Source organism: bacterium (assembly GCA_021371935.1).
In the GTDB taxonomy this organism is placed as follows: domain Bacteria; phylum Armatimonadota; class UBA5829; order UBA5829; family UBA5829; genus UBA5829.
On the sequence record JAJFVF010000014.1, the window covers coordinates 1 to 57,671 of the forward strand.

Below are 57,671 nucleotides of genomic sequence, written 5' to 3' on the forward strand. Positions count from 1 at the left end.
TTCTGCTTCAGGCGTGGAACCTCGACGTGGATATCGATTCTGTCGAGCATTGGACCGGAGATTCGCTGAAGATACTTTTGGATCATATGCGGAGTGCATGTACAGTTTTTGAGGTGGTCGTTGTAGAAGCCACAAGGGCATCCCTACGTTGCCATTCTGTCAGGTCCAATTTTACACTGCAAAGCCACATCTTAGTTGTAATGTGACCCAAATGTTTTTTTGATGATTGCTCGGATACGTCAATGCAATTGGCGGATCAATACAAACGCCTCTGCTGCAGTGCGATTTACCGTGCTGCCACGGAGCGCAGCCAGTGCACGGATGCCTTTGATAGAGCGTTCATCTGGAAAAGGCTTAATCTGTGATACAAATGCTTGGGCTGCCTCGATTTTTTTCTCCATATGACTTGATATGTCAAAGAAGACATTTGGTATGAATCCGGGCATCAGATAAGGGGCTCCCCAATTTGTTTCAGAGAGTGTTTCATAAGCGTACACCGACCTGGGAGAATACTTTCCTCTTGGTCTTACAGACACAATCGCGGACAGAAAGGCTCTCTGATGGTCCATATGTATATCCCCTGGAAACGGCACAAAGACCAAATCCGGTTCCAGTTTATTTATGATCTCCGACAGGGCTGAGTTTATTTCACGATGCGGCGTCATGTCGAGCGATGCCGCCGGAAAGTCCAGGAAATATGTATTTCTTACTTGGAGTATATTGTGTGCTTTTAGAGCCTCGTTACGACCTCTGATGAGATCATTTTCATCAAAATCAGGCGGACAGGCTTTCGTAACTACCACCACGTCGATCTCGTTTCCCGTATCGGCTAGCTTTGCAATCGTGCCGCCTGCTCCAAGGACTTCATCATCCGGGTGAGGTGCAATAACCAGTGCGTTCATACATGCTTCCTCTCTTATCGAGTGATAAGCTGCAACGTATTATTCAGCTCAGAGAGCGTTTCTATCGTATAATCAGCCAGGTTCAGCTCAATCGAACTCAGTTTGGCATATGGGCCGGTGAGCACCCTGATCGTCTTCATACCGATTCTGTGTGCGCCGTCAAAATCTCTGCAAGGATTGTCTCCCACAAAAATACAATCAGCAGTCTTCACACCGATCTTTGATGCAGCGCTTTCATATGCCAGCACACTGGGCTTGGTCCAACTCTTGTCAAAGCCACCAGTGAAAATTTGCACCGCGAAATATTGCGAGATTGCCAATTGTTCGACTTTCATTCGTTGCATGCCGCTGTGTCCGTCAGTGATCAGAAACAGTTGCTTTGTCTTGTAAAGACATTCCAGTATCTGCCGTGTGCCGGGATACAACTCTATGCCGCCGCGATGACAGTGATATTTGTCGATCAGCTCATTGACGTATCGGCCTTTGGGAATATTTAGTGCGTCCAAAGCATCATCAAATAGATGTTTATATGCCGGTGTTCGGCGAATCAGAATGTCCTTGAAAACATGATATATCCGGGCATCGGAAAACCCGGTTTCGCAAGAAAGCCATTTCGCGGCGTCTCTGAGAAATGAAAGAATGTGCACGGTTTGGTCGCAGAGTGTGTTGTCAAGATCGAAACCAACGGATTTGATCATCTCACGGTCCACCCAAGCGCTGCCGCTTCTGCTTTTGTAAGGTATGCTTCTTGCCAATAGCGCAGCATTATCCTCTCATCAACCGGGCAGATATGGCTCGGCATTGGTTTATTAAGAGCAATGCATATGATTGCTTCGACATACGGCACCCCAGCGCATTGCGAGAGGATGGCCGTTCCAGCAGGCCGCGCGTTCACCTCGGTGAACAGGAGATCGCCGTCATCGCAGATAAAGCACTGTATATTAGCTCCGCCTATCAATTTCAGCTTACGCACGATTGTCTTCGTCCAGTCAACAACCTCTTCGTTCCAACAGGTCATGGCCTTGCTGGAGATGCCCGAATCCGTAGCAATCCGTATGCGCGGGGCAATTATCACCGGTTCGTGAGCATAGTCGGCTACCACATCGATGGTATACTCAGTGCCGGATATCCTCGGTTGAACGACGGCATCACCGATATATGAGCAAAAGAACATCACCTCATCTCTGTTTCTTGCGAGGAACACATTCGTGCTGCCTCGCCCCCGCCTCGGTTTCACAATGTATGGACCGTCGGCGAGAGAGGATTTGTCCAACTCTTTGCATGATAGGGTAGGGACGGTCGGAATTCCGTTTTCCACGAAAAACGAGTAGGTGGCAAGCTTATCAGTGCAAATTTCGAGTGTCTCGACGGAAGAAATAATCACCTTCGTCCCTTGCCGGGTAAATCGCATGGAGTTCTCGGCAATATTCACCAGTTCTTCGTCCAGTGCCGGAATGAATATGTCCACTCGCTCATTTGCACATATTTCGAGCAGCAAGTCCACGTATGTCGGATCGTCGGCACGCGGGACCGTATACGCCGCATCCGCGAAATGCAGCCCGACCGACAACGGGTCGCAGTCCGCCGCCACCACGCGCAGCCCCAATTCGTGAAAACACTGATATTGAGAGACACTGCATGCGGAGCCTGCCGCCGTTCTTAATATGGTCGCGTCATACATATGGCGTGGCCTCATCGTGCATCACCTCATTACATGGCTGTGGTAATGGGTAGTTCTTGTTGTCGAGTAAACGAGCATACTCGCGAAGTGTTGCGTCCCAAATTTTTCCCCGACAATAGTCGCGCGACACTCGTTGCCGTCCGGCTCTGCCATGCTCTCTTCTTAAGTTTGGATTGTCGATGTAGGCTTTAATTGCCTGTGCAAGCGTGTCTGAGTCCTTCGGAGGCACCAGACACCCCGTGATGCCGTCCACGACAGCATCCACACACCCTGTTATTCTGGTCGCTACTACAGGCAGTTCCATGGCCGAGGCTTCCAGTGCGGACATGCCGAGTCCTTCCCTATATGATGGAAGAGTAAATATGTCCATGGCCGCATAAAATGGAGGTGTGTCCCGCACAAATCCGGCAAGGTGAATATTCGGGTCGGAATGCATTATCCGCCGGGTCCGGTCATCGACGCTGTCTCCGTCTTCAAAGTCGCCGACAATCAACAGGTGCACATTTGAGTATTGCCTGCGCAATAACTCCAGAGCATCGACTAGTTCCGCAATGCCCTTATCCCGGACTATGCGTCCCACAAACCCTATCACTACCGCTTCATGTGGAATATCGTATTTCGCCCTAATGCCTGCGCGCGTTTTTTTATACAAAACCGGATTGAAAACATCTGCGGAATCGATGCCGTTGACGCTGCCGCAGTGCAGGACTTTGATCTTGTGCGGCGGACATATCCCTTCATCGATCGTCAAGTCCATTATCGAACGGCTGACACACAGCACCCGGTGAGCAAGTCTACATGCGATCTTTTCGGTGAATTTCACGATAACTCTCCCGGCTCCCGACATCGTGACGAAACGCTGCCCATGGACGTGGTATATTCGGACGGGCACTCCAGTGATCCAAGCGGCCAGCATGCCTAGAAAGCCGCCTTTGGCTGTATTGGAATGGACTATGTGCGGGCGTATGCGCCGAAACTCTCTGCACACAGTCATCAGCGAGATTAGATCGCGCAATGGCGAGATGCCTCGAAGCATGTCCACTTTGTGGGCATGCACATGTTCCTCATGCGCAATATTCTCCAACATCTCTCCTGACGATGAGAGCACATGAACCTCAATCCCGCATGACCTCATGTAACCCGGTTGCCCCCTGACAAGCGTGAGCGTCATAGGCACTGTGGTCATATAAACCAGTTTTATTTTGCCGGATTTTTTTGCCATATTACGACCATCGTTTTTTTAGGCGACCCGTTGCATGACGCTTCAAAATTCTGAACGTTCGCTTTGCGCCGAGCGACAGGCAGTATCTCAGGAACGTGCCATACCCCATATAAATCTTGGACTTTCGCACTCTTGCTATTTTCCACCATACCGGCTCGCGAGAGAGAAGACATGCAAGTGACCATCTCTCGAAGAGCACCTTTGCAAGAGCGGACGGCTCATAGACGTGCGTAATTGCGTTCGCCTGAGTCAATTTGCAGAACCAATTCTCGACGCATGCAATATACTCCCTCGACCTTGCCATACAATACGTGCCGGTGCTTACCGACAGATGCATCTCCAACTCCTCTTTTGATGCCTGTATACCCAACTCGGATAGCACTCTTTTGTGGACGGCAGACAAACATCTGTCATTTTGGTCTTTTATTTGCTGAGTGGTGGAAGTATTGTGGACTCTGATTCTCATCAGAATATCCGGCAGGTTCGTGATCTTGCAATACTGAGAAAAACGTCTTGACATGTCATAATCCTCTGCGGCGACCAGAGACTCGTCATAGAACAGATTATTACTGATCATTAGATCGCGGCGCATCATAACAGACGTATTGGACAGAGTCGGCACAAGCAGCAGCAGACTTTTCACACAGTCCGGGTCGACCGGTGGCACGACTCCTGCATATTCACCATCACTGCCAAAAAATGAACATCTCGTGCCGCACAACCCAACCTCAGGATGCTTTTCCATAAGCGCGACCTGCCTTGAAAGCCGATCCGGCAGGCAGATATCGTCACTGTCCATAACAGCTATGTAATTGCCTCGAGCATGCCGCATGCCGTTGTTGCGTGCTGCGGAAATGCCGCTGTTGTCTTGATGCAGAACATGCATGCGAGAGTCCTTCTGACTGTAGCGATCAAGTATTGCGGTGCTGCCATCCGTTGATCCGTCATCGACAGCGATCAGCTCGAAGTCGTCGAATGACTGGGCAAGAATGCTGTCGAGCGCTTCTTCAAGATACTTCTGTGTGTTGTATACAGGCATCACGACGCTTACAACTGGCACGTTTTCAAAAACCTCTGTTCAGGACTTCGAGTTATTTACCCAAATAATTGCCTGCGAACGGACTTGTGGTCGCTTCACCATCAGAGCAAATCCCGTCACGTTTGAGCACTTTGATTATTGTGGTCAGCAGAATGCGCATGTCCAGCCACAGCGACTGATGATCGACATACCAGATGTCGAGATCGAACCGTTGCTGCCATGACAGCTTGTTGCGTCCGTTTACCTGCGCCCAGCCGGTCATTCCCGGCGGCACGTTGTGTCGCCTAGCCTGCCGAGGTGTGTACCGGTCCAGATATTCCGGCAGCAGCGGGCGCGGGCCGACCAGGCTCATGTCACCTTTGAACACGTTAAGCAGCTGCGGCAGTTCATCAAGGCTTGTGGAGCGCAGAAGTTTGCCTAGACGAGTCAGGCGCTGCGCATCAGAGATATGCATATCGTCGGCATTTATCATCGTGCGAAATTTATATATTACGAACAATCTGCTGCGCAGCCCGGTACGCTGCTGGCAAAACATGATGGGTCGACCCATAAAGCAGAGTATGATCACTGCCGTAATAAGCATCACGAGTGAGAACAGTATCAAGAGAGTAATGGAAACTGTCAGATCGACTGTGCGTTTTAGTCTCATGTGACCCTCCGAACCGCATGCGCTTTGGCCATAAGTCCGCTCGCGATCTCGTCATATACGCGCTTTGGAGTCCATGCTTGAAACGCTCCGCTGGTGATGAATTGACGGCCAGCCTCCTGGATCGAACGGAACTGACGCGGTCCTATCGAGCGCATGCACTCCAGCAGTGCCGGAAAGTCCGGCATTTCGCTCATTTGTACATAGCTGCTGCGCGGAATATATTCGTCGATATTGGTTGCGCCCAGGTAGATGGGCACTGTGCCACAAAAGAAGCAGTCGAATATCTTCTCGGTGATGTAGCCGGGTCTGTTAAGCTGGTTTTCATAGCAGAGGCAGAACTTATATCGCGCCAATGTTTCGTGCTTGTCGGTCGGCGAACCGGCAAATGATCTAAACGGCAGCCATGAGCTCACTACGTCTCTGGCATATTTGCAAGCCGTTTTGCGCATTATCCGGTTTGGGACTGAATATTCCGAACGGCGGACCGACCGGACAAACGCAGCAGTTGCATTTCTTGCCTGGAGCGCAGGGTTGTTCCAACCAACTCCGTAGAGGTCGAATTCACTACAGGCATCGAAAGATTTTATCGCTTTGCGCCGATATGAATAGCCTTCCGACTCAATATAGCTGAATTTGTTGGCGTTTATCATTGTGGCGAGTTTTCGGTCATCATAATTCGGTGAATTGTCTCTCAGGCTCTGTCCCTGCGGCCACCTGAGCTTGAAAAAACGTATATTGTCGACCAGATCGTCACGCCATGTGATGACCTTTCCGAAATGCTGCCAGATGTGTGGATCGTACTGGTCCGGACGAACTGCCTCCGGCTCAAAAAGCAGCAGAACCAATCGGTCGGAATCAATACCCGAGTCAAGGCAACGCTGCAGCAGTTTGTGATCCAGATCAAAAAAAAGAATTTTGTCTGCGGTTCGTATATCGTGGTCATCGACCGTGTGCAACTCCACGCCGTAATCGGCCAATGAATCACGCAATCGCCAGCATAGTGTGCTCGAGCTCATCAGATATGTGCGCATTATGCACTCCCCAAAACAATCCGAATGATCCAAATCACATGCTCATAAGTCTGTCGGCCACGGATTCGTAAACGCCCTCATGCGTCCATTCATGGAAAGCATCCGCAGTCACAAAATTACGACCCGCCTGTTGATATTTACCAAATTCAGCCGGTCCCATGGATTGCAATATATCCAGCAGAGTCGAAAAGTCCTTTGTGTTGCTCATCGATATAAAGCAGTCACGCGGTACATACTCCTCGACGTTCGCCGCACCCAGATAAACAGGCACCGTACCGCTGAAAAAACAGTCGAAGAGCTTTTCGGTGACATAGCCGGGATAGTTCAACTGATTCTCGATGCACAGGCAGAACCTGTATTTTGCCAGTGTCTCATCCTTATCACTCACAGTGCCTGCATAGGAGACAAATGGAGACAGACCCTGTGCGATATCTTTTATGTAAGCCGCGGCGATATTGCCCGGCAGCATACACTTCGCCGGCAATGGCCGGGGCAGTTTGACTGATCGAACCGCTGCCGCGGTTGCATGTATGATAGGCCAGGCGAGATTGTTCCAGCCGTGCCCGTAAAGATCGAACCGACCGCACCCGTCAAAAAACCGTATCGCTTTGCGCCGATATGAGTAGCCCTCTCCGTCGATATAGCCGTACTTATTTGTGTTTATCATGGCAAGGAGCTTTCGGTCCTCAAACCCCGGCAGCGTGCGGACTGGCCTGGTCATCTGTGGCCACCTTAGCTTGAAAAAACGGCTGTTATCGACAAGGTCGTCCCGCCATGTGAAAATTTGGCCGAAACATTTCCATACACGCGAATCATACTGGTCGGGCTGGATGACATCCGGCTCGTAGAGCAGCAGCGCCAGACGCTCAGGCGTAAGGCCTGCATCCAGACAGTGCCTCAACAGTTTGTTGTCCAGGTTGAAAAAGATGACCTTGTCGGCGGTTTTGAGATCACCATTATCTACCAGGCGCAGATCAGTGCCGTGTCTGGCCAGCGAATTGCGCAGTTCGATGCACAGCTGGTTCGTGTTCATGAGAAAAATCGGCATTCGATACCCTCAAGCGCCGGATTTGATTTGTGCACACCGTCCGCACATCAGTTTGTCGGCCACGTCTTCATAAACACCTTCGTGCGTCCATTGATGGAACGCGCCGCTCATAATAAACTCCTGGCCGGCCTGCTGAAAAGCCCGGAACTGCTCATATCTCATGGATTGCATATATTCGAGTAGATACTCAAAACTCTTCATCTCATTCATCGCTATGAAGCAATCACGCGGGATATATTCATCGACATTGGTTGCGCCCATATAGACGGGTATGGCGCCGCTGACGAAGCAGTCAAATATTTTTTCGGTTATATAACCCAGGCGGTTCAACTGGTTTTCAAAGCACAGACAGAACCTGTAGTGCGAAAGTGTCTCATCCTTATCGGCGACCGGTCCGAGATATGACTTGTATGAGCGCAGCTCGAGCAGATTTTTGATGAACGTAATGAGTTTCCTCGACCGGACGGCAGTGACGAAATTTCCCCGGTTCATCAAGCAGGCAGAGTCGTTCCAACCAAGCCCGTAGAGGTCGAACTCGCCGCATGTATCGAAAAACCTTATTGCCTTGCGCCTGTAGGAATAGCCCTCACCGTGGACAAAGCTGTATTTGTTGGCGTTTATCATCGCAACGAGTTTGCGCTCATGGAAGTCCGGCAGAGGAGACTTGATCCTGCGGCGCAGCGGCCACTTGTATTTGAAGAAGCGGACATTGTCCACCAGATCGTCGCGCCAGGTAAATATTTGTCCGAAGTGGCGCCATACTCGCTCATCATACTGATATGGAAACACGGCATCCGGCTCATATAAAAAAAGCACCAATCGGTCGGGATTCATACCAGCGTCAAGGCACTGACGCAGCAGTGTGCGATCCAGGTCGAAAAAGATGATCTTCTCCGCACATTGGATATTGTTTCGATCGACGCACTTCAGATATACACCTCGCCGTGCGAGCGAGTCCTGCAGCTGCCGACTTGGGTTTGGGTGCATGTAATATATCACCGCCATATTTCCTCCGATGCAAACCATTACCCGATTGTTGTTGCTGCAAACCCCGGGACACCGGCATTCAGGGCAATACACAGGTCACGACTGGCCAGTTCCTGCTCGGCTTGACTAAGAGGCAGGTTGCGCCGTCTGAAGAGCAAACGTTGAGCGCCCAGTATAGTTGCAATTCGGTATATATCGTCCTTCAGATATGACTGAATCATCAGCGATAATGAACGCGAGAATCCCATATGAGATAGACCGTATTTTCTAATAGCCCGCCTTTGGTAATTGGACGCTTTGAGATAATGCCTGAGATAGTTTTTCGGGCTTTTATTGTTTTCTCGGTAGAAATGCAATGGGCATTGCAGCTTGCCTATGAGGCATTTGCCGATTGTGCCGCACCACAGCTCATAGTCTTCTGCACCCAGAAAACCCTCATCGTAGGGATTATCAACAAACCAGCGCGCACGACCCATTACAGTCGGATGTATGAGGGGGACGCCCGGGATTGCGGATGGATGGTCTGTTTTCAAAGGCTCCAGGCCGCGCTTGCCCATAACAGCGTTGTCCATATCTATCGTATAAGTCCCCGCTCCCACTACATCCAGATCCGGATTGGCATCCAGATACTCGGCCTGGCAAGCGAGACGCCTTGGGTGCATGATATCGTCGGCGTCCATTCTCGCTATATATTGACCCCTGGCCGACCGTGAAATCTGATTCAGGCGATATGGCAGTCCCCGGTTTTCCTTGCTGTGTATGACCCTTATGCGAGGTTCTTGGACAGCGCTTGCAATATGCAGAGACGAATCGGTCGAACCATCGTCGACGAGGATAAGCTCCCAGTCCTCAAATGTCTGTGCGAAGACGGAACGGATTGCGTCGCCAAGAGTATCCTCATTGTTGTGAAATGGTATGCCGACGGTTACTTTCATGCAATTTCCATACACTCAGCCTTCGACTTTCAGCCTTTTATGCTCGCCCTTGTGCGCTTGTGTTTGAGCAGGTGGGTAGTCCATTCTGGTCTTGGGCATCATCGTGGACAGCATTTTCCGAACCACGGCGTCGCCGTCATGATCGACCGTATGGCGAATCCCATCGATTACACCAAGAATCTTGTTGTATTCAAAATGCGCCTTACGATTGACGACGACAAGTCCGGACCAGGGCGTTCTTTCGATCGTCTCTTGGGACGATATCAACTGTTCATGTATCTTCTCGCCGGGTCTGATGCCGGTAAAGTCGATGGCTATATCCACGTCCGGCTCCAGCCCGCATAGACGAATCATGTCTTTGGCCAGGTCCAATATTTTCACCGGTTTGCCCATGTCGAGCACATACAACTGTCCAGATTTGCCCACCGCTCCGGCTTCGAGCACCAGCCGGACGGCCTCGCGAATGGTCATGAAAAAGCGCGTCATCTCGGGATGGGTGACCAGCACCGGACCGCCGCGCCGGATTTGCTCGTGAAAGACCGGCACAACGCTGCCCCTGCTGCCCAAGACGTTGCCGAACCGGACAGCAATGTATGATGTAGATGGCCATAGTGAGGCTCCACAGCGGAATACCTCCTCGCAGAACCATTTCGTTGCGCCCATTATGCAGGACGGATCAGCCGCCTTGTCCGTGGAAATCAACACGATACGCTTGACACCATGCTCTCCACTGGCGGCCGCGACGTTATACGTGCCCAGCATATTGTTGTTCACGGCTTCCTGTTCATTGGACTCCATGAGCGGCACATGTTTGTGTGCCGCGGCATGAAAGACTACCTCCGGGCGATGATATTTGAATACATGGTCGATGCGAGACTGGTTCGCTGTAGAGGCTATCACACACTCAAACCGATCCGATATCTGTGGAAATTCCTCCACGAGTTCTTTGTGAATGTTGTGAATCGAGTTTTCGCCGTGACCTATGAGGACCAGCGAAGCCGGATTGCATACCGCTATCTGCCTGCACAGTTCCGAACCGATAGATCCCCCTGCACCGGTTACAAGCACCCTGCTGCCTGTAAGAGTCTTGTCGATATCGGCTGTGATTGTATCTGCGGGCGCGCGCCGTAAAAGGTCTTCGACCGAAAAATCGGCCAGGCTGGTTGTTTTTGAACCGTTGAGCACATCCCTGAGGTGCGGAATCACCTTTACCGGTACCTTGAGTCTCTTGCAATCCATTATGCACCTGTGGGCACCATTGCGACCTACCTCGGGAATTGCAACAATCACTTCGTCAACGGCCCGCTTCAATGCAAGTTCATTAACCATCTTGAGTGGACCCAAAACTCGCGCATGGCTCATATATATCCCAAGTTTTTTGGGGTCATCATCCAGAAAGCCGACCACGTCGTATTTTAGTGAAGGATCGGACTGGATAGCTCGTAGAGTTCGTGCTCCGCAGTTGCCTGCACCTATAATCACGGCACGTTTCCTGTCTGTTTTTCTGAATGTTACGCGCAAGGATTGACATCCGCTCCTGCGCACAACGCTCACAACACGCAGCGCTATGCGGCTTGCACCTATCAACGTGATGCTTGCGGCCCACATTATCACAAGAACAGATGATGAGAAAGTCGACCCGTCAAGAATGATTTGCAAGGCTGCCATACAAGTCAGACCGACAGTGTTCGCGCCCACTATGTGTAGAAGCGTTTCCAGACTTGCATAACGCCAAGCGTAATTATAGAGGTGAAAAACGGCAAAGATGACAAGATATAGTCCGATTGCTGCGGGCAAGCTGGAATAGTGCGTTGATATGCGGTTGTTCAGAATTTCATGCCATGGAGTGTTTTCATAACGCAGGAGATGCGACGCTATTATCGATGTAAGCAGCGCCATCGAGTCCACAAGCAACAATATAAGTGTACGTATATGTCTGCTCGCAATTCCAGACATACTGACATGGCCTTTTTTCATTCTTGATTCCTCCGAAAATGGATTCAGAACAATCAATATTCAATTCGACTGGCGTATTACCGGTTGTCGAATACACTTTATTACCCTATTGCATATTTCATCAACATCGGATGCGTTCATGTTTGAATACAGCGGCAGCGCCAACCCCTGAGATGATATTTTTTCTGCAACCTCGAGCCTGACACTGCTGTCGGAGTCGGTATTGCGATAGAGTGACTGATTATGAACTGCCGGGTAAAAGTAACGCTTTGTCTGAACGGATTGGTTTTTGAGTCTGGCGTGAAGCTCGTTACGTGTGATCGGACACGTGTCTGGATCAATCTGAATGACCACGTAATTGAGCGTGGAGGTGCAGTGAGGCGGTATATGCTGAAAATCAATGCCCGGGACTGCTTGCAGATTTTGTTTATAACGTTCAAGCGCGGCAGCGCGATTTGCTATCCAGCCATCCAGTCTTGCAAGTGACCACCTGGCTACAATGGCATTTACCTCATTCATTCGCGCCGACAGACCAAGCCAGCGCATGTCTTCACCGTCAGGCGCCTTGCCGTAATCACGCATGTGTCTGAGCTGGTCGGCGAGCGCATCATTGTTCGTGGTAATCAGTCCACCCTCCAATGCTGTTACGACTTTTGTGGGGCTCAGACTAAAGACCTCCGCCATGCCGAAACTGCCAAGAGCTTTGCCCTTATATGAGCTTCCAAGTCCCTGCGCGCTATCGAATATCAGCACAAGATCGTGAGCACGTGCAAGCTGCTCGTATGAATCCATGTCACCCGGCACGCCGAAGATACATACGGGATATATCGCCGAGGTGCGTTTTGTGACCAGCATCTCGGCTGCGGATGCATCCATCGTGAAGCTGTGTGGTTCACTGTCGCAAAAAACAGGTTTCAGTCCGTTCCATAACAGCGCATGCGCGGTAGCTGCGAATGTGAAACTTGGTGTGATGACTTCGCTGTTACTTGGGAGAGAAAGCGCGCGCAGAAGCAGAATCAAACCACTTGTCGCTGACGACACCGCCAGGCTGTGTTTGACTTTAAGGCGCACGCATATTTCCTGCTCGAGCGCCTCGACATTTTTGCCCATTGTCACTCTGCCCGAAACAAATACTTTTCTTATGTCTTCCAGCAAAACACTCGCATCAGGCAGCACTGGACTGGTTATCGGATAGTTGAACAAGGTCCGGGTTTCAGTCGTCACCGGGTTATCCTCCGATAGGTCGAATTGCAATATGCGTGTCTGCACGTCACACAAATATACACAATAGCATTATTATTGCCTGGTCATTGTGCGATATATGTTTGCGTGATGGCTTTATACCCGTCGCAATATTAAGACAATCGCAAAATAAATCCATGCAACCGACCATAAAGCAACACACATTTTGTAAAACAGACATTTAATGCCCCTGAATTTGGGTATTGTACGTTCAAGTCAATGTTACAGCTTGTCGAATAACAGTCGCTAAAACTTGCCGACAGGTGTGCACAAAGCACTGGTCAAAAATTTGTGGGGGAGACATATGATAAATGGCATGTTGTTGTTCCACAGAGGACTGGTTGTCTTGTTTCTGAGTGCATGGACAATGATGGCTGGTCTTGCGGCAGCAAGCACGGTTCCCAGCCAGTTTGGAACTCTTGGGCCATTGCCTGGAGATGGGTTTGCTGTTGATTCAGAAGGCAAACTCGATGGTTTTGGAGCACTTCAGATCAACATACCCATAGCCTACACCCCGCTTACCGGATATGTCGTTGCTTCAGGCTCCGCAGGAGGTGTTACTGAAGACAAAAGTAATTTCAAAAATGGGACTGCGGTTGTCGGAGGGAGCGTGGGCGGATGGCCAAGACTTTGGATGTCTGCAATGGTTATCAAAAATGATAACGCTGTTGCTAACGGACAGCTTTCCGTGTTTAGTGAAACACTGTCGCGGCCCGCAGTCGCCGTCGGTCTTCAGGGACTCTTCAGGAACAGCGAAGTCAAAAAATGGGGCTATATCACGGCCACCAAAGGGTTCGCTCTGCGCAACAACAAAAACATCTACGCGACTGTCGGAATCAGAGGGGAAAGAAAAAACGCCAGAGGAATAGGAGGCCTATCTTATCCGCTGTCTCAAAGCTTCAATTTTGCAACAGAATGGGATGGCTACCAGTTCAATAATGGTATTGCCTGGAGACCCGGCGGACAGCGTGGCAATGTTACTCTCTTCGGCACATATAACAGCCAGACAGGTTTGCAAGCAGGCGCCAGTATATACCATAACTTTGCCAAGTGATTTCGCATGTATCGAGCCGTTGTTTTCGATCTGGATAATACGCTGTATGCGGAACGCAGCTATCGTGATGCGGCATATTGGAGCATTGCCGTAAGGTTGGGTCGGCGCTTTGGCTGGAGAGCCGACAAAGTACACAAACATCTGCTGCACGTTGTTGATTCACTTGACGAGCATGCGGCCTTCGAGAGACTTCTACAGGACTTTGGAATGGATGATAGTTATGTGTCCGCGTGCATAGAGCAAGTCATAGTCCCGGCGTATACGACGTGCGTTTGCAATCTTGAACTCTATGACGACGCCCGCAGTCTCCTGCGTGAACTGACGCAGAGAAATATCCCGATTGGACTGGTTACCAACGGCAGCAAACAGATGCAGTGGAACAAAATCCGACTGCTGGATATCCAGCGATATTTCAAGTGCATCATAGTGGCGGGAGAACATTTCGACAGAGACCGTTGGAAGCCGCATCAGGCTCCGTTTGAGATGTGTTTTACGCGCCTGGGTATGAATCCGGCGGATTGTCTGTATGTTGGAGACAGCCCTGAACTGGATGTGCCCGGGGCCGCGAGTCTCGGTGCAAAGGTCCTGCTGATTCGACGTGATGCAAAAAGCACGAATGCGTCGGATTGCATTCAATTGAACAACCTGACCAGAGTTATGGACTGGCTGACATGAATGAGTGAAATGATGTTACGATCAGGATATAGGTGATGCTTATGTTTTCGATTGTCCGGTTTGGAGCTTTATTGTTTTGCCTGATGTTACTCGATTGCATGGGATTTGCACAGGAAAGCAGCACATACCGCGTCGGTTCCGAGGACACTATTAGTGTGTTGGTGGCGAGACATCCGGAATTCTCCGGTGACTTTCTGGTCCCGTCGGACGGGTGCATAAGTCTTCCTGCCATCGGACAGGTGCATGTCAGCGGTATGACGCTTGTCGAGATATCCGAGAATGTGGCTTCTCGGCTGAAGAGCCGTTTGAAGGATCCCGAAGTGAGTGTAACATTGCGTTCCGCAGGAATGCAGCGAGTTTATGTGCTGGGCAGTGTGCAAAAACCCGGTCTATATGACCTGAAGCCCGGATGGCGCATTACTCACTGTGTCGCGGCTGCAGGAGGACTGGGCAGCGGCTGTGAGCCGAATGATTGCACGGCAACTGTGGTCAGGTACGCAAACGGCAAACGTGAAACAGTGCAAATGCGAGACGCAATGCAGGGACTCGATTTGACGAATCTCTCAATTGAGAGTGGGGATGTGGTTATGATCGAATCGCGAGAGACCATGCCTGTTTATGTTACGGGTAAGGTGAAATCGCCCGGCATATACCGTGTAAACAAGGACCATGCAGGCGTTATGGAAGCACTGACACTGGCCGGAGGAACATTAGAAAACTCTGCGCTCGACCGTGTGACAGTGATCAGTTCCGACAACACGACCCGAACCGTCGATTTGAACCCTCTTGCCATGAACGGTAAGCAGGAACCCAATATCACGATCAAGCCCGGCGATCTGATCGTCGTGCCGGAAGATGTGTCAAAAGTTGCAGTGCTCGGCTACGTCAACAAACCCGGGTTCTACTCCATCAGAAGAAGTGAAAAACTGCTTCTGTCGGACGCTCTGGGGCTTGCCGGCGGGTCGGACCGCAAGCGAGGCGAAGTGGGATCGATAGCTCTGATCCGTAATGAAAACGGTATGCAGACCAGAACGATGTATGACATGAGCAAGTTTCTGAAATCGGGTGATTTGACGCAGAACCCGACGATCAATGCCGGCGACATCATATACGTGCCGCAGACAAGAAAACCCGACTGGGACTTTGTGATGCGCTCACTGACCACTGTCGCCATACTTATGAATCCGTTCATTCCTTAACACATTGAGAGGCTGCTATGACAAGACGCGATATCACAAATTGGAATGCAGGACAGATTGAACCGATGAACGCCGATGCTTGTGCACTCGATGAGCCGCATCAGGTGGATATACAGCAATGTACATCAGTGCTGTTTCGTCGCTGGAAGACTATGCTGCTGACGGTTATCCTGGTATTCGGGCTCGGCATGCTTCACACATGTACCAGGCAGCCTATATATGAGTCTTCAGCCAAGCTGGTTGTCGTGACAACAGGCTCGTCATCCTCAACCGAAAATGATATTCCGCTGATAAACGATTTGCAGGCACTCACGCGAAGTCGGTCGGTGGATACACAGGTCGAGATAATATCGAGTCCCGACCTGCTCGAAGAAGCATTCGACAGACTCAATATGTCCATGAAAAAGTATGGGTTCAAAAGCACAGCTTTTCCGGGTTGGGCATGCAATGTTGCGGCGAAGAAAGATACCGATATAATTTCCATAACGGCAAGGGCATACATACCTTCCGCCGCAGCGGAACTTGCCAACACGATTGCTGACACTTATTTCGAGCGTGATGTTCGACAGAACAACCTTGCCACTCACCAGGCACGAGAATACGTCGAGCGGAGAATGGCCATCGCCGAGAATCAACTATACCAGGCAAACGCACGTCTTTCCGAGTTTAAGGCAAAGACCGGCCTCTTTGCACCAGAGGCTCAGCTTACAAAGACTGCCGAACAGATAGCTCAGATATCTCAAGAACTGGATTCGACAAAAGCAGATGTTGCATCCGGCAGAAAAGGCGCTCAAGCACTGGGTTCACAGCTTGCCGGGCAGAGTCAAAATGTTGTCGGCAGCACCACCATTGCCCGCAATCCTCATATAGATTCAGTGTTGGGTAAGATCGATTCGCTCAGCAGCGAGCGTGCGTCTCTGCTCCAGGAGTTTACTCCGACTTCCAGAGAGATCAAGAGCATCGACAACCGGATCAGGCAGGAGCGCGAAAAGCTCAAGCAGATGACTGAAAGTGTTACTGCGTCTAAAGTGCAGGGGCGCAACCCCGTCAGAGATGCTCTTGAGCCGCAATATGCGTCCAATGTCGCGTCCGTCGCCGCGAACAGCGCACGGGCGAATGCATTGGGCTCTATTCTCAACAAAAAGCTGCAGATGGCTCAAAATTTGCCGGACCGTGAACGGGAATATAATGAGCTTGTTCAGCGAGTAACACTTCTGCAGCGCACCTATGAAATGCTGTCCACCAAGTTCCATACACTGCTTTTGAGCGAGCAGTCGACATTGCCAAACGGTATGCTTGTGTCCAGGGCTCGAATACCTGGAGCACCGGCTTATCCTGACCTGCGCAAGAATGCGATAAGGTACTTTCTGTTGGGAATACTGCTGAGCGTGCTGGTTGCGATTATTGCCGACTGGCTGGACAGCCGTGTTCATGAACAGACACTCGTCGAAGAAATAAGCGATCTGCCGATACTCTCCCGCATACCGAATGTTTCCGACCCGGCGCAAAGAATGCTCAGTGATCGCGACCACAGCGCAGCAATGCTGGAGAGTTTCCGTATTCTAAGGAATAACCTTTCTTTTTCCAACATCGACCGAAAGAACAAAATACTTGCCGTCACGAGTCCCGGTGCCGGGGATGGGAAAACAACAACCGCAATCAACCTCGCAGTGGCAATAGCGATGGAAGGAAAGCGCGTTTTGCTTGTCGAGGGCGATTTTCGCCGTCCGTCGCTGCATGACCTATTTGAAGTGCCGACAACGCTCGGGTTTACGGCCGTGCTCACAGGCGTCAGCACGTTGGAGCAGGCGATTATAAAAACGAGTGTTGAAAACCTATCCTGCCTGACCTCAGGCCCTCTTCCCCCGCATCCGACTGAGATTTTGAACTCTCAACAGAGCAGAGCGCTCTTCAAAAAACTGGCGGAGATGTATGACACAATCGTAATTGACTGTCCACCGTGTGTAGGGCTGAGCGATATTCAAGTCATCTCCACAATAGCAGACGGCATGCTGCTGGTGGTCTCGATGAACCATACATTAAGACCCCATCTATACATGACCATGAGAATGCTTGCCCAGGTCAAGGCGCCGCTTATAGGACTGATTATCAATCGAATCGAGATGCGCCGCAGAGGTCATGGCTACTATTATTATTATGGAGACTATTACGGCCGCTCTAAAAATGGAAGCAGTGCCAATGCCGCGCTCAACTCGGGTGCATCAAAAGATGATTCCTGAGCAATTATGTCTGGGGGTAATTGATTGAGCGATTTGATAATCTATGGCTCCGGTGGGCATGGCGCAGTTGTTGCGGAGGTCGCTGAGGCAGCGGGGTATCACGTCCTTGGGTTTGTGGATGATGAAATTGGCCTGACAGGCTCGAAAGTGCTTGAATGGCATGTCCTTGGCGGAGCGGAGAAAATCGGCAGCGGAGCAAGCGTTGCACTTGCGGTTGGCGACAATTCTGCGCGTGCCCGGCTTCTTATCCTGGCGCGAAACAAGCATTGGCGCCTGCCTGCACTCATCCATCCAAGCGCACTAATTTCCAGCAGTGCCGTCATTGATGAAGCTGTCGTAGTTATGGCAAATGTTGTCGTCAACGCCAGACCCGGATTGGACCGGCGCGTATATTGAACACAGCATGTTCCGTCGATCATGACTGCGATATCGGTGATCTCGTGCATGTGGCTCCAGGCAGCCGGTTGGGCGGTGGAGTCGGTGTCGGAACCGGCAGTCTGGTCGGCATTGGAAGCTGCGTGCGGCCATGCATGCATATAGGCGACTGGTGCTCAATAGGAGCAGGCAGCACTGTAGTCTCAGATATGCCCGACAATATTACCGCCTATGGAAATCCTGCGAAAATCAGAATTTAATGACACGTCCGATGAGTATTCCTTCGGGTGTAGCGACTGTCCACTTTCCAACTGCCATACCCAACGCTGCCCCGGCGAGCACGTCGCTCCATGTATGGCCGTTGACGGCAACAGTGCTCCATCCTATGAGTGAAGCGCCTGTATAGGCCATCCATTTTTGCTTGGGATATGTGTCAGAAAGGGATGTCGCCAGAGCAAACGCGACTGCAGTCCTCTTGCTTGGAAATGAGTGCGCGTAGTCGGAACTGCTGTTAATGATGCAGGTTTGCTGAATCGCATGCGCCGCACCATAGGCGATAAGCATGCCTTCACCCGCACGCACGGCGTTTCGGGGGCCATTATCTTTTGAGAAACACGTAATGGCTAGTGCACCGATCAGCGCAGGCTTGGTGGCATCGCAGACGCTCTGCCCGAATGAGTCCGCATGTGCTGTCGGAGTCAGACAACATGCGCAAAGTATGCACGTAATCAAGGCTGAAATGTTCTTCAATATTGCATCCTCTACTAAAATAAAGCTCTACAGCAGTTATTGTCACATATAACAAATATCACTGCAAGCAATCGTTCGTAATATTGCCGTTGCTCAAGCATGTTGAGGTTATGTGAGTGACCGATGTGTATTAATATTGACCGTGTTGTATAGTATAGCAATCCGGCGTTCAATTATCAGCGAAATATATGTGTGTTATGACTGCATGAGGGGTACAAAGACTTGCAAGGATTTTTGTATGAAGTATCGCTATCCATTAAGCAATGCACTCATAAATATTGACGACGGGTGGGGACCTTATGATTTGCGCAGAGCATTCTGCATCGGCACAGGGCAATTCCAAGAATCCATGCGCTAAACGTGCACTTATAACCGGCATCACCGGTCAGGATGGCTCTTATCTGGCCGAACTGCTGTTGGAAAAGGGCTATGAAGTCCACGGCCTGATACGAAGAGGTTCCACGTTCAATACTGGACGAATTGAGCATTTATATAAAGATCCTCACATCAGTGACTCGCAATTGCTGTTGCACTATAGTGATCTGACGGATTCCAGCAGCATCAGCAGGCTGTTGGAAAAAATCAATCCTTCTGAGATATATCATCTGGGAGCGCAGAGCCATGTCAAAGTCAGCTTTGATATGCCCGAGTTCACCGCGGATGTCACAGGGATCGGAACACTGAGGATTCTGGATGCTATTCGTGAAAGCAGCATACGCACGAAGTTCTATCAGGCTTCCAGCAGCGAGATGTTCGGCAATGTTGCTGAGGTGCCTCAAAAAGAAACCACTCCATTTTACCCGAGAAGCCCGTATGCCTGCGCAAAGGTTTTTGCCTTCTCCATAACGAGGAACTACCGGGAAAGCTATGGGCTGTTCGCATGCAACGGGATACTCTTTAACCATGAATCGCCGCGTCGAGGTGAGACGTTCGTAACGCGCAAAATTTCCAGAGGATTGTCACGTATCAGGCTTGGGCTCGACGACTGCCTGTACCTGGGAAATCTCGACGCTATGCGTGACTGGGGATATGCCAAGGACTACGTGGAAGCGATGTGGAGAATGCTTCAACAGCCAAAGCCGGATGATTATGTCGTTGCGACTAATGAAAGTCATTCCATTCGGGAGTTTGTGGACGAGGCGTGCAAGTGTCTGGATTTCGATCTGCAATGGAAAGGCACCGGAGAAGATGAGGTCGGTATTGACACAAAAAGCGACAAAGTACTGATAAGGGTCGATCCACATTATTTTCGGCCTTCGGAAGTCGACTATTTGAGAGGCGACTACACCAAGGCCAGGGAACAGCTCGGTTGGCAGCCTTCAGTGAGATTTGTCGACCTGGTGCGGATAATGGTGGATGCCGATCTTGCTATGGAAGAAGGGAAGGTCGACAGTAAAAGATGGTAGCTGCGAATAAACACGCGAAAATTTATATTGCAGGACATACCGGTCTTTTGGGGTCGTCACTGCGGCGCATGCTCATCTCGCATGGATATCACAACCTAATGCTGCACACAAGGAGCGAGATTAATCTGACCGACTCATGCGCGGTTACAGATTTTCTGTCATTGGAAAAGCCTGATTGTATTATTCTCTGTGCGGCAAAAGTTGGCGGGATTCAGGCCAACATTGCAGACCCCGTTCATTTTCTGGCAGAAAATCTCAGCATCAATCTAAACGTGATTTGTTCTGCACTGCATGCAGGTGTGCGTAATCTCATATACATCGGAAGCTCATGCATGTATCCGAGAGACTACAAAACACCTCTCAAAGAAGAGTATTTACTTGCAGCACCACTTGAACCGACAAACGAAGGATACGCGCTTGCCAAAATAGCCGGAGCCAAGTTGTGTGAATATTGCGCCTCTCAATATGGAGTTTGCTACAAGACTCTGATTCCGTGTAACCTCTATGGTCCCGGTGACAAATTCGATCCGGCATCCAGTCACTTGATAGCAGCCGTTATCGACAAACTACACAGAGCAAAAACAGATGGCAAGTCATCCGTGGAGATATGGGGTGACGGCAGCGCAAGGCGTGAATTTCTGTATGTCGAGGACCTTGCAGATTACATATGCCGATGCATCGGACAACTGGATGAAACGCCAGCCTATATGAATATCGGATATGGTGAAGATTTCAGTGTGCTTGATTACTATAAAATCGCAGCCGAGGTAATAGGCTTCGATGGCGAATTTACATTCGATATTTCCAGGCCGGTCGGAATGTCGACCAAGCTGCTGGATTCAAGCCGCGCTCGTCTTCGCGGTTGGAAACCCAGCACTACCCTGTACGATGGAATCCTAAAAACTTATCAATACTATCTTGACAAGATTGGAGGATCGGAGCGATGAGATATCCTTTGGCGAGTTCGACATGGGATGAAAGTGAAAAAAGAGCCATCGAAGATGTCATCCAGTCGGGCAGGTTTACCATGGGTTCCAAAGTAAAGCAGTTCGAGCAGCAGTTTGCCGGCTATTTCGGCACACGCCATGCCGTAATGGTCAATTCAGGATCTTCAGCTAACCTGCTTGCAATTGCAGCCATGCGATATCGTTCCCAGAATCCGCTGTTGCCGGGTGATGAGGTAATTGTTCCAGCCGTTTCATGGAGCACTACATATGCTCCGCTGCATCAATATGGTCTGAAGCTGCATTTTGTCGATGTCGATCTCGATTCTCTGAATCTCGACCTGAATGCCGTGCAGGAGGCAATATCAGACCGAACCAGAGCAGTATTTGCACCCAATCTCTTAGGTGCGCCCAACAATTTTCCTCGTCTGCAGGAGCTGTGTGATAAGCACGGCTTGATACTTATTGAAGACAACTGCGAATCGATGGGCGCCAAGCTGGACGGGCGATATACGGGCACATTCGGCGTCTGTGGGACGTTCAGCACATTCTTCTCCCACCACATCTGCACGATGGAAGGAGGTATGGTGGTCACGGATGATGAGGAGATATGTCAGCTTGTCACTTCGCTCCGCGCGCACGGCTGGACACGGGACCTGCCGTCCGACAATCAAATATGCACAAAAAGCGGCTGCGATTTTCATGATTCGTTCCGTTTCATATTGCCGGGTTATAACGTCAGGCCGCTGGAGATATCCGCTGCAGTCGGGATACACCAGTTGAGCAAACTCGACGGCTTTCTTGCAGTTCGCAGACGCAACGCACGGCACTTTGTCGACCTTTTCGGCAACTTGGACTGCGTGAGGGTGCAGAAAACTATCGGAGAGAGTTCATGGTTCGGCTTCTCGCTGATTCTCGATGGGCCGTTGGCCGGTCAGCGCGAGAGTGTGATAAAAAAATTAGCATCTTTGGATGTTGAATGTCGGCCCATCGTTGCGGGCAACTTCACGAAAAACCCGGTAATCCGATTCTTCGACTACAAAACGCATGGCGACCTGCCTAACGCAGGCAGGGTTGATGCAGACGGCTTGTTCATAGGAAATCATCATTTCGATATTGCCGACGAGTTGTCGGCAGTAAAAGAAGTATTGGTGAGGTGTGCCGTCTCGTGATGAACGATATCGAATACAAAATCAGCCCGCCTAGGCGGTTAGCATTTGTCGACTGGTCTGAACTGTGGCGCTATAAAGACCTGTTTTGGGTCCTTGCATGGCGTGATATCACGGTGAGGTACAAACAGACTCTGCTGGGAACCGCATGGGCACTGATACAGCCGTTTGTCACGATGGTGGTGTTCACATTTGTGTTCAACCGGGTGGCGGGCATAACCAGCGGTGACGGCACGCCATACCCGATCTTCCTGTATTCCGGCCTGTTGTTCTGGCAATATTTTTCATCCACAGTGTCCGGCACATCAGGCTCGATGGTATCAAATGCGCCGTTGATACAGAAGACATACTTTCCCAGGCTCATAATCCCTGCATCATGTGCGGTCACGGGGTTGGCGGATTTCGTAATAGCATCCATGATTCTGGTCGGTATGATGATCTACTATGGGTTCCGGCCTCACCTTGCGGGAATACTCATTCTCCCTATTCTGCTTGTATGTACAGTTATGACAGCGTTGGGAATGGGGCTTTTTCTTGCGGCACTTAACGTCAGATACCGTGACACCCGTCATGCTGTGCCGTTCTTCGTGCAAATCATGATGTATCTGACCCCTGTAGTATATCCGGTGAGTATGCTGAAAAGCCATGCATGGGCAAAAGAGCTGATGCTCTGGATCAACCCAATGTCCGGTGTCATAACATCGGCTCGCGCAGGGATAACCGGCAAAGCGCCAATAGATGCGCACATGCTGGCGATATCACTGCTTGCAAGCGCCGTGTTGCTGTGCGCAGGGGTATGTTACTTTACATCCGCAGAAAAAAACTTCGCGGACATCTTGTAGAGGCAATTATGGATAGGCCGATTGTCGAAATCGACAGGCTCGGAAAAAAATTCAGAAAAGGAAGTGCGCCTACCCTGCGAGAGCAGATTGCCGGGCGGCTCTCTTTATCGTTACGGAAGGCGCGCAGGTCGGACACCGACTTTTGGGCACTCAAGGATGTATGCTTCAACGTTGGCGAAGGAGAGGTTGTGGGCATAATCGGGCGCAATGGAGCAGGCAAGAGCACCTTGCTCAAGATACTTACGCGCATCACTCCGCCGACTCAAGGACATATATCCATGCGCGGGCGCGTATCGAGCCTGCTGGAGGTGGGTACAGGTTTTCATCCCGAGCTTACAGGTCGCGAAAACATATTCCTCAACGGCGCTGTTCTGGGCATGACTCGCCCCGAGATAAAGAGCAAGTTTGACGAGATCGTCTCATTTGCTGAAATCTCCGGGTTTCTCGACACCCCCGTAAAGCGTTATTCCAGCGGAATGTATATCCGCTTGGCTTTTGCAGTTGCCGCGCATCTTGAACCTGAAATACTCATCGTGGACGAAGTGCTGGCTGTTGGTGACGCCCAGTTTCAGAAAAAATGCCTGGGCAAGATGGGTGAGGTCGCAAGGTCCGGGCGCACGGTGCTATTTGTCAGTCATAACATGGCGGCTGTGTCCCAACTTTGCATGCACGGTGTCTGGCTGGAGCAGGGCTGCGTCAAGCAGATAGGGTTTTCGTCCGATGTTGTCAAAGCGTACCTCTCTGACGGCGGGGGGAATGTGGCGAGCAGATGCTGGGAATATCCAGAAAATTCGCCAGGGGACGATAGAGTGAGACTGACGGCAGCCAGTGTTATCCAGCACGGGCAAATCGCTTCGGTCATAGACATCAATGCCCCATTTGAGGTAGAGATCGAATTTCGGGTGCTCAGGGCTGTTGACAATCTGGTTGCAGCCGTCAATCTCTTCAATGGTGAGGGGCTTTGTCTTTTTTGCAGCGCCGACTGGCAGCAAAACCATCTGGAGCCCGGAACATATCGCAAACATGTGGAGCTTCCCGCCCGCCTTTTCGCTGATGGGAGCGTGCGAGTGCTGCTCCAATTGGTGTTTTACGACCCGGACATACCGAGCGTGGTCGTGCCCGATGCGCTCAGCTTCATGGCCGCCGACAGCAGCCATCCGGATTCCGTCAGAGGTCCATTCCATGGAAACTGGCCCGGTGTTGTCCGGGTCGGCCTGACATGGAGCAGCGCAATGCCAATTGATGCCGATGACTCATGCGAACCGTCTCGGAGGACAGAGTATGCGCCTTTGCCCGAACAATAAAAACTCGAAAGAAAACTGGGACGCATATTTTCAAGGTGAATGGGAGAGAAGAAACGGGCGTCTGCAAACCAGGCTTTTTGCTCGATACTTTCTGGAGACAGTGCGTCTGCCGAAGTCGGCTCACACGTTGATCGATGTCGGCTGCGCGATGGGTGACGGTCTGCCGGAGATTGCCCATCATTATAAACATTTGCAATTGCACGGATGCGATATTTCGCCCAGAGCGATCAAGCAGGCTCGACAAGACTATGGACATATTGCCGCATTTCATCAATGGGGGTTCGAGGATATCGAGGGCGACTTCGACATAATATATTGTTCCAATACACTGGAGCATTTTACGCAATATCTGGACATAGCTCGTGCTCTGCTTGATCACTGTCAATGGCTGTATATTCTGGTTCCATTTCGTGAAAGAGTGGGGGACAGAGCCTTGACCCCGCAGCACGACCAATGGCATGTAGCTTCATTCGGTGAAGGCTCCTTTGATGCTTTGGTGACTGAATGCCGGGCGCAGGGTATCAGGACATGGCTGCATTCATGCCCTGGGGCTTGGAGCACACATGAAGGGATACAGTTGAGGTGGCGCAGGGCTATATGGCAGACAGCTTGTAAACTGCGGCACAAATCATTTCCTGCTGTGCCGGAGAAGATGCAGATATTCTATGAGTTGGAAGCGGTGAGGTGGTAGCGTAAATTATGGATTGGAGCGCTTTCTACAAATCGAATACCGCTTCCAATGTCACCGACATGCTCAAGTCTCCGAACAAATGGAAACTCATCCTGGCTGACAGAGTGCGCAAGCTTGCAGAGGGCGGAAGCGTGTTGGAAGCGGGGTGCGGTTACGGCGTGACAAGTCTGCTTGTCGGCGAGCAGACGAGGCGAGTGATGCTCGACATGGAACCCAGTGCGCTCGAAGTCTCACAAGTTCTCTTCGGGCATGCGGGTCAGCATGCGCAGTATGTGCACGGCAATTTATTCAACATGCCATTTGACGATGGCGTGTTCGACGTCGTGTTTAACGCAGGAGTCCTTGAGCATTTTGCATATGAAGAACGGAGAAATGCGCTGCGCGAAATGGCACGAATAACCAGACCTGGAGGCTGCATTATCGCAGCAGTGCCGAACCATTATTCAACCCCCTATGCTCATGCTTACGCGATTGAAAAAGCCAGGGGCACTTGGAAATACCCTGATGAATATTTGATCTTCGATTTTTCTCGGGAAGTTGAAGAAATAGGTGGCATATATTCGGTCAGCCGGGAAACCTGCGACGTGGCAAACAGCTTTTCGTTCCTGACAGACAAAAAGACATGGCTCTGGTTCAGGCTGATAAACTCGTTCAAGCACTATGAGGGTTATTTGACCATCTGCACATATCGAAAGGCATGGGATGACTAAACGCACTCGCCGGTCAATAGCATGGCTTTACTCATTTCCGTATAAGGATAACTGTATACTGAGGCAGGCAATCGCATCGCTGGCCGAGGCAGGTTATGACGTCACTATATATGATACTTGCTTCAGTCGATGGATCGATACTGCAGCCGATGCATCCTATACTCACAGATATTTTCCGGCGGTCTTTGCATACGGACGCCTGAAATGCAACCCGTTCGTGCGGATGGCTCTTCGACTGTTCGCTTCACGCCATGACCTCATTGTCGCCAGCATGCCCGATACGGCGCTCATCGGCCTGATTGGGGCAAGGCTTCATCGGATTCCGTTGATTTATTACCCGTTCGAGATGTGGGGTGAGGACAACAGCGGCTTCAGCAAATCTTCGAAATGGCGAAAGATCGAGGACTATCTGCTGCAAAACAAGACATCCCTGGCGGCTGTCGTGACGCAAAATGAATACAGAGCGTCCGTTTACAGGCACAGTCGCAGATGCTGTGTCGAGCCGGTTGTCGTGCGAAACTACATGCGTTCCTGCCTAGTGAGCCCGGCTGGGACTCTCAAACACAGGCTTGGGGTATCGCAGGATGTGAAGGTTGTTGTCTATGAGGGATCCATCCAGCAGGAGAGGAATTTGGTCGAACTGGTGCGGGCTGTCGAGTATTTTCCGCCCAACAGCGTGCTTGCTCTTATCGGACCTGTTTACGAAGGCTACAGGCAGGAGTTGATGGAAGCCATAGCGTCAAGTCCGGCAGCAGATAGATGTATCATTCTGCCGCCGGTTGCTCATGAAGACTTGCTGGCTTTGGTTTCAGATGCCGATGCGGGAGTGCTCATGTACGCCCCCATAAATCTCAACAATTATTACTGCGCACCCTGTAAACTCAGCGATTATGTAATTGCAGGCATTCCTGTGATCGTTCCGGCATTTCCTCCTCTTCATGATGCCCTTGCCGAGTATGATATCGGCACATGTTTTGATGAGCAATCATCCCGCTCGATTGCCGCGGCGGTCACCAAAGTGCTCGAAAGGCCAAAGGATTCTTGGCGAGAGGCTCTAAATGCCGCCCGCAGGCAGATGGTGTGGCAGACTCAGGAGCCTGTGCTGCTCTCCATAGTTCAAAATTCACTGGATGGAAAGATATGAGCACCGACTACACAATTATCGTGAGCACATGCGACGCATACGAAGACGTCTGGTATCCGTTCTTCAAGCTCTTTTCAAAATATTGGCCGGACTGCAGGCAGCGTATTTTGCTCACAACAGAAGAAAAAGAGTTTTCATATGGCCAGTTGAAGATAGACTGCGCGAAGGTGGGTAAGAGTCTTCGAGGCAGGTCACTGCCGTGGGGCGAGTGCATGATTCGAAGCCTGAGCCGGGTGGATTCACCGACTGTCCTGATGATTCTTGAAGATTTCTTCCTCTGCGGCAATGTGGATGCCGGGCAGATCGAATCGCTGGTTGATGTGATGGTGCGAATGAAGTGCACGCATATCGGCTTGACTCAATATGCGAAAACCGGGCCATTTCATACCACTGATGACCCGATGTTGTGGAATGTGGATCGCAAGGCCGATTATCGCATCAATTTGCAAGCGGGATTGTGGGATACGACTGGATTGCGCGGACATTTGCGCTCTCGAGAGTCTGCATGGGACATGGAGATATGGGGGTCCATTCGCGCTCAAAAAATGGACGATCTTATAATGTGCGTCAACAAGGACTGGCTAAGTTCGGGCAAAATTCCACCCATTGTTCCGTATGTATCGAGCGGGATTAGGCACGGACGCTGGGAGCGACACGTGGTCGTGGACTTGTTTAGGTCTCATGGGATCGATATGGATTTTTCTAAAAGAGGCTTCACAGACGAACTGCCGGCTGATACCCATTTGGATGCGAAACGCCTGACGCTGAGCCATATATCCAAGAGCATCAGGTGTCGCTGCAATTGCATGATGCGTCCGATTGTCCGATATATGCATCTGAGGTGATCTCATGGCGGACTACAGGCGGGCAATGCCCTACAATATCGACTTCGTGATACCCGGTTTCGAGAAAAGCTATCCGGCAGGCATGTTTCGCGCTTTGTCATTGGAGCCGAATGATTGCGCTGAATGGTATCGTGAGTTTGTGGCCGGTGTTACCGATGCCATCGGCAAACGCTACCTTCCTGTATGCCGCCTGGGCGATGGGGTCTTCGTATTTGTTCTGGGCCGATATCTCGACCCCATCAGGGCGCGGCATGAGGATGCGCTGAGATATATCAAGCGCCGGAGCCTGAGCATGCTCAAACAAGTCATCAGGCCAAACAAGTGCAGAGAAGGATTCGACAACAACAGCCCCTGGGGATTTGGGATATATACCAATGAGGAGTGGGTGGAGTTGAGGAAGAGCTACCCCATGATGCTGCGCGAGGTCTCCAAAGTTGGGTTCGTATGTCCCCATTTCACTTATCGTGATAACCAGTTCTGCCAGCAGTATTTTATCCCTATGACCAGATGGTTTAGAAGAAACCGGATCGAACTTACTCCGCAAAACTACTATCCATTCTATTTCGTCTATGGCCTTTTGAACGGTCCCGGTCGCTCTGAACTTCTCGGCGGACGGCGAGTCCTTGTGGTTACAAGTTATGACGATGCAAAAGCACGGCGCATTGAAGCCGGACTCAGGCGCGAAGACGCACAGGACGTGCAATTCGTTCAGATAACCATGAACCGCTCTCTTTATGACCGCATAGACCTTTCAAATGTGAAACTGCCGGTGGATGTGGTTTTGGTCGCAGCAGGGCTCGGCGCAGTCAATGTCCTGACACAGCTTAAAGTTACGGGCACGCTGTGCATTGATGCGGGATATGCACTTGAATGTATAGCAAACCCGGAAAGGGAGAGGTCGCTGGAGAGAGCACGCACATTCTGCTGGCCGGATTTCGAGCGGCAGGGGGACTATACGCCGATATGAGAACCCGCATTCTGTTTGTACATCATGGGAGTGCACTCGGAGGAGCTTTCCTGAGTCTGTTATACCTTTTACAGGCTCTCGATGAGGATCGTTATGAGTGCACAGTGTGCAGCGCCGAGAAAGATAACGATGTCATAAAAAAGTTCACAGACAGCGGTTTCGATACTTGCATGTGTGCACTCAAGCGTTTTGCGCACACTACCCTTGGTCAATTTGATCTCCTCAGATACTCTGGCTGGCGGGGAATCGGATCATGGTTTGCCGACTATGGTCCCGCCATGTCACGCTTCAAGCAAACAATCCAAGATATCCGACCCGACCTGGTTCATCTCAACTCGCTCACACTGGCTCCGTATGCGCGCGTATCTCATGATTTAGGTGTTCCGACGGTGGTGCATGTTCGCGAACCAGTGCTCGAAGGATACCTGGGTCTGCGCAAAAACTGGTTGCGCGGCTTGCTGGAAAGCCATGCCGATAAGGTAATCGCGATATGTAAAGACAATCTGGATCGCCTGCACATCGAGCAGGGCAAAGGGGTAGTTATTTATAATCCTGTCGATTTCGGCAAGTTTGATTGCCGTCACGATCAGCGTTCGGCGCGAAAGCAGCTCGGAGTCCCGGAAGAATCAAAGGTCGTGCTCTTTGCAGGAGGGACCGTTCCATTGGTCAAAGGGCTCCATGAGTTTTTGCAGGCGATGAGTCTTGTATGCAAGCACGAACCCGATATAGCCTGCCTGATGCCTTCGTTTAAGGTTCCACAATTGCCGGCGGAGCGGGTTTGGAATGTACGCAGACGCACCGCATGGCTGCTGGGCCGATATCGGTACTCGGACAAATTGGCTGCGATGACGGCAAAAAACGGCCTGCGCTCGCGAATCATAGGCGGGGAATTTTCATATGAGATCGAAAAATGGATTGCCGCAAGCGATGTCGTATGTGTCCCGCACATTCAGCCTCATTTTTCCCGCACGGTTATGGAAGCAGGCGCGATGGCAAAGCCGGTCGTCGGCTTTCGGATAGCCGGAGTGGAGGAAGTGGTCCGTCACGAAGAGACAGGTCTGCTTGTGGATGTTGGAGATGCATGTGGGCTTGCTGATGCCGTGCAGAGGCTCTTGAGTGACGCCGGTCTGCGCGACCGATTGGGACAAGGCGGCCTGCAGCAGGCAAAAAGACTGTTCGATGCCACCACGTCTGCAGCGCGTGTTGGGGGGGTATACGATGAACTACTGCGACTATAGGGATCATTCCACGCTCAATCTCTCCAGTCTGCTTCGCATGCAAAATCTCGTGCTTATAGTGCTGATCTACTCTGGTTTGATGCACGAGTGGTATTTCAACAGACTCCCAGCAATTATGGCGGTTGCTCCGCTGGTTCATACATACTTCAACAACATTCTACTTTTTCCACTGCTGCCTGCGTGGTGGCTTCTCAGGCGTAAATCGAGGAAATGGGATGCGATCGAGCGGGAGTATATGTCCAAAGTGCTGCTGCTTTCGTTACTGATGCTGATAATTGTTGCAGTTGAGAGAATACACGTCAGCCGATATGACACCGATCCTTCCCTGCTTTCATGTATTCCATTAATGATGCTGCCGGTATGGATATGTATGGGCATATGGTTTACACGCGATCTGCACACCACTGCAATCCTGCTGCACAATCTCGCGCTTGCAGGTGCAACAGCTTCAGTCATCTCGTTCGCGCTGCGCATGATGGGGTTCTCATATAATAGTCTGCTGGGTCCAATGTATTGGCCGTATCATTACATTGTTGCGTTTGGGTTCTTTTATTACCTCTCAGTTTGGCTGCTTGGTGATAGAGGCAGAAAGCAAAACGCAATAGGTATATTGGCCTGCTCATTGGAGATGCTGCTCACATTTGAGAAAAGAATGATTGTCAGCACGGCATTAGGGATTTTGGGTCTTGGAATCACTTGGGCTATCCTTGGCCATGGCATGCGGCAGCTTTTGGTACGCAGATTTGCAATGCTCGCGGCGTGTGTCGGAATATTGGCATTGGCTGTCAATATTGCAACAACCGGCAACCTGGTAGTGATAATCCAAAACATTTTTGCGACTCGGTGGATTTCGTATTCAGACGTACAAGGCGCAAACAGCAGTGTTTTGACCATAGCCGATCGTTTGGGCTCCGGCAGGCTGGAGATGTGGAAGGAGATTCCTTCGCGCATCGCTGAAAGCCCATGGGTGGGCAGCGGATTATATCCTTTGTTCGAGGGTGCAAAAGTCACTCACAACGGCTTTATCGACGTTTTGCTTTCGGTGGGGATCGCGGGACTATTGGTGCTTGTGGTGGGCGCAATATATTGGGCGGCTGCAGTTGCAAAAAGCAGTCCAGGCAGGGAAGCTGCACCTTTGCAACTTACATGCGTCTCTTTTATTTTTTGCACATTTGGAGGATGGATCGGTCTGTCGGCATGGATGTCGTTTCCGACGCTGAATATCTATTTATGCCTGCTTTACGGAATATCTTTGGGTCTGGCGGCGCGCACTCAACGCCGTAAAAGCAGGCTGACCAGTGATGTGTCGAGACTCAAGGTAAGCCGATGAGCGCAAGCGAACCGGAACATTTAAGGCTGACGTATCCTCGCGTGCTTTCGATCAATTCCCAACCCATCGGAAAAAACTGCGCGACAGGTCTGACGATGGCCAGCTTGTTTCGCAACTGGCCCAGTGACCACCTTGCGCAAATTCATCTGGACGAACACGACTCAAGTTCTATGACATGCCTCAAGTCGTCATGGCAGCTCAGACGTGAGCATCTGCGCATGCCTGCCGTGTGCAAAAGGATCATCTCGGAACCCTGCTCGTCAAGAGTGCTGAGGCGTGTGATTCTTGCCCTGGCGCGTTACTCGTCACACGAACTGTCTGCTCAAATGCGCAAATGGATATCCGATTTCAATCCGGATGTCATTTACTCAGCGCTGGAAGACCCATACATAACCAGACTGGTCCTGGATGTATCGAGGCAATTCTCGATACCGGCGGTCCCGCACTTTATGGACGACTGGATGCGGACTCCGTTTGACCGAAACCAGTGCACTGATCCGCTCAGAATCAGATTGGTGCGTGATTCACTGTTCCTGATACGCAAATCTGCAGTCAGAATGTCGATAGGCGCTGCGATGTCCAAGGAATATCAGCGGCGTTATGGACGCCCGTTTGTCCCTTTTATGTGCTGTGTGGACACACACACTCATCCTGTATATCCAAATCCAAGCGTTCGCAGCCCGATGGTCTTTGCATACATCGGCGGTCTTCATCTGGGACGTGTAAGCCCGCTGCTCGATATCGCTGAGGCTCTAATGGATCTGGGAAGTCAGGGATTTATGGGTGAGATCGTCATATACGCACAGGACGGTCGCGGTGCAATTGATCCATGCCTGCTGAACCATCCGGCAGTCCGCCCTGCTTCCATAGATGAGATTAAACTCAAAAACACAAGCCATACGCCGATCGACTGTCTTATCCATGTCGAGAGCTTCGAGCCGGATATAATCGAATACACCCGTTACTCGATGTCATCCAAGTTGCCATGGATGATGGCGACAGGCATTCCCATCTTTGCCTACGGACCGGTAGAAGCATCCACTATGGAATATATCAAATCTCACGGATGCGGCATGGCTATAGACAGGCGTGATAGTGCGCTGCTTACTTGTGGGCTGCGCCGTCTGATGACTGATACGGACTTGCGGGCATCGCTGGGAGCCAGGGGTAGACAAGTCGCCGAAGCCAATCACGAAGTGTCAATCGTATGTGAGTCGTTTCGCAGATCATTGGTGAATGCAGCATCAAGCGCAATTGTTGACAATAAAGCGACAGCTCGCCACGCTTTATTCTAGTTTTGGAAGGGGACTAAGGGGGAATCATCAAGAAGTCGCTGCAGCGATAAAGCCGAGTCGATCCGGCAGCGTAACCGTTAGTTTCCAATTGGGGGATATATGAAAGCCTTAGTTACGGGCGGGGCTGGTTTCATCGGTTCAAATCTCACCGGACAACTGCTCGCTGGCGGACATATAGTAACTGTTCTGGATAATCTGTCTTCCGGCTATCGGTCAAACCTTGAAGCATATCCACAGGCACGCTTTATAGAGGGCGACATACGAGACGAAAATGCAGTATCTCGGGCTATGGAGGGTGCTGAGGTTGTCTTTCACCTGGCCGCATCGGTGGGTAACAAACGCTCTATAGACCATCCCGCAGATGATGCGGAGATAAATGTTATCGGCACTCTGCGCATACTCGAAGCGGCGCGTAGAATTGGCGTTCACAAGATAATTGCATCGTCATCGGCAGGAATATTCGGTGAGCCCATGCGTATTCCACTCGACGAAGACCATCCGGTGGAACCCGGCTCGCCCTATGGATGCACCAAGCTGTGTATGGAAAAACAGTGCCTTGCCTACGCAAATCTATATGACATCGAAACCGTGTGTCTGCGCTATTTCAATGTTTACGGCATGCGTCAATATCATGATGCCTACGGAAACGTTATCCCTATCTTTGCTTTTCGCATGCTGCGTGGTCAGCCACTGACAGTATTCGGTGACGGCGAGCAGACCCGTGATTTTGTCAACGTCCATGACATTGTTCAGGCTAATATCAAAGCTGCCCTCAGCCCAGGAGTTTGCGGAGTGTTCAATATCGGCAGCGGCACAAAGATCACTATCAACGAACTTATCTCACATCTGATACGCCTATCCGGCATCGAGCCGAAAATAAATTATACGCATCCTCGCCCCGGCGATGTCTATCATAGCATGGCCGATATCTCTGCCGCCAGAAATCAGATCGGTTACGAGCCTGTGGTCTCAATAATTGATGGGCTGGCGGAATATATTGTCTGGGCGAGAGGCTGCATATAAATCGGAGACACGGATGTTTATACTGGTTCTCGGCGGAGAAGGAATGCTCGGGCACAAGATGTTTCAGGTCTTGCGGAAGCGATATCCGGATACGTCATGCAGTGTTTTGGGCCGCTTGGATGATCCATTTTACAGCAAAATAGACATATACCGGCACGGATATGTATACGAGCGTGTGGATGCCACAAACATTGCCGATCTTGAGAAGAAGTTATGTGAGTGGAGACCCGCATTTATTGTAAACTGCATCGGAATCGTAAAACAGAGATCGGAAGCAAATGCACCGATTCCAAGCATTACATTGAACTCACTTCTGCCTCACAAACTCGCTCAGATTGCCGCACAATGGAATGGAAGAGTCATACACTTCAGCACTGACTGTGTCTTCAGCGGTCTGCATGGCAGCTACACGGAGAATGACCATTCGGATGCTCAAGACCTCTATGGCAAATCAAAATTTCTCGGCGAACTGATTGATGATAACGCTCTCACGCTCCGCACATCGATTATCGGTCGAGAGCTTTCGCAGTTCAGGTCTCTTTTGGAATGGTTTCTGGCTCAACGCGGCAAGTGTGTGCACGGCTACAGAAAGGCATTATATTCAGGGGTGACGACTAATCATCTTTCGGAACTGGTCGCGGACTTGATTGCCGACTACCCGACACTCTCTGGCCTCTACCAGCTGACAGGCCGCACAATTAGCAAATATGAGTTGTTATGCCTGCTGCGCGATGCGTATGACATGGACACACAGATCGTTCCGGACGATGAAGAGTGCTGCGACCGGAGCATGATCGGCGATAAATTCAGATCGGCCACAGGCTATGTCGCTCCGCCGTGGTCGGAACTCATCAGTGAAATGGCAGGCGACCCGACTCCATATGAGGACTGGAGGAACCGATGAAAACATTCGACGGCAAACGACTCGTGATTATCGGTGGGACTGGTTCATTGGGCAAGGTGCTGGTCAAAAGGCTCCTCGGCGGCGAGATGGGCGAGCCCGATAAGATCATCGTCTTTTCACGCGATGAGGCAAAGCAGCACTTCATGCGCATGGAATATCAGAACACGATCGCCGCGACCGATGAGTTGATATATCGCAACTTCCAGCGCAAACTCGAGTTCCAGATTGGTGATGTCCGAGATCTGAACTCCGTCGCCGCAGTGCTCAGAGATGCCGATGTCGTATTCAATGCTGCGGCACTCAAGCAGGTGCCGACCTGCGAGTACTTTCCGTATGAGGCAGTTCAGACAAACATATTGGGCGCGGAGAACATTGTTCGTGCTGTTCGTGAAAACAATTTGCAAGTCGAGGTCGTCGTCGGGATATCGACCGACAAGGCCTGCAAGCCGGTTAACGTAATGGGCATGACCAAGGCCATTCAGGAAAGGGTGCTCATCCAGGCTAATATGCGTTGTCCGCAGACACGGTTCGTCTGCGTCCGTTATGGTAATGTGCTCGCATCCAGAGGATCGGTCATTCCGCTTTTTCACCAGCAAATACTCCAAGGAGGTCCGGTGAGCATTACCACTCCTGAGATGACGCGATTTTTGCTCAGCTTGGATGATGCGGTGGATACGGTCTTTGCCGCGATCAGCGGTGCAAATCCGGGCGAAACGTATGTGCCGCGTGCTCCATCTGCGTTGATAACCAATGTCGCAAAGGCTCTCATAGCAGACAGACCCGTAGAGATAACAATTACGGGTATCAGACCAGGTGAGAAAATCCACGAGATAATGGTCAGTGACGAAGAGGCGTATCGCACCGTAAGTCGAGACAAGTGGTATGCCATTTGTCCCATGCTTCCTGAAGTTATGGTAGATGGCTGCGCGCAGTGCTGTTTGGAAAAGGAATACAGCTCGGCGGACCGTGTGATGACTCTCGATGAGACAGCCGTTCTTCTTAAGACTCGGCGGCTGATGCTGGAAGACTGCCGGGTAGAGTTTGGAGAGATATTGCGTTGAGAGTGATGACTATATTGGGTACAAGGCCGGAGGTCATTCGCCTAAGTCTGATCATCAAGCTGCTTGATAAATGTTCGGACCACGTTCTTGTGCATACAGGCCAGAATTATGATGACAGGCTCAGCGGTATTTTCTTTCGCGAGTTGGGTCTGCGCAATCCAGATGTCAGTCTAGGGATCAAGGGCACAGGTTTTGCGGATCAAGTGGGTCAAATCATCGTGCAGAGCGAGAAGGCATTTCGCGAATATCATCCTGATCGCCTGTTGATTCTGGGAGACACAAACAGCGGGCTTGCATCCCTGGTCGCAAGGCGTTTGGGCATGCCTGTGTATCACATGGAAGCCGGGAATCGATGTTATGACGACCGTGTCCCCGAAGAGGTCAACAGACGTGTGATCGACCATTCGAGCAGTGTTCTGATGCCTTACACTCATCGAAGCCGTGAGAATCTGCTCAAAGAAGGCATATCCGGCGAACAAATTTACGTCATAGGCAACCCTATCAATGAAGTCATAGATCACTACGAAAAAGAGATCGCGTCGAGCACGGTGATGAACGATTACGGTCTCACTGAAGGCAAGTTTTTCCTGGTGACCATGCATCGTGCGGAGAACGTCGATATTTATCAGAGGCTCAAAGCCCTGGTGGAGGCCATGGCGCTTTTACGTAAAACTTATAAATATCCGGTCGTCTGCTCATTTCATCCGCACACCAGAGACAAAGTGGAGTCTTTCGGAATCGATATAGGGCACAGTGGCCTAAGGTTTGTCGAGCCATTGGGGTTCTTTGATTTCATCCAGATGGAAAAGGCTGCATTCTGCATAATATCCGACAGCGGTACCGTGCAGGAAGAGGCCTGCATATTAAGAATCCCCAATGTTACAATCCGCGATGTGACCGAACGTCCCGAGACCGTTGAGTGCGGGTCCAACATGCTGGCAGGCGTCGACCCGGAGCAAATCCTCAGCAGTGTCTCTCTTGTGACTGGCGGCGGATGCGCATGGAGAATACCTGCCGAATACAAAGTCGATAACGTATCAGAGACTGTCTGCCGAATCATGCTCAGCAAGAGGATAGGGGATCTCGCTGAAGTCGGCTGGAGGATATCTGTCTGATGATAATAGTGCGCCTGACTGGAGGACTAGGCAATCAGTTGTTTCAATATGCGTTCGGACGCAGGCAGGCTCATGTGGGCGGAGCGGAGCTAAAGCTGGATATTTCGTATTACGCGGCAAATTATATGGACGGTCGGCAATACCGGCTCAACAATTTCAATGTTGTCGAGGATATCGCCTCCGTCGTTGAAACAGCATCGTTGGCAGGCAGACAACACCATAGCCTCATCGGGCGGTTGGAGCGTGCTCTTCGCAGCCGATTACATATGCACAAGAAGTCCATAGTGCGCGAGCATGGCTGCGTTTTCAGCCCCATGGCTCTGAAGAAAACAGATAATGTCTATCTTGACGGCTACTGGCAGAGCGAGAAATATTTCAAGGATATCGAGGACATTTTGCGCAGCGAGTTTACGGTGAGAAATCCTCAGGACCAGATCAACCGGTCCATATCGGCCGATATTGATCAGACGGAATCGGTCAGCCTGCATATACGGCGCGGAGATTATGTCTCCAACGCTGCGTTCAACAAGGTTCATGGAGTCTGTGCGCCGGATTATTACGAATCCGCCATTGAGCGGCTTATGGACGAGGTTAAAGCCCCGCGTTTCTTCGTGTTCTCGGATGATATCGAGTGGTGTCGAGACAATCTGAAGCTGAAATATCCTATCACCTTCATAGACCACAACGGCGAGGATAGAGACTATGAGGACCTCCGTCTTATGAGCCGATGTAAACACCATATCATTGCGAACAGCTCTTTTAGTTGGTGGGGGGCGTGGCTTTCATCCAATTCCGGCAAGATCGTGATCGCGCCGGCCAAGTGGTTCAATGATCCACACAAAGACTCCAAGGACATCGTGCCGGACTCATGGCAAAGGATATGACCAAATGAGCGCCAAGCCTGGTATTTCAGTGTTGATGGGTGTGCATAACTCGATTCATCATCTTGCGGAAGCCATAGACAGTATACTCGGGCAGCAGTATGACGATTTCGAGTTCATTATCATCGACGACGGTTCGACTGACGGCTCGGCAGATGTTATCGACAAATACGGCAAAGTCGACAACAGAATTCGCATCTTCCATCAGGAAAATAAAGGGCTAGCGGTGACGCTCAACAGAGGGCTGGAAGCCGCGGCGGGTAAATACATCGCCCGCATGGATGGTGACGACATCAGCATGCCGCAGCGATTGAAAACGCAGTTAGACTTTATGGAGGCTCATCCTGATGTCGGGATATGCGGAACGGCATGCAGGCTTTTCGGATATACGAACAGCATAAGCTGGACACCGATTACATCCGAAGAGATCAAGAGCAAACTAATTTTTTGGCCATCCATAGTGCACCCGTCGGTCATGATGCGGCGTGACCTGATAGAGCGTGAGGGTCTTTACTACGATCCAGACTTTAAACAGGCTGAGGACTATGAGCTGTGGTCAAGATTTTCCCGGTGCTGTGAGATGGCCAACATTCCCGAAATCCTACTGCATTATAGGACATATCCAACACAAGCGACCTTTGCTTTTCAAGGCGATGTGGAGCGCTGGTCAGGTTTTGTGCACAAACGGCTTCTTCGAGATATGGGCATTGATCCGACTGATGATGAGATGGAGCTTCACCTTGCTCTTCACAGATCATGTTTCAAGACATCGCGCAGCTATCTCGAACAGATCGAGCAGTGGCTCTGCAAGCTGGTCGGGGCCAACAGGCATTCGAGTCTGCGTGAATCAAACACGTTCGAGTTAATGATTTTTGAGAGGTGGTGCGCTGCGTGTGCACTTGAATGGAAACTAGGCTTATGGGCTTGGAGGAAGCTAAAGAAATCAAGTCTGTATAGCGCTGCATATGCCACATCAACTCTCAAACTTGCATGGCAATTAGCCAGGATTCCTCTGGCACGAGCGCTTCAAAGTTCTGCACTCGGCAGATGCATAAAGCGCGTCGTCAGGTCGCTATAATCGATAGGACCATACGTCAAAAGAGGTGTGGTTTGCGATTTTGGCGTTTCGAGATGTGTGATGGCATAAATCTCACAGTGCCACTAGCCCAAGATGCTGGAGTTCGAGAGATTACTCACATATATCTGCGTCGATTTTCTTGATTGTAACCCACATGTGGCGTGCACTTGCATTTCGTTAGTAAACGTTGTATTGCCGCTGTGAAAGAAGTGACTTGACGCCGAATATCGGTTTGCCCTCATACTCTGTGTTTTTGGGTAAAAGCAGTATTATTCGCACAGAGAAGGACTATGCCACATGAATGATTCGGTTTCGGTATTGGTGCACTCCTGCGATTCTGAGTTCGGGCGCCTCATACAGGATGTGCTTCAAAGCAGCGATGTTATAGAGAATGTTACGCATGCTACTGAACCATTTGAAGCAGTGCAGTTGGCAGCGTCACTCTTGCCGGCGGTGGTAATAATTTGCGAATCCTCAATGATGCCATGGCAAGAAGTCTGCAGCTATATCGGGCTGGTGTGTCCGCAAAGCCGCATCATTCTTATTGTTGAGCATATAGATCAGGACAAGATTGACAAGGCTATGCTGCTGGGTGTACGACAGGTGCTTGCTTGCTCACAAGACCCGAATAGTCTCGTTTCAATTATTGAACAGCTGCAAGAGTTGGATGCAGTCAAGAACTCTATGGACTATCTCAAAGCAACAGATCCGAAAAAATGGGCACGCCTGATTGCGGTGAGTGGAGCCAAAGGTGGCATAGGTAAAACCACTATTACGATCAACCTCGGCGTTGCTCTTGCACAAGATAATCCGGGCAGTGTTGTTATCTGGGACGCGTATTCCCAGTTTGGGGATGTCGCCAGCCTGATGGGAGTTACGCCTGCTAGAGTTCTTACCGACCTCACTGAAGTCATCGGCGAAATAGACGATGACCTCATCCTGGATCAGATCGTTCACCACAGCTCCGGTGCAGACATCCTGCTGACCGCGGATAAACCGGTGCCTGCGGGCACGATCACCGACAGTCTGCAGGAACATGTAATAAAAGCCTTACGCACGAAATATCGCTTCATTGTGGTCGATACACCATCGGCTATTCAATCGGAAACCATTAAGATCTTCTCGAAATGTTGGCGCTTCCTGATGATTACAACTCTTAAGGAAATAACCGGTGCGACCGACACATTCAAATTTCTTCATCTTATAGCCCCCCAATACGTGCAAGAAAACGCGGTGTTGATCGTAGCAAATCGCGTCGGACGCGGTGATAAGGTCAAACGGAATGATTTGGAGGCTCTGCTGGAAAAAGATATTTTCCTGAGTATCCCCGAAGACGCTGAAATTACGCAGGCGAACAACTTCGGACATTCCGTTATCGAAGACAACCCCAGGTGCCCGTCCGCAAGAGCTATCCAGGACTTGGCGAAACACCTCACAGAGACTGCTTCAACGTTCGGAGATCGGAAAAAATAGCGCTTCCGGACCTCGACAATACAATCTACATCCGAGTCAATTGTCCGCACTGTTTGTCATTATATCACCTGCACAAATATTGCTATAGATGTGACAATGGTGACTTCGTACGGGTACAATTATAATGGAGTGCAGAGTGCAAAAATGTGGCCGGGAGAGTCAATGACATGAATTATTATGAACTGACGCGGATAGGCATACTGGTTGTTGTGCTGAGCGTCTCGGTCTATACGGATGTTACACGGGGCAAGATTCTCAACAAGCTCGTATTGCCCACGATTGCCATCGCTATGATCATTTGGGGTATCGGAGACGGATGGCAGGGAGTGTTGTCGGCGTTGGGCGGACTGGCAGTTGGATCAATCGTTCTTGCTCTGGTTGTGATTACGAGATGGATGACCCCCGGAGATGCAAAACTGGTTTTGGCGGTGGGAGCCTTGATGGGAGCTGAATTCGTTGGCTTGACGATGCTTTTCGGAGCGGTGGCCGGAGGCATTATGGCTTTGATTATTATGGCGAGAAGACGGATTGTCACGCAGTGGGCACGCGGCACTGTGGCAGCCTGGGCGGCTCATTTGCCTGCCGCATCTTTCTGGACTCAGAGGGCAGGATATATGCCTTATTCAATCGCGATTGCGGCAGGATGCATTCTGGCGGGAATTTACTCTTTTGCAATCCTTGGGACAATCGGTCAATGAACCGCCCCAAGAGAGGAGGAATCTACGATGAAGAAGCTGATAGATACAGCCAAGTGGCTGTATGAAGATGAGGAAGGCGCGACAATGGTTGAATATGCCCTCTTGCTGGCATTGATCGCCGTAGTCGCAATTGCAGTCATTGAAGCCCTTGGCTTGCGGGTCAAAGAGACCTACAGCACTGCTGAGCAAGCTATGGGCGGCCATTAACAGCTAGACTTAGTGGTTGGGGTCGGAGGTCGATTTGTACTTTCGGCCCCAACGGACTCACGTAGATGAATGCTATTCACTTCATGGTACAAAATCAACGTAGACGAGGAGCAGCGTTGGTCGAACTTGCTATCGCTCTGCCGCTTTTGCTTTTTATAATCCTTGGCATCATTGAGTTTGGAGTGATGTTCGGCAATTATCTCGAACTCGGCAATGTTGCACGAGAGGGCGCTCGCAGCGCCGCTCTGGGAAGTAATACGTCTATTGTGACGAGTAGAATTTATACGACGGCAACCAATGTAGGCATGGTCTCAGCGAACGATATTACATCTACGTTGGAATATCGCGTTTATGACAAAAACACCCACGTATGGACGGGCTGGTCGACGCTCACAAATGACAGAAGTGGCTACAACTCTGCCCCATGCGACGAAGACTACGATAGTCAAGTCCGCGTCACGGTGAGCTACAAATATCCGCTTGTCACGGGTGGTTTCTTTGGAACAATAATTGGCAATGACGGCAAAATTAACCTGACTGCTTCATCAGTTATGCGCAGGGAGGAGACACCATGAACAAAGCTAATCCCAGCCGAAACCGTGTGAGAAGGCAAAGTGGATCGCTACTGGTCTTTACTGCCATAATGTTGGTCGTAATACTTGGGATGGTGGCTCTTGCATTCGATATAGGCCGGTTGATGATCGCAAAACAGAGAGCGCAGAATGTATGCGATGCGGCAGTACTGGCTGGGGCGTACTACCTGACCGGTTATCCGGCGTCTACTCGCGTTGACAGTTCGAGCGGAACAGCTACCGGCTCCGACGGTTCTGCGGCAGTTGCGGCAAAGGATGCCGCTGCTGCCAATAACGCCGTTTCTCCCAGTTGGAAGACTATGACCGTTGACGGCACTGCAGTGGGAGTCACTGTAACTTTTCCGCCATATCCGGCTTCGTCTGGAACCGTGGTTGCAGACGACGGAACCCAGATATCCATAAAACTCGGCCAGGCTATCAGAGCACAAGCAATAATCAAGGTGCCGGCTACGTTTGCCCGCATATTCGGCTTCACAAGCACCGATGTTTATGCACAAGCTACGGCAATTGTCGCTGTTCAGAGCGAATCACCGACACCGGTTACAGTTACCGCCACTGCGTTTCCTTGGGCTGTTACTGACACAACCATATGGAATGCCGACACTGACCCTCCATCGCTTCGCATCGGTATGGGTGACCAATTCACACTCAAGATAACCAACCCGGGTGATCCAGGAGACGTAATCGGTAGTGGTAACTTTCTGGCGGTAGCCTATGGAAATGATCGAGGTGCTAGTGCATACAAAAACAGAATTGTGAGCACGACCCCGGTGACATTCACACTGGACCAAGAGATCGATTTGTATACCGAAACAGGAAACATGAGCGGGCCGACTGAACAAGGCCTTGAAGAACGGCTTTCAGACGATATATATCCGTACCCCTCCGCCAATGATTCTGCATGGAACAGCTGGCTCAACTCGTATGACCCATCTACAGGAATACGCGCGGATACAAGACGAATAGGCGTGGTCCCCATTGTCAAAGACCCGGGCGGAAATATCCATGGCCGCAAATCGTTGGAACTGATCGGATTTGCCGGAGTCTTTGTGGAAGGGTTTGAAAATGTTACTGTTGGGGATAATACCTACTACAGACTGATCGGTCGCTTTACTAATGGAGTCTATACGGCGGATGGAATCGTCTGGCTTGACCCTTCAGTGAACCCGCCATATTCGAGCACGATTACGTCGGTCAGACTCCTCAATTAACGGACACATCCGATTTTACGTGAATCATATGAAATCCGGCTATGCTCGCACAACAATTCTGGTCGCGGCAGCCATTATGGCCATAGGAGCCATTGTGTTGGGGTATCTGTATTTCTCAGGGCAATCTAAACAGATGGCTGTAGTTATAGTCGCGGCCGAGGATATATCGGCAAATACGGTCATATCATCGGGTATGATTCGTGTCGTATCCATTCAAGAGGATGCCAAGCGGCCCGATGCGGCGACAGACCTTGCCGGAGTGGTGCAGAAAGTTGCCATTGCGCCGGTCAAAAAGGGTGAACAGATCGTATTGACAAACCTTGTGGACAAAGGTACCGCATTCGGGCTTGCGGCGATAATACCACCCGGCACCAGAGCGATGACTATAACCGTCGATGCCACAGATACCGTATCCGAATTTTTGCAGCCGGGCAACCATGTCGACATAATTGCGACCCTCACTGATGGATCGAACAGTGTTGCACGGCTTATTTTGCAAGATGTCGTGCTCCTGGCGGTCGACTCCAACATCCAATCTGCAGCGCAGCGCGCTCAAAAACAACCACTACCAGCGGAATCCACAAGAGTGAATGCGGCAAGAGTTACAATTGCCGTCACTCCATCACAGGCGGAGATGCTGGTCGCGGCTCAGCAGAGAGGTAAACTCAAGGTTGTCCTCAGAGGCGTCAGCGATTCCTCCCGGTTTGCTACCAAAGGCACCAGCACAAACAGGATATTTGGGATCAAAGAGGCACAACACCAGACAGCGAAATCCGTTCAGCCTGCCAAACGTGTCAGTGGTACACAAAAGAAAACGCTCAGAAAGTCAACGGTTGTCCGCCCTATGTCCGTGCCGACTCGCCCCGGCCAGGTTGCAGAGTGTCCGCCGGGACTGGCACTGAAAAAAAATACCATTACGGTGATCAAGGGGAATCAGGTGGAGGAGGTCGAGGTTGATAACTAGTGCTTCGATAACTCGAATTTGCAGGCGCGGTTGTCTCGAACTGTTCCTCATCCTGACAGTCATCGCAACATTTCATGCCCCGTCATTTGCCGGAGACAAAAAACTCAACGTTGCGGTGGGCTCTTCAATTATCGTCGGGGGACAAGGTGTAGACAAAGTCGCCGTCAGCAACCCCGCTGTGCTCAATGTCCAGCCGGTCTCCATACGTGAAATCCTGCTCACCGGTGCTTCCGTCGGCAGCACACAGGTCTTTTTATGGGACAGGCTGGGACGCCATGAATACAACGTTGTTGTGACCGCCGGCAAGAGTGCGCAGGCCTTTGTGCAATCCGTCACCGACGCGCTCGACAACCCATCGGTAACGGTCGAGGCAGCAGGAGACAAACTGCTGCTTATGGGGGAGGTGGCATCGGCTGAAGAACGAACCCGCTGCGAAAAACTTGCAGGTACATACTATCCAAATGTGGAGAACCTGCTGACAGTGAAGCCCGGCTGTCCTGCGGATGTGCTCGATGCGATAAAGAAAGTGCTTGAACCATGGAAAGTCGAAGCAACACCTTCTGCGGACGGCAAGGTAATCATAAGCGGATGCGTATGCGATTCGTCGACTGTGGCTGCCATACACAATGTTCTGGAACCATGGAGTAAACAAGCGGATTTTGTGTTTGCGTTGAAAACAACATTGTCGCCGCAGCAGGAAAATTTGCAGAGCCTGATTACGACATTCAGCGCCTGGAACATAAATGGAACACTTTTGCCCGATGGCCGCATACTCCTTGAAGGCACGGTGCCGGACAAAGATGCGCTTGCCGAATATGAATCGGTCCTGCAGAAATGGCCCAAGGAAGTTGAAATTGTTTCGAGAGTGACGATTTTGGACAGCTCTCAGATCAAACAGGTGCTCATTCGAGCCAGAGTGGTCGAAATTACACGCGAAAACCTCAAGGATATCGGTGTTGACTGGTCGCGAATAGTGCTAAATGAAGACGGCACGTATTCGGCGGAAGATCAGCCGTTTATCATCGGACAGTCGACCAGCCCGAACCCGATATTCGGAGGACCTCCGCTGCGCCAGCTTGATCGAATTGGAGCGCGTGTGTGGGCTCTTGTTAAAAAAAACAAAGCACAACTACTGTCCCAGCCGAGCCTGATTACAACCAGCGGTCACCCGGCCAATATATTGATCGGTGGAGAAATTCCTGTGCCTGTTCCTCAGTCGGGTACGGGTGGGGGAGCCGTGGTAACCATTCAATACAAGCCATTCGGAATAAGTCTGGACGTATTGCCGACTGTCGGTCCAGATGACGAGATTACTATGCTGGTGAGACCGGAAGTCAGCGCGCTGGATTACACTAATGCAGTGGAGCTGAGCGGCACCATAGTTCCTGCGTTTCGCACAAGGCGAGCTGAAAGCACCGTTCATGTGGCTTCGGGAGAATCTATCGCCATCGGCGGACTATATTCTAAGAACGATGTCAAGAATACAAAAGGGCTGCCCTTGCTCCAAGACATACCCGTGCTGGGAAACTTCTTCAAAAAAACCAGCACTCAAAAAAGTGACTCGGAACTTCTGATAATCGTGACCCCGGAGATCGTGCAGCCGCCCGCATGCGACGATGCAATAAAAGATGTAGGACCAACACCGGAATCGCTGCCGTTGTCAAAAACACCGCTCGAATAGAACGCACAAGCTGCGTTAGTGGGTAAGACAAAGTGGAATTTGACGGTTGAATTATACGGCGGTGTACGAACGTGGGAACTCTCGAAGACCATGCACGTGAACGTATATTTGCGATAGAAGAGTCGGTTCACAGAGAGGTGGTCGAAAGCCTCAAGACCAAACCCGACAAAATAAATGCCGAGGCGCTTGCTCCCATTGTGGAAGAAGTGTTGAACGCATACCTTGCCCGGACTTCGGTCATAATGACGAGCCAGACAAGACGCGAGATCGTTGCGGATGTGATGGACGAGGTTCTGGGCTATGGACCGATCCAGAAACTCCTGGACGATGACGGAATCACGGAAATTATGGTCAACGGACCGCGCAATATCTATGTCGAACGCAGAGGCAAGATTGAAAAGTCCGACAAGCAGTTCCGAAACGATGGACATGTGCTCAGGATAATCGAGAAGATAGTGGCGCCGCTGGGACGCAGGATAGACGAATCCAGCCCAATGGTCGATGCACGACTCCCAGATGGATCGCGCGTAAATGCGATCATTCCTCCACTTTCGCTCAGTGGACCGCTGATCACAATCCGCAAATTCTCACGAACTCCATATACCAGCGAAGATTTGCTGAAAATGGGCACGCTCAGTGAAGATATGCTTGAGTTCCTGGAGTGCTGTGTGAAGGCCAGACTAAATATACTTGTGTCCGGCGGGACAGGAAGCGGCAAAACGACTACCCTGAATGTACTATCTGCCTTGATCCCGACAGACGAGCGCATAATCACTATCGAGGACGCGGCTGAACTGCAGCTCCAGCAGGACCATGTCATCACGCTGGAAAGCAGGCCGCCCAATCTGGAGGGGAAAGGTGAAATAACTATAAGACAACTTGTGCGAAATGCATTGAGAATGCGCCCGAACAGAATTGTGGTTGGAGAAGTCAGAGGCGGTGAGTCATTGGATATGCTGCAGGCAATGAATACGGGACATGACGGTTCACTGACTACAGCTCATACAAACAGTCCCAGAGACGCAATCTCCAGACTGGAGACTATGGTACTAATGGCGGGTGCGGATCTTCCTGTGAGGGCAATTCGGGAACAAATCGCTTCGGCTATCAACATAATCGTCCATCAAAACAGGTTCAGAGACGGCACTCGCAAGATAACCCACATTACGGAAATACAGGGGTTGGAGCACGAACAAGTTATACTGGAGGACATCTTTTTGTTCAAACAAGAAGGCATTGCCGATAACGGAACGGTGTTGGGCAGGCATGTCTTTTCGGGGCTCAGACCAAAATGCATGGAGAGATTCAAGCAGTACGGCATTGAGTATACCTTGCCCGCAGCCTGAATCCAGCCATTGTAATGATGAGCATTAGTGTGTAGTGTTGGTGGCACAAGACATAATTTCAGGTAACCAGGATATGTCCATTCTTCAGATTGTTGTAATTGCTTTTATGGCCTGTGCAGCGATATTCTTGATCTATGCGATAATCAAGACATATGGCCGGGGCGAACAGTCGGTGCAGCAGCGGTTCAGGCAAGTTCGGGCAACAATGCTTGGAGCACCCTCAGAGCAGCCCATTACCACAAGCAGAGAACGCGAACTGTTTCCGACACTCAGCCGATTGATGAGCGGCACTGAGTATACAAAAAGGCTTCTAAATGATATCGCAAGGGCTGACTGGCACCTGAAGCCCAGTGAATTTGTTGGGATATCTCTGGCGGCAATGGGCGTCGGCGCTGTTTTATTCACTCTGATAACTCATAACCTGCTGTTGGGCATTGTTATAGGACTGATTTGTTATTATATCCCCAAAGTTTTACTTAAATCGGCAACTGCCCGAAGGAAAGCAGCTCTGGAGTCGCAGATAAACGACATGATCATGCTTGTCTCGTCGGCATTGCGCACTGGTTATAGTTTCCTGAAGGCCCTGCAGGTCGTCTCAAAGGAAATGGCACCACCGATTTCAGGCGTATGCAAAGGTATTGTTGAGGAGTGCCAGCTTGGTGTCCCGCTCGAAGACGCAATGGTCAGAACCTCGCAGCAGACCGGCAGCTATGATATGGATTTGATCGCCACAGCGGTGATAATACAGACTCAGGTTGGTGGAAGTCTGGCGGAAATATTGGATTCCATAGGCGAGACGATCAGAGAACGCATCCAGATTCAATCAGAGGTCTCGGCTTTGACTGCCGAGGGACGAATTACCGGCATTGTGCTGGTGCTTTTGAGCCCTATTCTTGCATTAGCCTTGTCTGTCATTAACCCCGGATATATGACTGAATTGATCCGCGATCCATTAGGCATAAAGCTGATAATCGGAGCAGTCGTTCTGCAGATAATCGGGTATTTTACCATTAGGAAGATGTCGACGCTGGATATATAGGAGCGTATATGGAAACGTTGGTTGCTGTGCTCGTTTTTGCGCTGGTCGCGATTATCCTGTTGGCTGTCGGCCTGACGATGAAGACTGAACGCCAGATCATGCTTGATCGTCTGAGACAATACGGACGATCAAGCACCTCTGATGCAGCAATGCTCAGTGATAATCTTATGCTGCCGTTCTGGGAACGGGTGGTTCGTCCGATGCTCACCGCACTCGGCGAAATCGGCGCCGGCATGCGGTTGGAAAATGCTGCGCACAGGCTGAATGCGGCGGGAAACCCTCATGCAATCTCACCTAAAGAGTTTGTTGCGATAAAAAGAGTGTGCAGTGTGGTTGGACTTGCTTTGGGCATTGTACTGACTAGAATCGGGTCGATGAGCATCCTCTCAACAGTGGCAGCAGCATTACTGGGACTGGCTTTGGGTGCGTATGTTCCAGAAAAATGGGTGACTTCCAAGATCGCAGAGAGGAAAAATGACATTCTGAAAGCGCTGCCCAATACAATAGATCTCCTGAGTGTGAGTATCGAAGCAGGATTGGGTCTTGATGGCGCAATTGCGCGTATTGCCGAAAAAACCAAGGGTCCACTATCAGAAGAGTTCTCTCTCGCACTAAAAGAGATGCAAGTGGGAATGTCGAAAATGGACGCGTTGAGAAATATGGCGACCAGAGCACAAGTGCCTGAGCTGAGCAATTTTGTGGCGGCGGTGTATCAGGCGGAAGAACTCGGAGCAAGTCTGACAGACGTAATTCGTATTCAAGGACAAGTAATACGCAGCAGAAGACGGATGAGAGCAAGAGAAGCAGCCGCCCGGTTGCCGGTCACTATGCTATTTCCATTGGTCTTCTTTATATTTCCGTCGATTTTTATCGTGGTGCTCGCCCCAGGCATGATAAGGATGATGCACTCGGCATTCTTCAAGTAGACAACAACGATTGACCGCTAGAAACGCAGCCCAAACCTAACATCGGCGTTGCCCCAATTGAAGTCGAGAAACTCCCCGAAGCTGTTGTAACCTGCCTCAATAAACCAACTCCTTGCGAAGTTGGCTCCTCCGAATACACTCCATTCCAATGTGGCTCTGCTTTTATCTATGTTTGCGCCTGCAGGTGAATCAACCGAATTGATGAGCGCTAAGCCTATTCCGATTCCTCCATAAAGACCTTCTTTTTCACAAGTCGCCCCGGCCCCGGCACGCCATTTTAGTCCTATCAGCACTCGGTTGAGACTGAATGACGCTGATGCCCGGTTCTGGCTGAAACGCTTGTAATCTACCGCGACTGAGATATCGCCGCCCATGGAATTCTCATCATCCGGACCCAAAAAACTGTAATCAAAACCGACACCCCAGGCATCGCCCGCCAAGTCCCGTGTGTCCGAGAACCCGGGTATCGAGTAGCTTCCGGCCAGTCTCCAGTGCTTTTGCAGCTCGGCCGAGCAAGCCGACGGGATGAATACTATCATCAGATATATTATTAAAATTTTCTGCAAGATAGTCTCCTTAAAGCCTCGGGTGACTGTGTGAAAGGCCGCATTGTTCTGGGAGTAGATACCCTGCGTGGTTGCTGCATAAACTGAGGGAATATAGCTGTTGTCGGCAAAACCATATTTTGCCGACTAGAATGCTCGCATCATAGCTCAGTTCCAATACTTCCTATCCAAACTCCTATACTGCACAGCCTCAGCAATATGTTCGACCCGGATGTCATCGGAGCAGGCAAGGTCGGCTATGGTGCGAGAGAGTTTGAGGATGCGATCGTATGCGCGGGCTGAAAGGTGAAGCTGTTCTATAGCTTGCTTGAGTGTCATTAGCCGCGCTAGACTATACCAGTGGTAGCCGGCATAAGTAGACCACCCACCGCCGCCATGACTATACCACTCTGAGGTTCATGCCGTTGCCATCGACCGCCTTTCCGACGGACACTTGTTGCGTTGGGAGGGCAGTAATGGAGAGACTCAGAGTGCAGATCGTATTGGATATTATCTACCGGCTAAAATCCGGTCAATCTCAGCGCGCTATAGTCCGTGATTTGGGCTATGCTCGGGATACGGTGTGCCGTTATGCAAGGTGGTCAGAACAGATGGGATACCTGGAGCCGTCAGCCACTTTGCCAAAGCTGGAAGACCTACAGGTCGGGCTGCCGGTTCCATATCGCAAGAGCAATATATCAACAGTGGAGCCATACCGCGAGGTGGTAAAGGCACTTATCGAGCAGGGTGTGGAAATGGTGGCGATACACAACAGGCTGAAAAAGAATTATGGCTACACCGGCAGCTACACATCAGTGCGGCGGTTTGTGGCGAACCTGCTGCCCAAGGAGAATATAGCCTTTGTGCGGATCGAGACTCCGCCGGGCCAGGAAGCCCAGGTGGATTTCGGCTCCGCGGGCAAGATGCGAGACCGCAAGACTGGTAAGCTGCGCCAGGCATATTGTTTTGTGATGACATTGTCGTCTTCGCGCCACCAATATGTGGAGTTCGTATTTGACCAAAAGATGGCTACTTGGATCGGCTGCCATAGACGCGCATTTGAATCGTTTGGTGGAGCGCCCAAGGAAGTAGTGGTCGATAATCTCAAGGCGGCAATGATAAAGGCAAGTCTGGACGATCCAATCCTCTCGGAGCCTTATCGCAAGATGGCGATCCACTACGGATTCCTGGTGCATCCGTGCCGGGTGAGGACTCCAGAGCATAAGGGCAAGGTGGAGAATGGAGTCCACTACGTGCAGCGCAATTTCCTTGCCGGAACTGAGTTCATTGACATCGACGAGGCAAATCGGGAAGTGATGCGCTGGGTAAGCGAAGTAGCGGGGCTGCGCACGCACGGGACGACCCGTGAGCAGCCGCTGTGCAGATTTCTTGAAATGGAAGCTCCTGCACTCTTGCCTCTTCCGAGTGAGCCTTTCGAGCTTGTCGAGGTGCGTCAGGCAAAGGTCCATCGGGACTGTCATATTGAAGTTGCCGGAGCTTATTACTCAGCGCCATTCAAATACGTCGGCGCTAGGCTGGAAGTATATCTCTTTGAGCGGGTCGTGCAGATTTACAATGGTCTGGAACTTGTCGTCACGCATGAAAGAGCGTCGCGCAGGGGCCAGCGTGTGACACGTCTGGAAGATTATCCGCTGGAAAAGTCGATATACCTTTCCCGTCCCCGCGACTACTGCCGTCGTAGAGCATATGCAATCGGTCCGAAATGTGGAGAGGCCGTATCGACATTGCTGGATAGCAGGCCGCTGGACAACCTGCGGGCAGTGCAGGGAATCATCTCTCTCGCCGAAAAGTATGGCGACAGACGTCTGGAAGCGGCGTGCGAGCGCGCCCTCCATTACGGCGATCCACGCTACAGGCGCATTCGAGATATCCTGAAAGCCGGGCTGGATATGCAGTCGCTTGAAGAAAACACGCAGCACAGCTTCAAGCTCTTTGAGTTCGCTCGCAACGCAAGTGACTTTTTCGGGGAGGTGGAAAGATGCTGAGCCATCCTCTTTTACCCAAGCTGAAAGAGTTGCGTCTGTCGGGAATGGTCGATACCCTGGAGGAAAGGGCCGAACTTGCCCGCGAGCAGAAGCTTTCTCCCGTCGAGTTCCTGGCGCTTTTGATTGACGATGAAATCGAACGCCGCCGCCAAAAGAAGCAGTCCAAAATGGAACGGATGGCAGGCTTTGAAAGCTTGAAGTTGCTTTCGGGCTTTGACTTTGCCGCTGCTCCAACCCTAGATCGGGCGCTGGTGCTGGAGATGGCAACATGCAGCTTCATCACCAGACATGAAAACTGGCTCATATGTGGCCCGACCGGCGTCGGCAAAAGCCATCTGGCAACAGCTATCGGCTACGAAGCAATAAAGCGCGACCTCAAAGTGCTCTCGTTCTCAACACACAAGCTCCTGGGCGATCTGTTTGCGGCCAGGGCGGACGGTTCATATGCCAGAGTTATGCACAAACTCACGTCGGCGGACCTTGTAATCCTGGACGATTTCGGTCTGCGCCCAATAAACGCACAGGGAGCCGAAGACCTCTACGAGATAATCCACTGCAGATATGAACGTGGGAGCAACTTACTGACATCCAATCGTTCACCATCCGAGTGGCCGGAACTCTTCGGTGATTCGCTCTTGGCTTCGGCGGCACTAGACAGGCTGACCCACCATGCGCGGGTTACCATAATTACCGGGGACAGCTATCGTCAGAGGCAGCGAAGAAAGGAGGTGACCAAGCCGAAACAAAACCAACAGCAGGAGATAACTTCAGAATAATCATGCTGACTTTTCGGCACCGACCATGCGAATCTCAAGTGGTATAGTTATGCCGCTCATGCATGGTCTAGTTGAGGCGGCTATTGACATGTGTTGCTTTTAGGTGGGAATCTTCGTCAGATGATTTCAATATATCAGCCAGAACCGGCAGAGTAGCTGGACTAACAAGTTGAATTAAGTACCCACACATTTTTTGATCTGAATCATCCCCAGTATTTAATACTGCATTTCGGATATCATTTTCAGTTTTTGCCGATAGAATACCATTGCTTTCAATTTGCTTCAGTCCTATTTCGATCTGCCTGTTTATCGATTCAGGGACAGCACAGAGATATATCTGGGTGAATGTAGAAGTAGATGTTTTAGATTCAGTAATTGGTTCGTTGGCCTGTTGGGCACAAAAACCTGTATTAGCCAAGATAAGCAGTGTAAAAACCATAATAGAGTAAAGCTTCATTTTCTCCTCCATATAACGTGGGATATGACACAACTGTAAATATAAATCAGCATTCTTTAATTATCGAACCTCACCATGAATAGCTTGTTAACTTTAGCCTTAAGCTAGTGCGCTGACTTTATAAGCTTTATTGCCTATTACTATGTGTATTCTTGGCTGTTGTCTTAGTACGTCGAGTGCTAAATTGCTACTGATGCTCATTTGGAAATAGCATTCGGTTACAAGTCAGCCATTTTTAGCTGATCGAGCCAATCGCTCCTACGTTCTTTCTCAAAATAAGCGTCATTCAATTTCCAGATTGCCTGTAAGGTTCTTCGAGCTTCCGGTGAAGATATGTCCGGCACATACAGATCCTCATCCAACCCAAACATGCTTGTGATTCGGGATCAGCATGACTATGTTGGTAGTATCGGCTAAACTCGTTGTCATTAACCTTTGTCCGCACGGGAATTATCATGTAGCCGGTAGCAACTTTCTCCGCTCTGCATATTGGACAAGCACAATAGTTTTCTTGCGTTATAAGGCCAATCGGCTGCATACACAAACAGAAACCAAGTGACTATGAGTGCTACCACAGTAATTGCAATTTTAAGTTCTTGTTATGATCTATAGATCATCCGGACTAATTCTAACTTGATTTAAATGATAACGGCATAATTCATCCTCTGTTGCATTAACTGTGGGAAAAGGTGGATTGCCAGTATTCATGGGGCATATACCGCCTATCCAAGATTTGTATCGGCCACCCGTAGGATGCTTTTCATCGCATTTGTCTGTGTCAAACTGATGGACAAGTTCGTGACACAAAGTCATTCCTATATACTTTTGAATTTGGGGGTCTTGAAGATCAGCGTTAGCACCTATTTTACCTACACAAACATAAGACCAATTTGCAGATGCCTCAGACAGGCCATCAACATTTTTATTCTCGTATTGGACATTGTTTACTGCCATAACATGAACAACATTCGATTGTCCTTCTTGGTCGAAGTAAGTATCGTTATAAGCATCTAAGTCACTATCTAATAAAATATTTCGATACGGAATCACTCTCCGCTGGTTAGCTGACGTGGGAACAAGAGTGAAATTGACGAAGCATCCGCCATCAGAAGTTCTGACAATGCTATCTGTCCATTCATCTCTGCCATACTTGCCGTACATATTATCCAGCCAATCGAAGTTTAATGGAAACTGCTTACCTCTAAGTTGTACCACAGCATGTCGAGATTTTAGATAGGAAAACTGAAGAGGGCTATCCAGAACCAAGGTGGTAGTCATGGTTTGATAATCCTTAACAACATCTAAAACGTACTTGTTTTCTCCACCCACATTGAGATCGTCTCGTAAGTTGATACTATCCGTAATATTGAATGGAGAATTTGTATAGTCAATATCCACAGTGTTGCCACCAGTAAGAGCATCGTTTATTTCGGATCCGATACACATTCTATCAACTTCAAGATATTCTCTTTTCCAAGCTACAAAAATCGGCGATTTTGCAATCAGTCTTTTTCTCATTGTAGTCATATCGATTCTATAGTTATTGCCAGCAAACTGATTTGTTATCGTTAGCTTGATTTTAACAGATGTTACACCACTGGGGGGAGTGTAGTATATAACTCTTCCATGGTGACTGTGATGACTGGTGTCGCCAACCACGTCTATCTGACCGTAATCTGGAGATGACGCAGGTTGTATGATAGAATGTTCAGGCACCTTGTTATCTCCACCACATGGTATCCCACCGGGATGCCGAGCATACGGTGATTCATCTGCTGGATCTCGGACAATGAAGCGAACTGCCTTACCTGGAGTTAGATTCTTAAAGGTCCACTCTACTTGCCCATCTGCTTTTTGGTGATAACTGAATGGATAATACGGTTTACTGTCAACTGCACTATTGGTAGATATCATGACAGGTAAAGCGTCCCATGAGAATGTTGTTGACGTACCATTGGTAGAAAATGATTGTAGAAGAGCATCTTCCTCAGCCTCACTGTTGTCCATCGCTGGATCATAAGGATCCAGTTGTATGGTATCGCTTTCTCCAGTCAGACCTGAGTCATCATCCGAATTAGAAAGAAATCCCTGCAGATCTGTAAGGAGCTTATAATACTCACCATGAACGTGAGATATCTCCTCACCTTCCTCGTCATATTCTACTTGATCTGGCGTATTTTCAATAGCACCGTTTACTGCCAATGGAGCATATAGTGTTTCCCACGGAAAGCCACTGCTCCATGAGGTGCCTATATATACTTTACATCCCGAGCTTTGAAGAATCGATATAACTTCGGCTTGTGAAGAACAACCTCCAGCTTCAAAACACTTATCAAAATAACCAGCTGTGTAAGGAGGGAAATTCTCCAAACCGGGTGATCTCCAGAATGCATTTGCAAAAGTGAATACGTGGATGTATTTTCTGTCCGCGGTTGTAGAGAACAATTCATTAGCAGCTTCCAGACCCTCGATTGCATCCCAACCATCACTATTCTTATCACACAAGGTGCATGCTTGATTGTCATCACATTCTCCTAATAACCACTGCCATATATCTTCATTGTTTTCTACAACATCCCTAGGAGTTAAAACGTGTGTACACCTCTTGTCATCAAACACCACTGCACCATATTTTATAGCTACATTTTTCTCTATTGATAATTCAGCCAACGCCGTAATGAACAGGCCTGAATGCTCTGCCATTGTATCGCTAGACCAAGGATTACATTCTATTAGAGAAATAACTTCGATTGCCTGCATAAATTTCACAGAAGCTTCTTGTTCAAACCATCCATAGCCTGGCTGCTGTTCTCTTGCAAGCACAGTTACCCATCCGCTTTCAGTTCCAGTCACGGATATTGATGCGTTTCCATCGGCATCGGTGGTCTGAGTTGTCACCGAGTCATCACCACCAAACACTTCGAACACTACATCTCGCCCTGCGATGGGCTTTCCACAGAAATCCTTAACATTGGCGGTAAATATGACCGTCGATCCAAGTGGTGCATTGTCTCCATCTACATCAGTGACTAGTGTGAGAACATCTGGACGAGTATCTACTATAAATGGGGCCCATGTGGGGAGACTTACAGTACTGTCAGTATAAATAGCCTTAACAGAGAAGAAATAGCATTTAAAATCTTCAAGGTCAAGGTCAGTTACCAAAACCTGATTTTCTGTTGTCGGCGTCCATTCGACAACATCACTTCCCTCTGGAGTAGTTCCGATGGCATACTGATAGGATTGAATACCGCTTCCAAAGGTCCATGATGCGCTTACTTGGTCATACCTCGTACAACGTATGGAGAGATTAAGAGTAGGCCTCTCATTACCGGTTTCTCCATACGACTCATCTGCTCCTATATCTACTCGGATTCCTTCTTGCCGAGCCTGCCCGTCAATATCTACATCACCCGAATTTATTACATCATTCTTACCTGCATTGCGGCATGGGGAAGTTGCGCTGATGTGCCCCCAGTCTGTTATCTGAGGCTCTTCAGATATATTGCCATTCACTCCTGTCCTATCGGGCATGTTTTCATAATCTGCCTCGCCGTTGGAAAAGACATTGTTATTGTAATATCTAGAATTATAGTCATCTCCCCCCCAGTATCTAGCACCCGAAGAATTAAACGCCACTATATTGTTTACTATCATTTGACCACTGTCAATTCCACCGGCTTCGCCTTGAGAATAATTGGCTATAATTGTATTGTTGTATATATTTCCTCCACCACTAATTCCACCACCTGACTCATTTGCAGAGTTGCCAGCAATCACATTTCCTATAACGTCTGCTCCGGAAGCAAAAATACCGCCTCCCCAGCGTTCCGCAGTGTTGCCTACAATCAGATTATGCGTGATCTGCCCATCATATGCGTAATCACTGCATATACCACCACCAGACGAATATGTGCTTACATTACCAATGATCGTGTTATTCTCTATATGAACAGAACAACACTTGGTATATATTCCCCCGCCATATTCGGCATTACAGGAATGTATATAGTTGTTTGCAATAGTGCTTGAGCTGGCTAAACACAATACTCCACCACCATGTGTATATCCATAATTAAGGTAGTCGTAGTCATCACCAACACCGTTGCAGATAGTGAATCCGTCAATACAACTGCAATAATGACCAGCCTTTTTGAATACCACTACAGAACCCAATCCTTGGCCGTCGAGAATCGTTTCATGCTCCGTCCAATTGCGTTCCGACAGGCTAGTTTCATTGCCTGCAAAACCGCCATAAACATGCACGAAAGGATAGATTTCTATACATTCTTGGTATGTTCCGGCGGCAACCCAAACTTCGCCCCCTAATATTTTTACCGTATCAATTGCTGCTTGAACAGTTCGCATTGGGAAATCCCACGATAAACCATCATTTAAGTCATCGCCGGTAGCTGAAACGCGGATTATTGTTGGAGGGCCTGTTGAAATTGATTCATCATAGCTTTCGTCAGCGCCTATATCAACAGCCGTCCCTTCTTTTCTAGATTGTCCATCATAATCTAGCCAATCGTCGTCGATGATTGAATTATCACCAGCATTACGACAGGGTGAATTGGGCTGGATGTGCACTTGACCATATTGCCAATTTCCAAGTAGTGGATTGGAGTCAATATTGCCATTTGTATTTATTGGGTCTTCAGGCCAATAAAGAAATTGATAGGTATTGCCATGTATGCAATTATTCTTGAGGTTATTGTTAATTTGTGCCGATGAGTTTTTAATCCCGTACTTATTATATGCGACAATATTGTTTGCAATGTCACGAGTATAATCAGAATCACCTGCAGAAATTCCTG

General features: G+C 50.0%; 53 protein-coding genes and 2 pseudogenes (1 of these 55 running past the window's edge). 37 read left to right on the plus strand and 18 right to left on the minus strand.

All coding sequences use genetic code 11. The features are described from left to right. The 13 genes and pseudogenes from LLG46_11875 to LLG46_11935 form a co-directional block, all read right to left on the minus strand. A pseudogene (locus LLG46_11875) lies at positions 1–140 on the minus strand (ATP-binding protein). A 99-nt stretch (positions 141–239) separates the two neighbouring features. Continuing rightward, positions 240–902, minus strand: a complete 663-nt coding sequence (locus LLG46_11880; protein ID MCE5323998.1) for a PIG-L family deacetylase — start codon at positions 900–902, stop codon at positions 240–242. Positions 903–916: 14 nt separating this feature from the next. Beyond that, the gene (locus LLG46_11885) at positions 917–1,600 is read right to left on the minus strand and encodes an HAD-IA family hydrolase (protein ID MCE5323999.1); all 684 of its coding nucleotides are present in this window, start codon (positions 1,598–1,600) and stop codon (positions 917–919) included. Further along, positions 1,597–2,598, minus strand: coding sequence for an ATP-grasp domain-containing protein (locus tag LLG46_11890; protein ID MCE5324000.1), 1,002 nt, complete (start codon positions 2,596–2,598; stop codon positions 1,597–1,599). The genes LLG46_11885 and LLG46_11890 overlap by 4 nt, the downstream gene beginning before the upstream one ends. Further along, positions 2,576–3,805 carry a glycosyltransferase family 4 protein gene (locus LLG46_11895; GenBank protein ID MCE5324001.1) on the minus strand — a complete coding sequence of 410 codons (1,230 nt, stop codon included), beginning with the start codon at positions 3,803–3,805 and terminating at the stop codon, positions 2,576–2,578. The genes LLG46_11890 and LLG46_11895 overlap by 23 nt, the downstream gene beginning before the upstream one ends. Before the next feature lies 1 nt (position 3,806). Then, the gene (locus LLG46_11900) at positions 3,807–4,865 is read right to left on the minus strand and encodes a glycosyltransferase family 2 protein (protein MCE5324002.1); all 1,059 of its coding nucleotides are present in this window, start codon (positions 4,863–4,865) and stop codon (positions 3,807–3,809) included. Between the two features lie 31 nt (positions 4,866–4,896). Beyond that, a complete protein-coding gene (locus LLG46_11905; GenBank protein ID MCE5324003.1) occupies positions 4,897–5,493 on the minus strand; it encodes a sugar transferase in 597 nt (198 codons plus the stop codon). Next, positions 5,490–6,524, minus strand: coding sequence for a glycosyltransferase family 10 (locus tag LLG46_11910; GenBank protein ID MCE5324004.1), 1,035 nt, complete (start codon positions 6,522–6,524; stop codon positions 5,490–5,492). Before LLG46_11910 ends, LLG46_11905 begins: the two co-directional genes overlap by 4 nt. A gap of 34 nt (positions 6,525–6,558) precedes the next feature. Continuing rightward, a complete protein-coding gene (locus LLG46_11915) occupies positions 6,559–7,572 on the minus strand; it encodes a glycosyltransferase family 10 (protein MCE5324005.1) in 1,014 nt (337 codons plus the stop codon). 9 nt (positions 7,573–7,581) lie between these two features. Further along, positions 7,582–8,577, minus strand: a complete 996-nt coding sequence (locus LLG46_11920; protein MCE5324006.1) for a glycosyltransferase family 10 — start codon at positions 8,575–8,577, stop codon at positions 7,582–7,584. Positions 8,578–8,597: 20 nt separating this feature from the next. After that, on the minus strand, positions 8,598–9,494 hold the full coding sequence (locus tag LLG46_11925) for a glycosyltransferase family 2 protein (protein ID MCE5324007.1): 897 nt from the start codon (positions 9,492–9,494) through the stop codon (positions 8,598–8,600). Between the two features lie 15 nt (positions 9,495–9,509). Further along, the gene (locus tag LLG46_11930; GenBank protein MCE5324008.1) at positions 9,510–11,471 is read right to left on the minus strand and encodes a polysaccharide biosynthesis protein; all 1,962 of its coding nucleotides are present in this window, start codon (positions 11,469–11,471) and stop codon (positions 9,510–9,512) included. Positions 11,472–11,510: 39 nt separating this feature from the next. Further along, positions 11,511–12,674 carry a DegT/DnrJ/EryC1/StrS family aminotransferase gene (locus tag LLG46_11935; protein MCE5324009.1) on the minus strand — a complete coding sequence of 388 codons (1,164 nt, stop codon included), beginning with the start codon at positions 12,672–12,674 and terminating at the stop codon, positions 11,511–11,513. Between the two features lie 322 nt (positions 12,675–12,996). Between LLG46_11935 and LLG46_11940 the strand changes: the two genes are divergently transcribed. The 6 genes from LLG46_11940 to LLG46_11965 all read left to right on the plus strand — a co-directional run bounded on the left by LLG46_11940 (position 12,997) and on the right by LLG46_11965 (position 18,495). After that, entirely contained in the window at positions 12,997–13,746 is a 750-nt protein-coding gene (locus LLG46_11940) for a hypothetical protein (GenBank protein ID MCE5324010.1), read from the plus strand. A gap of 6 nt (positions 13,747–13,752) precedes the next feature. Then, positions 13,753–14,421 carry an HAD family hydrolase gene (locus tag LLG46_11945; GenBank protein MCE5324011.1) on the plus strand — a complete coding sequence of 223 codons (669 nt, stop codon included), beginning with the start codon at positions 13,753–13,755 and terminating at the stop codon, positions 14,419–14,421. Positions 14,422–14,519: 98 nt separating this feature from the next. Then, positions 14,520–15,620: an SLBB domain-containing protein gene (locus tag LLG46_11950; GenBank protein ID MCE5324012.1), complete on the plus strand. Its 1,101-nt coding sequence runs from the start codon at positions 14,520–14,522 to the stop codon at positions 15,618–15,620. Between the two features lie 17 nt (positions 15,621–15,637). Then, positions 15,638–17,860 (plus strand): polysaccharide biosynthesis tyrosine autokinase, encoded by a 2,223-nt coding sequence (locus tag LLG46_11955; protein MCE5324013.1) that lies wholly within the window; start codon positions 15,638–15,640, stop codon positions 17,858–17,860. 24 nt (positions 17,861–17,884) lie between these two features. Beyond that, complete coding sequence (locus tag LLG46_11960) at positions 17,885–18,256, plus strand: hypothetical protein (GenBank protein ID MCE5324014.1); 372 nt, start codon at positions 17,885–17,887, stop codon at positions 18,254–18,256. Beyond that, a complete protein-coding gene (locus tag LLG46_11965) occupies positions 18,253–18,495 on the plus strand; it encodes a hypothetical protein (GenBank protein ID MCE5324015.1) in 243 nt (80 codons plus the stop codon). Before LLG46_11960 ends, LLG46_11965 begins: the two co-directional genes overlap by 4 nt. Here the strand turns inward: LLG46_11965 and LLG46_11970 are convergent. Then, entirely contained in the window at positions 18,485–18,985 is a 501-nt protein-coding gene (locus LLG46_11970) for a phosphatase PAP2 family protein (protein MCE5324016.1), read from the minus strand. The genes LLG46_11965 and LLG46_11970 overlap by 11 nt on opposite strands. Positions 18,986–19,284: 299 nt before the next feature. On the opposite strand from LLG46_11970, the gene gmd reads away from it, so the two are divergent. From gmd to LLG46_12115, 29 genes are all read left to right on the plus strand, one after another. Continuing rightward, positions 19,285–20,391 carry a GDP-mannose 4,6-dehydratase gene (gene gmd / locus LLG46_11975; protein ID MCE5324017.1) on the plus strand — a complete coding sequence of 369 codons (1,107 nt, stop codon included), beginning with the start codon at positions 19,285–19,287 and terminating at the stop codon, positions 20,389–20,391. After that, on the plus strand, positions 20,385–21,338 hold the full coding sequence (locus LLG46_11980; protein MCE5324018.1) for a GDP-L-fucose synthase: 954 nt from the start codon (positions 20,385–20,387) through the stop codon (positions 21,336–21,338). The genes gmd and LLG46_11980 overlap by 7 nt, the downstream gene beginning before the upstream one ends. Beyond that, the gene (locus tag LLG46_11985) at positions 21,335–22,507 is read left to right on the plus strand and encodes a DegT/DnrJ/EryC1/StrS family aminotransferase (protein MCE5324019.1); all 1,173 of its coding nucleotides are present in this window, start codon (positions 21,335–21,337) and stop codon (positions 22,505–22,507) included. The genes LLG46_11980 and LLG46_11985 overlap by 4 nt, the downstream gene beginning before the upstream one ends. Beyond that, entirely contained in the window at positions 22,507–23,346 is an 840-nt protein-coding gene (locus LLG46_11990) for an ABC transporter permease (GenBank protein ID MCE5324020.1), read from the plus strand. Before LLG46_11985 ends, LLG46_11990 begins: the two co-directional genes overlap by 1 nt. 8 nt (positions 23,347–23,354) lie before the next feature. Beyond that, complete coding sequence (locus LLG46_11995; GenBank protein MCE5324021.1) at positions 23,355–24,650, plus strand: ABC transporter ATP-binding protein; 1,296 nt, start codon at positions 23,355–23,357, stop codon at positions 24,648–24,650. Next, entirely contained in the window at positions 24,628–25,341 is a 714-nt protein-coding gene (locus tag LLG46_12000) for a class I SAM-dependent methyltransferase (GenBank protein MCE5324022.1), read from the plus strand. The genes LLG46_11995 and LLG46_12000 overlap by 23 nt, the downstream gene beginning before the upstream one ends. A gap of 8 nt (positions 25,342–25,349) precedes the next feature. Beyond that, the gene (locus LLG46_12005) at positions 25,350–26,051 is read left to right on the plus strand and encodes a methyltransferase domain-containing protein (protein MCE5324023.1); all 702 of its coding nucleotides are present in this window, start codon (positions 25,350–25,352) and stop codon (positions 26,049–26,051) included. Then, positions 26,044–27,195, plus strand: a complete 1,152-nt coding sequence (locus tag LLG46_12010) for a glycosyltransferase (GenBank protein MCE5324024.1) — start codon at positions 26,044–26,046, stop codon at positions 27,193–27,195. The genes LLG46_12005 and LLG46_12010 overlap by 8 nt, the downstream gene beginning before the upstream one ends. Beyond that, on the plus strand, positions 27,192–28,040 hold the full coding sequence (locus LLG46_12015) for a hypothetical protein (GenBank protein ID MCE5324025.1): 849 nt from the start codon (positions 27,192–27,194) through the stop codon (positions 28,038–28,040). Before LLG46_12010 ends, LLG46_12015 begins: the two co-directional genes overlap by 4 nt. A gap of 4 nt (positions 28,041–28,044) precedes the next feature. Next, positions 28,045–29,007, plus strand: coding sequence for a hypothetical protein (locus LLG46_12020; protein ID MCE5324026.1), 963 nt, complete (start codon positions 28,045–28,047; stop codon positions 29,005–29,007). Then, the gene (locus tag LLG46_12025; GenBank protein MCE5324027.1) at positions 29,004–30,245 is read left to right on the plus strand and encodes a glycosyltransferase family 4 protein; all 1,242 of its coding nucleotides are present in this window, start codon (positions 29,004–29,006) and stop codon (positions 30,243–30,245) included. Before LLG46_12020 ends, LLG46_12025 begins: the two co-directional genes overlap by 4 nt. Beyond that, positions 30,226–31,575, plus strand: coding sequence for an O-antigen ligase family protein (locus LLG46_12030; GenBank protein MCE5324028.1), 1,350 nt, complete (start codon positions 30,226–30,228; stop codon positions 31,573–31,575). The genes LLG46_12025 and LLG46_12030 overlap by 20 nt, the downstream gene beginning before the upstream one ends. After that, positions 31,572–32,870, plus strand: a complete 1,299-nt coding sequence (locus LLG46_12035) for a hypothetical protein (protein MCE5324029.1) — start codon at positions 31,572–31,574, stop codon at positions 32,868–32,870. Before LLG46_12030 ends, LLG46_12035 begins: the two co-directional genes overlap by 4 nt. A 99-nt stretch (positions 32,871–32,969) precedes the next feature. Beyond that, positions 32,970–33,893 carry an NAD-dependent epimerase/dehydratase family protein gene (locus LLG46_12040; GenBank protein MCE5324030.1) on the plus strand — a complete coding sequence of 308 codons (924 nt, stop codon included), beginning with the start codon at positions 32,970–32,972 and terminating at the stop codon, positions 33,891–33,893. Positions 33,894–33,906: 13 nt separating this feature from the next. Further along, positions 33,907–34,797, plus strand: a complete 891-nt coding sequence (locus LLG46_12045; GenBank protein ID MCE5324031.1) for an SDR family oxidoreductase — start codon at positions 33,907–33,909, stop codon at positions 34,795–34,797. Continuing rightward, a complete protein-coding gene (locus tag LLG46_12050) occupies positions 34,794–35,858 on the plus strand; it encodes a polysaccharide biosynthesis protein (GenBank protein ID MCE5324032.1) in 1,065 nt (354 codons plus the stop codon). Before LLG46_12045 ends, LLG46_12050 begins: the two co-directional genes overlap by 4 nt. Further along, entirely contained in the window at positions 35,855–36,973 is a 1,119-nt protein-coding gene (gene wecB, locus LLG46_12055) for a UDP-N-acetylglucosamine 2-epimerase (non-hydrolyzing) (GenBank protein MCE5324033.1), read from the plus strand. The genes LLG46_12050 and wecB overlap by 4 nt, the downstream gene beginning before the upstream one ends. Next, a complete protein-coding gene (locus tag LLG46_12060; GenBank protein MCE5324034.1) occupies positions 36,973–37,857 on the plus strand; it encodes an alpha-1,2-fucosyltransferase in 885 nt (294 codons plus the stop codon). The genes wecB and LLG46_12060 overlap by 1 nt, the downstream gene beginning before the upstream one ends. Positions 37,858–37,861: 4 nt before the next feature. Beyond that, positions 37,862–38,932 carry a glycosyltransferase family 2 protein gene (locus LLG46_12065; GenBank protein MCE5324035.1) on the plus strand — a complete coding sequence of 357 codons (1,071 nt, stop codon included), beginning with the start codon at positions 37,862–37,864 and terminating at the stop codon, positions 38,930–38,932. A gap of 297 nt (positions 38,933–39,229) precedes the next feature. Then, positions 39,230–40,405: an AAA family ATPase gene (locus LLG46_12070; protein MCE5324036.1), complete on the plus strand. Its 1,176-nt coding sequence runs from the start codon at positions 39,230–39,232 to the stop codon at positions 40,403–40,405. 167 nt (positions 40,406–40,572) lie between these two features. Next, positions 40,573–41,103 (plus strand): prepilin peptidase, encoded by a 531-nt coding sequence (locus LLG46_12075; protein ID MCE5324037.1) that lies wholly within the window; start codon positions 40,573–40,575, stop codon positions 41,101–41,103. Positions 41,104–41,130: 27 nt separating this feature from the next. After that, positions 41,131–41,310: a Flp family type IVb pilin gene (locus LLG46_12080; GenBank protein ID MCE5324038.1), complete on the plus strand. Its 180-nt coding sequence runs from the start codon at positions 41,131–41,133 to the stop codon at positions 41,308–41,310. An 83-nt stretch (positions 41,311–41,393) separates the two neighbouring features. Then, positions 41,394–41,885 (plus strand): pilus assembly protein, encoded by a 492-nt coding sequence (locus LLG46_12085; protein ID MCE5324039.1) that lies wholly within the window; start codon positions 41,394–41,396, stop codon positions 41,883–41,885. Then, on the plus strand, positions 41,882–43,114 hold the full coding sequence (locus tag LLG46_12090) for a Tad domain-containing protein (protein MCE5324040.1): 1,233 nt from the start codon (positions 41,882–41,884) through the stop codon (positions 43,112–43,114). Before LLG46_12085 ends, LLG46_12090 begins: the two co-directional genes overlap by 4 nt. A 28-nt stretch (positions 43,115–43,142) precedes the next feature. Beyond that, complete coding sequence (gene cpaB, locus LLG46_12095; GenBank protein MCE5324041.1) at positions 43,143–44,078, plus strand: Flp pilus assembly protein CpaB; 936 nt, start codon at positions 43,143–43,145, stop codon at positions 44,076–44,078. Further along, positions 44,068–45,759, plus strand: a complete 1,692-nt coding sequence (locus tag LLG46_12100; protein ID MCE5324042.1) for a pilus assembly protein N-terminal domain-containing protein — start codon at positions 44,068–44,070, stop codon at positions 45,757–45,759. The genes cpaB and LLG46_12100 overlap by 11 nt, the downstream gene beginning before the upstream one ends. A gap of 71 nt (positions 45,760–45,830) precedes the next feature. Then, complete coding sequence (locus LLG46_12105) at positions 45,831–47,105, plus strand: CpaF family protein (GenBank protein ID MCE5324043.1); 1,275 nt, start codon at positions 45,831–45,833, stop codon at positions 47,103–47,105. A gap of 40 nt (positions 47,106–47,145) precedes the next feature. Further along, positions 47,146–48,144 (plus strand): type II secretion system F family protein, encoded by a 999-nt coding sequence (locus LLG46_12110; GenBank protein ID MCE5324044.1) that lies wholly within the window; start codon positions 47,146–47,148, stop codon positions 48,142–48,144. Between the two features lie 8 nt (positions 48,145–48,152). Beyond that, entirely contained in the window at positions 48,153–49,070 is a 918-nt protein-coding gene (locus LLG46_12115; GenBank protein ID MCE5324045.1) for a type II secretion system F family protein, read from the plus strand. Positions 49,071–49,087: 17 nt separating this feature from the next. Here LLG46_12115 and LLG46_12120 read toward each other — a convergent pair whose 3' ends face one another. Together LLG46_12120 and LLG46_12125 are read right to left on the minus strand one after the other, a co-directional pair. Beyond that, positions 49,088–49,636, minus strand: coding sequence for an outer membrane beta-barrel protein (locus LLG46_12120; protein ID MCE5324046.1), 549 nt, complete (start codon positions 49,634–49,636; stop codon positions 49,088–49,090). A gap of 147 nt (positions 49,637–49,783) precedes the next feature. Next, positions 49,784–49,948, minus strand: a pseudogene (locus LLG46_12125) (magnesium chelatase). A 143-nt stretch (positions 49,949–50,091) separates the two neighbouring features. Between LLG46_12125 and istA the strand changes: the two are divergent. After that, positions 50,092–51,621 carry an IS21 family transposase gene (gene istA / locus LLG46_12130; protein MCE5324047.1) on the plus strand — a complete coding sequence of 510 codons (1,530 nt, stop codon included), beginning with the start codon at positions 50,092–50,094 and terminating at the stop codon, positions 51,619–51,621. Next, the gene (istB, locus tag LLG46_12135) at positions 51,615–52,397 is read left to right on the plus strand and encodes an IS21-like element helper ATPase IstB (GenBank protein ID MCE5324048.1); all 783 of its coding nucleotides are present in this window, start codon (positions 51,615–51,617) and stop codon (positions 52,395–52,397) included. Before istA ends, istB begins: the two co-directional genes overlap by 7 nt. 67 nt (positions 52,398–52,464) lie before the next feature. Here the strand turns inward: istB and LLG46_12140 are convergent, their stop codons facing one another. Both LLG46_12140 and LLG46_12145 read right to left on the minus strand, forming a co-directional pair. After that, positions 52,465–52,854, minus strand: a complete 390-nt coding sequence (locus tag LLG46_12140) for a hypothetical protein (protein MCE5324049.1) — start codon at positions 52,852–52,854, stop codon at positions 52,465–52,467. Between the two features lie 606 nt (positions 52,855–53,460). Further along, positions 53,461–57,671 carry the final stretch of a right-handed parallel beta-helix repeat-containing protein gene (locus LLG46_12145; GenBank protein ID MCE5324050.1) on the minus strand. It continues 9,274 nt past the right edge of the window, so 4,211 of the gene's 13,485 nt are visible here — the last part of the coding sequence; its start codon lies off the right edge, out of view; it ends in the stop codon at positions 53,461–53,463.

Excerpts from the sequence above, each read along its gene's own strand:
- LLG46_11880 (MCE5323998.1), bottom strand. The coding sequence starts at position 902 with ATGAACGCACTGGTTATTGCACCTCACCCGGATGATGAAGTCCTTGGA.
- LLG46_11885 (MCE5323999.1), bottom strand. The coding sequence starts at position 1,600 with ATGATCAAATCCGTTGGTTTCGATCTTGACAACACACTCTGCGACCAA.
- LLG46_11890 (MCE5324000.1), bottom strand. The coding sequence starts at position 2,598 with ATGAGGCCACGCCATATGTATGACGCGACCATATTAAGAACGGCGGCA.
- LLG46_11895 (MCE5324001.1), bottom strand. The coding sequence starts at position 3,805 with ATGGCAAAAAAATCCGGCAAAATAAAACTGGTTTATATGACCACAGTG.
- LLG46_11905 (MCE5324003.1), bottom strand. The coding sequence starts at position 5,493 with ATGAGACTAAAACGCACAGTCGATCTGACAGTTTCCATTACTCTCTTG.
- LLG46_11910 (MCE5324004.1), bottom strand. The coding sequence starts at position 6,524 with ATGCGCACATATCTGATGAGCTCGAGCACACTATGCTGGCGATTGCGT.
- LLG46_11915 (MCE5324005.1), bottom strand. The coding sequence starts at position 7,572 with ATGCCGATTTTTCTCATGAACACGAACCAGCTGTGCATCGAACTGCGC.
- LLG46_11920 (MCE5324006.1), bottom strand. The coding sequence starts at position 8,577 with ATGGCGGTGATATATTACATGCACCCAAACCCAAGTCGGCAGCTGCAG.
- LLG46_11925 (MCE5324007.1), bottom strand. The coding sequence starts at position 9,494 with ATGAAAGTAACCGTCGGCATACCATTTCACAACAATGAGGATACTCTT.
- LLG46_11930 (MCE5324008.1), bottom strand. The coding sequence starts at position 11,471 with ATGAAAAAAGGCCATGTCAGTATGTCTGGAATTGCGAGCAGACATATA.
- LLG46_11940 (MCE5324010.1), top strand. The coding sequence starts at position 12,997 with ATGATAAATGGCATGTTGTTGTTCCACAGAGGACTGGTTGTCTTGTTT.
- LLG46_11945 (MCE5324011.1), top strand. The coding sequence starts at position 13,753 with ATGTATCGAGCCGTTGTTTTCGATCTGGATAATACGCTGTATGCGGAA.
- LLG46_11950 (MCE5324012.1), top strand. The coding sequence starts at position 14,520 with ATGGGATTTGCACAGGAAAGCAGCACATACCGCGTCGGTTCCGAGGAC.
- LLG46_11955 (MCE5324013.1), top strand. The coding sequence starts at position 15,638 with ATGACAAGACGCGATATCACAAATTGGAATGCAGGACAGATTGAACCG.
- gmd (MCE5324017.1), top strand. The coding sequence starts at position 19,285 with ATGATTTGCGCAGAGCATTCTGCATCGGCACAGGGCAATTCCAAGAAT.
- LLG46_11980 (MCE5324018.1), top strand. The coding sequence starts at position 20,385 with ATGGTAGCTGCGAATAAACACGCGAAAATTTATATTGCAGGACATACC.
- LLG46_11985 (MCE5324019.1), top strand. The coding sequence starts at position 21,335 with ATGAGATATCCTTTGGCGAGTTCGACATGGGATGAAAGTGAAAAAAGA.
- LLG46_11990 (MCE5324020.1), top strand. The coding sequence starts at position 22,507 with ATGAACGATATCGAATACAAAATCAGCCCGCCTAGGCGGTTAGCATTT.
- LLG46_11995 (MCE5324021.1), top strand. The coding sequence starts at position 23,355 with ATGGATAGGCCGATTGTCGAAATCGACAGGCTCGGAAAAAAATTCAGA.
- LLG46_12000 (MCE5324022.1), top strand. The coding sequence starts at position 24,628 with ATGCGCCTTTGCCCGAACAATAAAAACTCGAAAGAAAACTGGGACGCA.
- LLG46_12005 (MCE5324023.1), top strand. The coding sequence starts at position 25,350 with ATGGATTGGAGCGCTTTCTACAAATCGAATACCGCTTCCAATGTCACC.
- LLG46_12010 (MCE5324024.1), top strand. The coding sequence starts at position 26,044 with ATGACTAAACGCACTCGCCGGTCAATAGCATGGCTTTACTCATTTCCG.
- LLG46_12015 (MCE5324025.1), top strand. The coding sequence starts at position 27,192 with ATGAGCACCGACTACACAATTATCGTGAGCACATGCGACGCATACGAA.
- LLG46_12020 (MCE5324026.1), top strand. The coding sequence starts at position 28,045 with ATGGCGGACTACAGGCGGGCAATGCCCTACAATATCGACTTCGTGATA.
- LLG46_12025 (MCE5324027.1), top strand. The coding sequence starts at position 29,004 with ATGAGAACCCGCATTCTGTTTGTACATCATGGGAGTGCACTCGGAGGA.
- LLG46_12030 (MCE5324028.1), top strand. The coding sequence starts at position 30,226 with ATGAACTACTGCGACTATAGGGATCATTCCACGCTCAATCTCTCCAGT.
- LLG46_12035 (MCE5324029.1), top strand. The coding sequence starts at position 31,572 with ATGAGCGCAAGCGAACCGGAACATTTAAGGCTGACGTATCCTCGCGTG.
- LLG46_12040 (MCE5324030.1), top strand. The coding sequence starts at position 32,970 with ATGAAAGCCTTAGTTACGGGCGGGGCTGGTTTCATCGGTTCAAATCTC.
- LLG46_12045 (MCE5324031.1), top strand. The coding sequence starts at position 33,907 with ATGTTTATACTGGTTCTCGGCGGAGAAGGAATGCTCGGGCACAAGATG.
- LLG46_12050 (MCE5324032.1), top strand. The coding sequence starts at position 34,794 with ATGAAAACATTCGACGGCAAACGACTCGTGATTATCGGTGGGACTGGT.
- LLG46_12060 (MCE5324034.1), top strand. The coding sequence starts at position 36,973 with ATGATAATAGTGCGCCTGACTGGAGGACTAGGCAATCAGTTGTTTCAA.
- LLG46_12065 (MCE5324035.1), top strand. The coding sequence starts at position 37,862 with ATGAGCGCCAAGCCTGGTATTTCAGTGTTGATGGGTGTGCATAACTCG.
- LLG46_12070 (MCE5324036.1), top strand. The coding sequence starts at position 39,230 with ATGAATGATTCGGTTTCGGTATTGGTGCACTCCTGCGATTCTGAGTTC.
- LLG46_12075 (MCE5324037.1), top strand. The coding sequence starts at position 40,573 with ATGAATTATTATGAACTGACGCGGATAGGCATACTGGTTGTTGTGCTG.
- LLG46_12080 (MCE5324038.1), top strand. The coding sequence starts at position 41,131 with ATGAAGAAGCTGATAGATACAGCCAAGTGGCTGTATGAAGATGAGGAA.
- LLG46_12085 (MCE5324039.1), top strand. The coding sequence starts at position 41,394 with ATGGTACAAAATCAACGTAGACGAGGAGCAGCGTTGGTCGAACTTGCT.
- LLG46_12090 (MCE5324040.1), top strand. The coding sequence starts at position 41,882 with ATGAACAAAGCTAATCCCAGCCGAAACCGTGTGAGAAGGCAAAGTGGA.
- cpaB (MCE5324041.1), top strand. The coding sequence starts at position 43,143 with ATGAAATCCGGCTATGCTCGCACAACAATTCTGGTCGCGGCAGCCATT.
- LLG46_12115 (MCE5324045.1), top strand. The coding sequence starts at position 48,153 with ATGGAAACGTTGGTTGCTGTGCTCGTTTTTGCGCTGGTCGCGATTATC.
- istA (MCE5324047.1), top strand. The coding sequence starts at position 50,092 with ATGGAGAGACTCAGAGTGCAGATCGTATTGGATATTATCTACCGGCTA.
- istB (MCE5324048.1), top strand. The coding sequence starts at position 51,615 with ATGCTGAGCCATCCTCTTTTACCCAAGCTGAAAGAGTTGCGTCTGTCG.
- LLG46_12140 (MCE5324049.1), bottom strand. The coding sequence starts at position 52,854 with ATGAAGCTTTACTCTATTATGGTTTTTACACTGCTTATCTTGGCTAAT.